A 50,910-nucleotide genomic window follows, 5' to 3' on the forward strand; every position below is an offset into this window, starting at 1 on the left:
ATATATACATTGGCGAGTTGATTCACCTACTTTATATACCTGGTTAGAATTAAAATAAATATAGTTATTATCTTCGAATACTTGTCCTACTCCCTCGGTATCTTCATTGTCACATTGAGGGATTTTACTTGTGTCTAATAGGTTTGTAAGTCCATCATTCGCACTTATTCTTGCGATATATTCAACGTTATTCTCTTCGTGGGTTAAATAAATACTGGCATCAAATTTAGCTATTGGGTACAAAACGAAATGATTGCTGGATACTTTTATATTTGATAATTTTTTACCTTTATTATCAGAACCATCAGTCAAGTAATCAAAATATAAAGAATATTTACCTGTTGCGTGCGTCATTGTTCTGAGGGCATTACCCTCTAAGTCGGAAATTATAGTCAGTTCTTGAGTGGTTTCATTGAAGCGATATAGATTAAACCCATTATTTACCAGTACTTCATCACTTGAATACTCTCTTATATCGAGAAAACCATTAAAAGGGAATATATCTGTATTCCATATCCTTGTCCCTGCTTCAGTGCCGTCAGTAATATACCAATTAGCCTTCAGGCCTGATTTGACAGAAAAATTACCATTTCCACGGAAAATAATATGTGTTGAGCTAATAAGAAATGAGTGGCTATTAAATGTGATGCTATTATCTGTAAGTAACTTAGTTGCTTCTTGTTGCCCATCTGTATCGATAAGAAGTCTTATTTCCCCTGTTTCTTTATCTAAAATATGCGGTTCAAAACCTGCAGTATTGGAAAAATGAAAAAAGAAAAAGCCTTTTTCTATTTCTAACACTTTGCTATTTTTTGACTCGAAATTGGGAAGGTTCACAGGATCAACAATATTTTTTTTTATAACTAAACTAGGGTATTGATGGTTAATATCTACATGATAAATTCCGTCTGTAGCTTTAGTTTTTGTATATGAAAGAGGTGAGATTAAAACTAATAATAGTCCGATATACGCGTATATAAATAACTTCATTTTTACCCTTGATGTTTTTATTTTAATAAATATTACACTAATAAAATGACTCGTGTAATAGGGGGTTGTCATACGTGTGACCTGGTCAAGTAAATTTAGTCACCCTAGTTAAGCTACTCCATCATGCATGTGTGTTGTATTTTTACCTTCAGCAATGAATCCAAGAGAATAAAAAATATAATGTTCATTTTTTTTAGTTCTTTAGGGGTAAGACTTAAGTTGTTTTCAGCATTAGCAGTGTAATAGAAAATTAGCGTGTATAGAATAAGGAGAATACTTTTCATTGAATGTTTATACCGACGATTGTTTTTCATTGATAATTTGCATGTATATTTAATTATTAGCTATAGGTAATATCAGAAAAAACTAACGGCTATCATTGGTGCTAATACCCAGTTCGGATATTTACACCATCAACTAATTTACCCTAATAAATTACAACCGCAGTTTTAGTGGCTTATAGATCAACGCCAATACCCTAAGCAACGGATTGAACCCTTTTTTACTCGTCCAAATGAACAAATGAACAAATAAAGGTTATATCAATAGATAAACCGATCATACTTACCCTAGGTAAAATTAGTGCCCCTTTCTTTATTAGGGAACGGGCAATTCAAAAAGGTGTGTATTTCGTTCCTATTAACTTATTTGTATGACAGGGTTAAATTACGTATAAGATGAAGAATAGGTGGGGTAAGGGAGTTTATTGGTGCTAGTAAGATTAACTATAGAATTCGACCAATCGATAGATACAAAAAAGCCCTAACCGAGGTTAGGGCTTGATGCTTCCTACGAAGGAATGGTGCCGACTGCCGGAGTCGAACTGGCGACCTACTGATTACAAGTCAGTTGCTCTACCAACTGAGCTAAGTCGGCACACGAAAACGTGTGCGATAATTATGTTCTATGAACTAACTATCTTGGCACCGAATCAACATCGGAACTTGTTGATTCTACAGTTAACTTAATTAAAAGCTAAAAGTGTAAATGGTGCCTCGACCCGGAATCGAACCAGGGACACGAGGATTTTCAATCCTCTGCTCTACCGACTGAGCTATCGAGGCACATTAACAATCATAATGATTGCTCTGTACATTGTCTTCTTGGCTGTGCCTTGAAGACGGGGCGTATTAAACTGTTTTTCGTTTACCCCGTCAACCCTTTTTTTTAAATAAATGTTTGTTTGCCGTTTTTTTCTACGTATTGTGCTTTTATGGAGCAATATGGCCAAGTTTTTCTATTTATTCGATGAGAATTTTTCTGTTCACTGTGAAAAAGTCATAAGTGATATGTGGGAATTACTCACCTAATTATTAATAATTTATCAAATTTAAATAATAATAATTGCGGTAATTGAACTTTTTCATTGTTTCTTGTTAATGCGGGCAAAAAAAAACGATAAATAATTTACCGTATTTTTTTTAAAATTTGCTATTCGAATTTTATTTTTTCTCTGGTGTATAGCCTTCAATATCAGGTTCTTTACCTTCGAAAAGATAAGCAACCATGGCTGTTTCTAAAAATGCGCGATCGTCGGGGTTCATCATGTTCATTTTCTTTTCGTTAATCAGCATGGTTTGCTTCTTTTGCCAAAGCCCCCAAGCTTCTTTAGAAATGTTATCAAAAATACGTTTGCCAATTTCGCCCGGATAAAGTTGAAAACCAAGGCCTTCGGCTTCTTTTTGTAAATTTTGGCAAAAAACGGTACGGCTCATAATTAATTCTCTTTTTGGCTAATGTATTTGTATGTATAAGTTAGTTAAACAGGTAATTGTTCAAGCTGTTTAATGAGTTTTTGCGTTGATGCGGCTAACCCCACTGACGCTACTGTGGCTAAATTGTACCATTGCAAAGTGCTATTTTCGCTAATTTCTTTTGCCGATAGCATTTCACAATCTACAACTATAGCTTCTATGTCGAGATGAAAGTGGCTAAAGGTATGTCGAAATTTGTCTAAAGCGAAGGTAGTGGTTTGCTTTAGGTTTAACTTGGTTAACAAGCCAGGTAATTCGTTAATATCTGATAACTCCAAAAAGCACCATAAACCGCCCCATATACCTGCAGGAGGGCGCTTTTCCATTAAAATTTGTTGCTCAATGCGAGGAATAACCATGATGGTGTGCTTTTCAGGAATGGTTTTTTTCGGTTTTTTTTGTGGATAGCTTGCTTGCTCGTCGCTGGCGTTGGCTAAACAGCTAGTATTAATGGGGCAGATATCACATTTAGGTTTAGATCGCGTACAAACCATCGCGCCTAAGTCCATCATGGCTTGATTAAATTGCGCCACACCAGTCTTGGGCGTTAGTGTTTCAGTGATTGGCCATAAGGTCTTTTCATATATAGCTTGGCCTGCATGCCCTTGTACTTTATAGCAGCGCGCTAGAACGCGTTTTACATTGCCGTCTAAAATCGCGTGGTGTTTATTTAACGCTAAACTTAATATGGCTCCAGCGGTTGAACGACCAATACCGGCTAGTGCGATAACGTCGTCAATATTTTCAGGAAATTTTCCGTGATAGTCGTCACGTATTGTTTTAGCGGTTTTGTGCAGGTTTCGTGCTCGTGCGTAGTAACCCAAACCTGTCCAATGATGAAGTACAGTATCTTCATCAGCATTGGCTAAATCAATAATATTAGGAAAGCTTTCCATAAATCTTAAATAGTAAGGAATAACCGTTGCTACTTGCGTTTGCTGTAACATAATTTCGGAAATCCATACCCGATAAGGGGTTTTATCTTGCTGCCATGGCAAGTGTTTTCTGCCTTGCAACTGAAACCATGATAATACTTGGTCGCTAAATTGTTGCGCAGATTTGGCTGATATAGTGGTTTTATTTGTCATAATGGCGACAGTGTAGCGAATAAAGCTGAGATTTTCATTGCAAAAATTTCTATTGCCACTATCCTCTCGCACAGAGTAAGTGTTAATAAAAATAAGGTTTGGCTTGAGCCAAGTCGTAAGGAATTAAAAATGAAAATAGATGCAAAAAATCGTAGTAATCGTTTACGTAAAAAATTACGTGTTGATGAGTTTCAAGAATTAGGTTTCGATATTGCTTGGAAACTTGATGATGGCACTGACAATGAGTCAGTTGATGCATTTTTAACGAAGTTTTTCGACGAAGCTATTGATCCAAACGGTTTAGGTTTCGGTGGTGAAGGTGATACTTTATGGCATGGTCTTATTTGTACTCAACAATTAGGTAAATGTACTGAAGAACACCGCCAATTAGTTGAGAAATGGTTAACAGATAACGGCGCAAGCTCAGTTACTGTTGGTCCATTATACGACGTTTGGTGGGCAGAGTAGCCTTTAGCAAACTCGTTTAAGCCATAAAATATATACGGGTGTTAAATTAGTTCTTGTGAGGCGTTATGCCGAGATTGAATTTCAGTCAGTAAACAAGGATAATATGCGCCCTAATTTCGATGAAGCAACTAAATAATAGATAGCATTATGATAGATAGAAGCCACAAAACCGTTGAACAAGCAGAGCAAGAAGGCAAGTACATTAGAAAGGTACGCAGCTTCGTTAAACGTGAAGGTCGCCTTACTAATGGTCAAGCAAAAGCTTTAGAGCAATTTTGGGATACCATGGGTTTGAACCATGAAAGTGGTTTAATTGATCCTAGTGCTTTGTTTGGCAATAATAACCCGGTTGTGCTCGAAATTGGCTTCGGTATGGGTAAGTCGTTAGTTGAAATGGCTAAAAATGCCCCTGAGCTTAACTTTATTGGTGTTGAAGTTCACCGTCCTGGCGTTGGTGCTTGTATTGGCTTAGCGCAAGAAGAAGGTGTTAATAACCTTAAAGTGTATGAGCACGATGCTATTGAAGTGTTAGCCGATTGTATTCCTGCCGAGAGTTTAACAACGGTTCAGTTGTTTTTCCCTGACCCTTGGCATAAAAAGAAGCATCATAAACGTCGTATCGTGCAAGCTAGTTTTGTTGAAGCTATACGTGAAAAGCTTAAAGTTGGTGGTGTGTTCCACATGGCTACCGACTGGGAAAATTACGCAGAATGTATGTTAGAAGATATGACATCTGCGCCAGGCTTTAACAACTTATCTGAAAACAATGATTATGTGCCGCGCCCTGATTCTCGTCCGTTAACTAAGTTTGAAGACCGAGGTCAAAACTTAGGCCATGGCGTTTGGGATCTACAGTTTAGTCGTATCAGTTAAAATAAAAAATAATTTATCTATATCAGTAAGGTGGTAAACGCTATGTTAATGCCACCTTTACTTAACCGTTAAATGTCGCAGTTGTAGCTATTGTTGCTGGCCGTTATCGGTGTAATTTATCGCGTTCAATATGGAACAAGTGCTGACTATTACGTAAATTCCCTGTCTCTTTTAACCATTGCTCATCAATAATCTCACGCATCAAGGCAGCTTGTAACGTTCGTGCAGTGCAAGCACTCCAATAGGTAATTGTGGCTTCCTGATGAACTTGAGTATTAGGGAGCTCATCGCAACGAGTTTGTGCCATTTCTTCAATAATACTATCAATAACTTTGGGTGTTAATTCTCGCTTGATTTGCTGTTTAAATTGGGTGAAATGCTTAGCACGCATTAACTGCCAAATTAGCCAAACTAAGAATAAAACTGCGATTACAACAATGATTTCCAAAACAGCGCTCAAATAATTCATAAAATAACGCGATATCATAGCAGTATTTTTTATTCACAGTTAAGGTTTTTAATGGTGATTATTTCATACTGTTTCTAGTACGTTAAACCCGACCTTGAGGCTTTAGATTAGTTGTTAGCATGTTGTTAAAGGTATAAAAAAAGGAAGCATAAAAGCTTCCTTTTTTAATTACACGTTCTTAAACGAAAACGTGTTAATACTCGATGGGTGCAGCAGTAGTGAGTAAACCTAATCCCGATTGCTGATATTGCTGTTTAAACTCGGCAATATCTTGCGCTAAGAAATGGTTAACTTCGTCTATTCCTTTTTTCAATGCAGCTTTACCTTGCGCTAAGTAAAGTTCAGCTGTGGGTGAAGGTTTACCGTAGCGACTGCCAGCATAGCCCCAAGCGATAAATATTTTAGAGCTTACTTTATAGCTTTCATCAACAATGCCATTGGTTTTAGGAATAGAGCGTAAGCTTTTATCTAGCTCTGCAATTTTTTTAATTAAAGCATCTGCACTGGTGCTAAGCATTTTTTCTGTACTTGTTGCTTTGCTTTTATCATCGGCTAATTTTCCTAACGCTTTATCAGCCATCGCTTTGATTAACTCAACATCTTTTTTACTATCCACTAAGGCATGAGCCGCTTTGGTGAGCGTTGAATACATGTCTACGGCTTGATGTTGTAAATTATAACTCGCAGTTAAATCTTGCGTAGAAACATTAAAGCGAGGATCTTTTAATACCTGTGCTGTGGTTTCAAATTCATGATGGTTTAATTTAACCGTGATGCTATAAGTACCGGGTACAACTTCAGGGCCAGCAGCTAAAATATCTTTGTCTTCTTCAGGTTCGTCGCCAGGCATATCTAACGCGCCATCAGACTCTAAACCCCATGCAATACGATTTATACCTTGTTTGATTTTACTGACAAATGTTCGGACCACTTCACCTTGACTGTTTTTAACCGTAATACGAGCTTTATCTGAAAGTGCAGGTTTCTTATCATCAGCTTTTTTAGCAACGGAGTTTTTATCTGCTTTGGCTTTTTCTGCTTTTGCTTTCTCCGCTTTATTTAACTGACGCGCTTTTTCTTTATCTTCATCCGGATGTACTAAATGTTCGCCTGATGCCATGATGGTCAGCGTAGCGCCATAAACTTCGTTTTCGCCAACATAAGCGGCGTCACCCCAGAAACGTGATGATGGTGCACGGTTAGTCACATACTGCTGACCATCAGAAACACTTAAAAGCTTTAATGGTGCTTTGAAAGAATCTTCAGATAAGCCACGCAGTGCACTGTAGTCATCAATAACAATAATCGAGCGACCATGTGTTCCCAGTACTAAATCATTCTCACGTTGTTGAATAGCCATGTCCATTACAGAAACCGTTGGTACACCTTGGTCATATTTAAACCAAGAATCACCGGCATCGGTAGAGGCATATAAGCCTAACTCAGTGCCTAAAAATAATAAGTCTTCATCAACATGATCTTGTTGCACGGATAGGGCATAACCTTTGATGTTTTTAGCGGTTAAATTGGTAAATTTACTACCATACTTTGAGGCTTTAAAAATATAAGGGCTCATGTCGCCACGGCGGTGATTATCAAAAACAATAAAAGCTTCGTCAGCATTATAAAGCGACGGTGTTATATGAGGAATAAATGCATTTTTTGGTGCTTTACGTGCTTTTTTCTCGACACTTTTCCAGGTTTCTCCACCGTCTTGTGTGACATGAATTCTCCCGTCATCTGTACCAATCCAAATAACCCCTTGTTTGATTGGGCTTGGCGCTATGGTAATAATTGCAGTGTTGTTTTCAGCGGCAGTAACGTCAGGGGTTAAACCACCTGAATCTTTATAGCGTTGAAAGTCTGGATTGTTGGTTGAAAGATCTTTAGAGATCACTTGCCAAGTTTCACCTCGGTCAGTTGATTTATGAACAAATTGACTACCATAATAAATAGTATCTTTGTTAAATGGGTCTTGTGCTAAGCCGGCATTCCAGTTGAAACGCAGTTCAGTTTCTGGGGTTGGTGGTGGTGGCATGATCAGACTTTGCTCACCGGTATTGAGATCCCAACGATTTAAATAACCCCCTTGTGATTGGCTATAGCCTTTTGTTACGTCATCAGGAAATGGCATGGCATCAAAACCGTCACCAAAACCAATTTCTTGCCAATGAACGTTACGAATGCCGGCGCTGTGCCAAACTTCCGCTGGGCCGCGCCAAGAACCGTTATCCTGTAAACCGCCATAAATATTGTAGGGTTGAGCATCATCAACGCGAATATGATAAAACTGAGAAATGGCTAGGTTTTGTACGAAACGCCAGCTGTCACCTTTGTCTTGGGTAATTGATACGCCGCCATCATTACCTAAAATTAAATGTTTTGAGTCATTAGGGTTTATCCATAAGGTGTGATTATCAATATGAATATTATTACCTGCAGCACAGCAATCAACTTTTTCAATCTTGTTAAAGGTTTTACCGCCATCAATGGAACGACGAACAAAGGTTGCTATGTTATAAATCACATCGGGATTATTTGGATCAACTTCAATTTCTGAATAGTAAAATGGACGATCAGCAACACCTATTTCATCATTAACTGTTCGCCAGCTGCTTCCGCCATCGTCAGAGCGCATAAGTGCACTTTTTTCAGCTTCTATTAATGCGTAAACAGTATTTGGCTGACTTTCGGCAACATCGAGTGTTATGCGGCCTAAATCACCTTCAGGTAAGCCATCTGCAGCGGTTTTTTCTTGCCAGGTTTCACCACCATCAAGTGAGACAAATAAGCCTGAACCTGGCCCACCAGATTCAAAACGGTCTGGCCAACGTCTAAATTGCCACATTGAGGCATAAAGCTTATTTGGGTTACTCGGATCCATTTTAATATCTGTTGCACCTGTGGTGTTATCAACAAATAGAATTTTCTGCCAGCTTTTACCACCGTCGATAGTTTTATAGATACCACGGTCTTTATTTTCAGCCCATAAGGTACCTAAAGCGGCAACATAAGCGATGTCTGGATTTGTTGGATGCAATGCAATGCGATTAATGTGCTCAGTATTTGCTAAGCCCATTTTGTTCCAACTTTTACCAGCATCAATTGATTTATAAATTCCGCCACCAATAGATACTGAGTTGCGAACATTACCTTCGCCGGTGCCCAACCAAACAATATCAGGGATTGCCTGATTAATAGCGATAGCGCCGGTTGAGGCATATTCTTCATGTTCAAAAATGGGTGTCCATTTCAATCCAGCATTTTCAGATTTCCATACACCACCTGACGCGGCCGAAGCATAGACAATATTAGGGTTTGAGATGACGGCTTCGATATCAGATATGCGTCCGCTTGTGGCTGCTGGACCAATATTTCTCACTTTGATACCTGACAGTAAATCGGTATCTATGGCGGCGGATGCACTGGTGCTAATAGCAGCAGTGAGCATCAAGGAGGTCAGAGATTTTTTCATCGATTTTCCCTATTATTTATATTTATCATTGTATGTTTATCGATAGCGTGTGATGAGATAAGACTTAAATTAAGTTGGTTATTTAGCCTTCTTTAATCATCACCACATCAAGCTTGAATTAGAGCACTTTAATTAGAATAGATTAGTTGTTAGATAATGTTTTATCACTTTATGATCTGTAATGATTTAGTGATACGCTAAATTGATTGATTTTTACGATATATGGCGAAACATTGTCACCGTGGCGAATCAATACAAATGCTATGAATCCTTGTAGTAAAAAGCGAGCAGTGTACTTAATTCAATATGTTTTTATTTAGCAATGTTAAGGCTTAAACTGCGCACCTTCATGCATTAACAGTTTAGCTTTTAAGCCTAAACCACCCGCATAGCCAGTTAATTTACCGTTACTACCAATAACTCGATGGCATGGCACTATAAGGGCGATAGGGTTGGCACCATTTGCTGTACCCACCGCGCGTACGGCTTTTTCGTTATTAATGCTTTTCGCAATCCAACCATAGCTTTTAGTTTCACCGCACGGGATCTCGGTTAACGCTTGCCAAACTTGTTTTTGAAAGTTAGTGCCTGTTGGCGCCAATGGCAGATCAAAGTGTTTTCTTTCACCGCTAAAGTACTCATCTAATTGCTGAATAACCTGAGTGAATTTGCTGTTGTTTTCAGAAAAGCCAGTAAAGGTAATTGGAGATTTTCCTGCTTGAAAGGCTAGGGCACTTAATCCATGGTCATTTGCCGTTAAGGCAATTTCACCTAAAGGTGATTGATAAATACAGTAATACATTTTGTGGTTCCTCAGAAATATGTCTTTGTGTTCACTATTTTTTTATTGTGTTGCTAACGACTGCCACAAATAAATAGCAGCATAAGCTCGCCAAGGTCGCCAACTTTCAGCCAATGCGAGTATATCTTTATTTCTAGGTTTTATTTCATTAAAAGTTAGGGCTTTAATAATACCTAAATCAGCGCTTGGAAACGCGTCTGGGTCGCTTAAACCTCGCATACCAATATAATTTACGGTCCAAGGGCCAATACCTTTGAGTTTTGTTAATGTTGCTTCTAATTCTTCAATGGTTAAACCTTTAGTAAATATACTCTCATGCTGCTGAAAATAGCTAACCCAGGTTTGCAATGTGGCAATACGAGAACGAGTTAAGCCAATGTCTTGATAATCTACATTCAATAATGCTGCAATTTTTGGGAAGTACTTTGTAGCATTAATGTTTTCGGGTTGCTCAATATCAACAAGGTCATCGCCATATTTTTCTGCGATGCGTTGTGCCAAGGTTGTTGCGCCTTTTACCGATATTTGTTGGCCGAGAATTGCTCGGATAGAAAATTCAAAAATATCCCAACACCCCGGTAATCGCAGGCCAGAAAATTGTTCAATAACTTTTGCTAATATCGGATGTGACTTTAAATGTTGATGAATAATTTGCATATCGGCGTCTAAATCAAACATTCGCCTAACACGAGCTATAATTTGATTTAGATAACTATAGTCAGTTAACTTAACCGTGAGGTTTAAGGCACTTTTGCTTGAGTGATGAGTGACTTTTATCCAGCCACGACAACTTTCTAGCTCAATGGTACGAAAATAATGTTCTGTAGTAATATCTTCAATGTTACTCATTTTTCTTGAGCGGAAAAAACTCAGCATTAACGGCCAGTCAAAGGGTGCTTTATAAGGTAATAAGATAGTAACTTGGTTTTCAGATGTCATTGTTTTATTGCCTCTGATCTCACTCGGCGACGTTTTGTAGGTTTGTAGAATGACTTCATTGAATCGACGTATGCTATTAAAGCCGGCAGCGAAAGCAACGTTTGTAATACTTAAGTGTGTTGTAGTGAGTAGTTTGTGCGCTAGCAATAATCGTTGCTGATGAAAAAACTCTGAAGGTGCTAATCCATAATACTGCACAAATAAACGACGAATTTGTCTGTCGCTGATTTCAAGTTGCTCAGCACACTTTTGTAAACTGAAACCGTTTTCGTAATAAGCTTGCGTTATTTGATTGATTTTTCTGGGTAATGGAAGGTTTGGCGCAAGTTGTGGAAAGCAGCGTTTACATGGCCTAAACCCTGATTTTTGTGCTAATTCTGCACTTTCATAATAAGTCACGTTTTCTGGCTTTGGAGGTCTAGCAGGGCAAATAGGACGACAAAAAATACCCGTTGTGATCACGGCGGTAAAAAACTTGCCATCAAAACGAGCATCACGACTTAAGCGGGCATTTTCGCAAACCTCTACACTGAACATACTTTTCCTTATGACGTCTTTTTATTTGATAATAGCTTTATTAAAGATTAATTTTATTTTTGACAGATCATACGTTAGACAATGTAAATAACTAGCGACAATCGGACAAGACCTAAAATATAAAGTTAATTGGTTTGTAATGAGTCGACTTATGAGTTTTAGATTAACATTCATAAGACATGGCGTGCTTTATAGGTTAAATTAAAGTGATAGGAAGTATTAACTTTGGTATAAAGGTTTTTTTGTCATATCGTTAATATCTGAAATTAAAAGTTGTTGTTTAGCTAGGTTATTAATTTACTTAACAACATGTTCGAAAGTGATAAACAAGGTGTGTATTAAGTAATGAGCAATAAGAGTGCTTTTAATAGTAAATTAAGTCGACGTGTCTTTATTTACATTTTTTTGTGCAGTGCTTTATTGTCAGTTGCCTCTACGTTGATTCAATTGTACGTAGATTTTCAAAACGGTGTTAACACTCTTGATGAACGTTTTGACAATATTGAATCAAGTTATAACCAATCAATTTCTACCAGTTTATGGGATTTTAATGAAGGACTGGTTGAGCAACAAATTGCCGGTATTCAACGTCTGCCTGATATTCGCCATGTTCGGTTAACCACTAGTTTTGGGAAAATATACCAAGTGGGCGATATTCTTACCGAAGCTAAAAAAGTGGAAAGCCATCCTATTTCATTTGAAGGTAATATTATTGGCACTATGATTATTTCTGCTGACTATCAGGATATTTATCAGCATTTGTGGCAAAAAGCCGGTTTTATTATTTTTACTGAATTTATCAAAATATTTATAGTCGCACTCTGTACCTTTTTTATTGTTCATTGGTTTATTACCCGTCATTTATATCGTATTACTCTTTATTCTCAAGCAATGAGTGGGGATAGTTTAGATCGACCATTAATGCTAGAAAATCGTGGCAAAAAAACTGATGAACTTGATGAGCTGGTTTCGGCTATTAATGACATGCGACTAACACTTCAAAACGATATGATTAAATTAGAAGATGCCGAAAATGCCTTGATTAACCTCAATGGCGACTTAGAAATTAAAGTTTATGAGCGCACATCTAAATTATCTGAAAGTAATCAGCAGTTACAAAACTCGCTTGATGCGCTAACCCTAGCTAAAGATCAACTCGTACAGTCAGAAAAAATGGCATCACTAGGGCAATTGGTTGCAGGTGTTGCGCACGAAGTAAATACGCCGTTGGGTATCTGTGTTACATCACTTAGCGCTTTAAAAGAAAAATTTCATGAGCTTGAACAGGCACTGAGTGATGAAACACTAACAAGAAAGCAATTAACTTCAATTTTAGACTTATTTGGTGAGTATGAAAAAATTATTGACCGTAGTTTAAATAAAGCGGTTGATTTAATTCGAGGTTTTAAATCAGTTGCGGTTGAATATCATACCGATCCTAAGATAAAAATTAATTTATCTCAGCATGTTCACGACATTGTTAATACAGTGAAAACTTTATTCAAACAGAAAAATTATACGATTAAAATATTGGTCGATGAAGACCTTAATTTAGTAACTTTTCCAAGTGCTTGGAATCAAATATTAACTAACTTTTTGACTAATTCACATTATCACGGTTTTGAAAATACGATAGAAGGTGACATATCTATAGAGTTTAAGGTGATTGAACAACACCTTGTACTGACATATCAAGATAATGGTAAAGGTTTAGATGATAAGGTTAAAGATAAAATATTCGACCCTTTTGTGACTACAAAACGAGGCTCAGGTGGTTCAGGGCTTGGAATGAATATTGTTTATAATTTAGTTAATACCAAACTTAGCGGTAGTATAAAAATTGTAACTACTGATCATGGATGCTGCTTTGTTGTTGAGGCGCCTCTTGAAGATGAGTCTGGCGATAATAGTATTAAAGAAGGGCCTGAATTAACATTAATTCCATAATGTTATCAGGCATATTATTTTTCATCATTGGTAGTATTTAAAATACTCACTATTATGATTTCTATAAGTCGTAAGCTCAATCCAAACTAATCCAACTTCACCCAAAAATATATTTAGGTTTTATGGCTTTATATTTTTTTGGGAGGTAGGTTAAGCAAAAAAATAAGCGGTTAACGTCCATAGTACACCAGCAAGAGAAGCTGCCAGAGCTGCGGGTGCAAGCTGAGATTTTACATGGTCCATTAAGTCACAGCCTGTTGTCATCGCGCTAAGAATCGTGGTATCTGAAATAGGCGAACACTGATCTCCGAAAACACTGCCGTTTAGAACCGTTGCGAAACAAAGCATCATAAACAATTCAGGATTTGTTACCCCTTGGCTTTGACAAATAGCCCATGCTAATGGCATCGCTAAAGGAAAAGCTATCGCATAAGTTCCCCAACTGGTACCAGTGGAAAAAGCAATAATCATAGTGATCAGCTGTAAAATTACCGGTAAACACCAAAATGGGAGTTGCTCTCCAAGCAGAGACACCAAAAATAAACCTCCACCTGTTTCTTTACTGATACTGCCAATAATAACCGCTAGCATTAAAATAACTGATGCGAATACCACGCCTTTTAAGCCGTTACCAAAGCCGTCAACTACATTATTTAAAGACATTCCTTTGATCAAAGCAATAACAGCAGAAAGTAATAATGCAGCGCCAAAAGCCCAATTAATTTTAGGCGAACCGAGCATAACAAAACTACCAATAGCAATGGCGGTTAAAGTAACTAAAGGTAAAATAAATTCAAGTACATGAGGCTTATACCCTTGCGGTATATCTGTGCTTTGTAACTCTTTCGCGCTTAACGGCTTAGCTCCTGGAGCATCGAGCTTACTTGTGGTTTCAGCACGAAGCTTTGCTGCTCGTATGCGCTTACCAGAAAAAGTGGTGATATTAAGGCTCAGTAGTAACGTGCCTGTAACAGCAAACATACTGTAAAAGCTAAACGGAATACTTTGGAAGAAAAAACTGATCCGGTCAGCCTCTGTGGCTAAAAAAGAAACACCGGGAATAAATATCAATGCTTGAACATATGCTGGCCAAGCATTAAAAGCCAAAATTGATGCAATAGGGGAAGCTGTTGAATCTACAATGTAGCTCATTTCTTCGTGACTTACCTTTGCTTTGTCTGCCAAAGGTCGCACTGTGGTGCCAACTAAAACGGTGCTCATTGTGCCGCCTTGGAAAAATAACATCCCTAAAAGCCATGAAACTAACTTTGCTGATTTTCTCCCTTTGACAAAATGTTTAGTCATGTAATTAGCAAAAGCTTGCGCTGCACCTGTTTTAGACCATATACCTAATAAACCACCCAGTAACCATAAATACAGCAACAGCAATGCAGCGGTGCCTTCTTTGGCAAGGTTTGGAATAATCACTTTGTCAGTTAAGTCGTAACGTCCGAGCATAATAGAGCCAACAATAACACCGCCAAGTAATGCGGTAAGGGGCTCTCGTGTTAATAAACACAAAATAATAGTGATTAAGGCAGGTAAAAGTGACCATATACCAAAATGAAAGGCTGGTTTTAATAATTTTAATTGTTGTTTTTCGTCGGTAACCCATTGCTGTTTAAGCTTTGGTGGACTGTTTTTATTATTAAGGTTTTGCTGATTAAGTGGAGAATCTTCATAATTGACGACAGAATCAATTATGACTTTTTGTTCTTTATAAATATAGCTAGAAACACCTGTTTCATTGGTACTTACATCGTACACATAGCTTTGTTCTACCCAATGAGGTGCGATAAATTGTTTTATGTAAATTGCCGATAATATGGCAAAAATAAAGGTAACTAAAGCGATTCTATTGCTTTTTATTGGCATAAATGTCTCTTTTTTTTATTTGAGATTTATTTACTCAGTCTTATTGTGTTATATGCCAAGCATAATTTATATCTTTAACGATAACAGAATATTGAAGCGATGAAAGGGGGATTAGATCTGAAGTTATAAGTTTTTAAAATACTCGTTTAGCAAGTTTTTGAACATCATGTGTTTTTATAGCCTTACAGTACGCTATTGTTTTGTGTTTAGCTCGTGGTTCTTTATAATGGTAATAACATTTTTAGGAAGCCTTGTATGAGCATTGTATATAAAACTAGAACTCAATTAGTTGTTGAAACCCTTAGAGAAAAAATACTAAGTGGTGAGATTAAAGCGGGTCAACCTTTGAGACAGGCCGCACTTGCAAGTGAACTTAATGTTAGCCGAATTCCGGTGCGAGAAGCTTTACTGCAACTTGAAGGTGAGGGCTTAGTGGTTTTTGAACCACATAAAGGAGCAACGGCGACTGAACTTAATGCAGAACTAGTTGATGAGTTATTTGAATTGCGCGCTATGCTAGAAGCTGATTTACTGGCTAATTCTTTGCCAAATATTAGCGACGAAAAGTTAGAGGAAGCCACTCAGTTTCTGTTGAAATTAGATAAAGCCCTTGGTCAAGAGAATGCCGCCAATACATGGAGTGAGCTTAATTCAGGCTATCATAACTGTTTATATTCGGGCGCTAATCGACCACAAACATTAGACTTGGTAAATACACTGAATAAAAGCGCAGATCGTTATATTCGCATGCATTTACTTTGGGCTGGTGGAATATCTAAGGCTGAATCTGAGCACAATGAAATTTTAGCCTTAAGTAAAGCGCGTAATATTGATGCTGCTGTTGCATTGCTCAAGCAACATATTTTAGGATCTCGTGATGAAATTAAAGCCTTTTTAGAAGCACGTGAATCAAAAATGAATAGCTAACCATTTCGAAATAAAACTGAAATAAACTCTCCACACAAGTAGCGATTTTCTTACGAATATTACTTGTTTTTCTTGATGTTTACCTTGATGTTAATTTGAACAAATATTGACATTTTACTGATATTTCTATAGTATTCCGGCGCCTTCAAACCCCGAATGATAACGTTTTTCGTTTAACTTACTTGGTATAACTTATCATTAAGTCAATTTTTGGGGGCTATGCCCAATTTAATTAATTCAAGCTAGTTTTATACTGTGCTTGTTTTTTGATGTTCTAATCAAAGTAGAGAAAATAATGTTTGAATTACACGCCAGTAAAGTGGCAAATTTAAAAAATGATGTTTTGTCAGGTTTCACTGTAGCCTTAGCCTTGGTGCCTGAAGCCGTAGCATTTGCTTTTGTTGCTGGTGTTGAGCCCTTAGTTGGTTTATACGCTGCATTTATGGTGGGTTTAATCACATCTATTTTCGGTGGCCGACCAGGTATGATTTCTGGTGCTACAGGCGCCATGGCGGTTGTAATGGTGAGTTTAGTTGCTATTCACGGTGTCGAATACTTATTTGCCACTGTTGTACTGACCGGGTTACTGCAAATACTAGCGGGGCTGTTCAAGCTCGGTAAGTTTATTCGCTTAGTACCTCATCCAGTTATGCTTGGCTTTGTTAATGGCTTAGCTATTGTTATTTTCCTTGCGCAGTTAGGGCAATTTAAGGTGACTAATGAAGATGGCGTATTAGCGTGGATGCAAGGTAGCCAAATGTTAACTATGGTTGGTCTTATCGTGTTAACTATGGGTATTATTCACTTTTTACCTAAGTTAACTAAAGCTGTTCCGTCATCACTTGTTGCCATTGTCGTTGTAACATTACTTGCGCAAAGCCTTGATTTAGATGCGCGCACAGTCGTCGACTTTGTAAGAGATATGACCAATGACCCTATGGCTTCTATTGCCGGCGGTTTACCACAATTTAGTATTCCAAGCGTGCCATTTAGCTTAGAAACACTGCAAGTTATTTTACCTTTTGCTCTGATTTTAGCAGCTATTGGTTTAATCGAATCATTACTGACGTTAACATTAATTGATGAGTTAACTGGCACACGTGGTCACGGTAACAAAGAATGTGTTGCACAGGGTGCAGCAAATACAGTAACAGGTTTCTTTGGTGGCATGGGTGGTTGTGCCATGATTGGACAGTCAATGATCAATGTTAACTCTGGCGGTCGTGGCCGTATGTCGGGTGTTACTGCAGCACTTGCATTACTAGGTTTTATTTTATTTGGTTCTAACCTAATTGAACAAATACCGCTAGCGGCACTTGTTGGTGTTATGTTTATTGTTGTTATTGGAACCTTTGAATGGTCAAGTATTCGTATTCTAGGTAAAGTGCCAAAAGCAGACGCTTTTGTCATTATATTAGTTTCTGCGGTTACGGTAGCTACTGATTTAGCCATAGCCGTTGTGGTTGGTGTTATTGTATCTGCATTAGTATTTGCTTGGGAGCATGCTAAACATGTTGTTGTGCACCGTTCAGTTAATGCTAACGGTTCAACGGTTTATGATGTAAGTGGCCCGTTATTTTTTGGTTCAGTATCGAGCTTTTTAGAACAGTTTGATATGGAAGGCGATAGTGATGACGTTATCGTTGAGTTTAAAAATTCACGCGTTGCTGACCATTCGGCTATTGAAGCCATAGATACTTTAGCAGAGCGTTATATTAGCCGTGGTAAGCAAATGCATTTAAGACATTTAAGTAAAGAATGTACACAACTGTTAACTAAGGCTGGCAGCTTAGTCGAAATTAATGTTATCGAAGACCCTGATTACCATATTGCTACTGATAAACTCGGTTAACAAATTCTATAAAATATTAATTGGGTATATACTTTAGCGTATCTACCCAATGGTTTAATTCAATTAATAGTAATTGATAGTACGCGATGAATATGAAATGCAATTAGAATTTTTTGATGTGCCTAGCCCATGTGTTGGAATTTGTCAGTCTGATGACAAAGGCCAATGCTCGGGATGTTTTCGTACACGAGACGAACGCTTAAATTGGATAGCTTTTGATTCTAATGAACGTCAAAAAGTCATTAAACGTTGTCAGCAACGTGAAAAGCGTAAAACTAAACCTACTGGAGTTAAAGTAGCTGAAGTTATTGTTGAAAATAAACAAGCTTCGTTACTTGACCCTCCAAGTAAAAAACGCCTTGATAATAGTAATGAAATCGACTTTGGTGATTTCGAACTGTAAGGCTTATAGCTCAACTCTACCCTTTTATCGCATATAGTTAGCCATTCAACGCAATTGCTTAACTCCCCTCATTGTCTGACTTGTTGTCAGCGACAATTCATAATATTGTAGCTATTAATACTTTGTTAACATAATGCCGTTAACTTCTAACGTTTACGTTAAATAACTTAACTTGAATAATAAGCGCTTACATATCTGCCTGAAAATCACTTTTCTGCATTGTGTTGAGTAAAACAGGAATAAATTTATGCAAAAATTTCTACCATCATTAGTGACAGCAGCACTCGCTGTTGCTTTAACGGGTTGTTTGCAAAGCGAACAGCAAGACGAAAAAGTCGTTATAAACAAAAACCCATATCCAAGTACCTATAAAGTATTACCGCTGGAAACTACACTGATAAAAAATGCCACGGTATTAACCGGTACTGGTAAACGTTTGGATAATGCTGATGTTTTGATGGTAGATGGTAAAATTAGCCAAATTGGTAAAAACTTAGTTGCTGAAGGTGCGGTTGAAGTTGATGCTAATGGTAAATGGATAACGCCTGGTATTATTGACGTACATTCACACTTAGGTGTTTATCCTAGTCCTTCTGTTGAATCTCACTCTGACGGCAATGAAATGAGTTCGCCTAATACTTCTGAAGTATGGGCTGAGCATAGTATATGGCCGCAAGATCCAGGTTTTGAAGCCGCTCGTGCTGGTGGTATTACTACACTACAAATCCTACCTGGTTCAGCAAATTTATTTGGTGGTCGAGGTGTAACTTTGCGCAATGTGCCAAGTCATACCATGCAAGGCATGAAATTCCCAGATGCACCTTACGGTTTAAAAATGGCCTGTGGTGAGAACCCTAAACGTGTGTATGGTAGCCGTAAAGTCTTACCTTCAACACGCATGGGTAATATGGCGGGTTATCGCATGGCTTGGGCTGATGCAACCGAATATAAGCGCGCTTGGGAAAAATATGATGCAGATTTTGAAGCAGGTAAAAACCCATTAGCACCAGAGCGTGATATCGAATTAGATACCTTAAAAGGTGTACTTGATGGTGATATTTTAATTCATAACCATTGCTATAAAGCTGAAGAAATGGCGATGATGATCGATCTTGGTAAAGAGTTTAATTACCATTCAGGTACTTTCCATCACGCCGTTGAAGCATACAAAATTGCAGATACATTGGCTGAAAATGGTAACTGTGCAGCTATGTGGCCAGATTGGTGGGGCTTTAAAATGGAAGCTTATGACATGGTTCATGAAAACGTTGCTATTGTTGATGCGATGAAAAATTCATGTGCGGTAGTGCATTCTGATTCTGCCAGTACAATCCAACGCTTAAACCAAGAAGCAGGCAAAGTTATGTATCGTGCAAACGAAAATGGCTTTGAAATAACGCCTGAACTTGCCATAACTTGGATCACCGCTAATGCAGCAAAATCGATTGGTGTAGCTGAAGAAACCGGTAGTTTAGAAAATGGTAAAAAAGCGGATGTCGTTATTTGGAATCAAAACCCATTTAGTGTTTATGCGCAAGCTGAACAGGTGTTTGTAGATGGTGCAAAAGTGTACGATCGATTTGATGAAAAATACCAAGCGAAAAGCGATTTCTTGTTAGGTCAAAGGTAAGGTGAAGATTATGAAACATATTAAATTATTTAAATCATCGCTAATGGTATTGGCACTTGCAAGTTCGACGGCTAGTTTTGCCCAAAGTATTGCAATCACTAATGCGACAGTGCACACAGTAACCGAACAAGGTGTACTAGAAAACGCGACCGTAGTCTTTGAAGATGGGAAAGTTATTGCCATCAACCCTGAAACACTTAATGCTGAGACCATTATTGATGCTAAAGGGAAAATTTTAACACCAGGTTTAATTGGCTCAATGAACCAATTAGGCTTAGTAGAAGTTAGCGCTGTTTCAAAAAGTCGTGATGCTAGCGATAAAAAAGCTGATATTACCTTTGATGCAAGCTTAGCATTTAATTCGCGTTCTTCCGTTATCCCTTATAGTCGTAAGGGCGGTATTACCAGTAATGTTGTCAGCCCTAAAGGTGGTGACGATATGTTTAAAGGTCAAACTTTTGTAGCAGATCTTTCTGGTGAGTTTGACAGTGTTCGATCAACACATAATAACGTCGTGATTGATTTAGGCGCTAAAAGTAAAGGCTCGCGAGCACTAAGCTTGCAAAATTTACAATTTAAACTCGAAGATGCTGTTAAGGAATTAGCAAAAGCGAAAAAGAAAACTGATGATGATAAAGACAAAAAAGAAGCAAAAGAACCAAGTCGTGAAGCGCAAGTTATCAACGCGCTCCTTAGTGGTGACAAAGCGCTAGTTGCTTACGCTGATCGCGCTACTGATTTACTCGCTTTGTTAAAAATCAAAGAGCAATTTTCTCTTGATTTAGTGTTTGTTGGTGCTGCAGATGCCGTATTGATTGCAGATAAAATTGCTCAGGCTAACGTGCCTGTTGTAATGACTGCTTTAGATAACTTACCTGGTAGTTTTGATTCTTTGCATTCGTCACTTGATAATGCTGCAAAACTAACTAAAGCTGGCGTTAAAGTAGCTCTATCAATTAGTGGTGATACCCATAACCTTTATCAGCTGCGTTATCATGCCGGTAATGCTATCGCTAACGGTTTATCGCCTGATGCAGCACTTGCAGCCGTAACGGTTAACGTAGCTCAAGCATTTAATCTTGATAGTGGCACTATCGCTGTAGGTAAAACGGCAGATTTAGTGTTGTGGAGTGCTGACCCATTTGAACTTAGCACTAAGGTTAGTCAGATGTGGATTAATGGTAAAGAGTATTCGACCATAAGCCGTCAAGATGCTTTGCGTGACCGTTATACAACGTCGAGCGATATGCCTAAAGCTTACGTGAAGTAATGTAAAAAATATGCGTTATCTACGTTTTTAAAACTTCGTGATAATGTTAATGCCCGTCAGTTAATCACTGACGGGGTTCCTCCCTCATTTATCACTTACTAACACCTAAAACCAAATTAATTACCTGCCCATCTTTATTGGTCACATAAAGCTTTCTGCATCATAAATTTCATTTAAAGCATAAATAGCGACATTTCATACTGAGTATTTTACTGATAAAAATAACTATCTCGTTAGTCCAATGGATATTAATCGGAAGCTAAGAACGTAAATACTACGATTAATGAGTAAAGTTTACATACTATTGAATTTTAAATAACAATGGATAACTTTTAAGGTGCTGTTTTTATAGGTATTTAATTGTTTTTTTCGTTGGTCTAATATTTGCAAATCTAATATTTAAAATGATTATTTAATTAATATAAGCACTATTAAATGCAATAGGGTTTATATTTGAAATAGCACTTATGATTAAATTTCGGTATCAGCAATAAGTAAATTAGCGCTATTAAAATTACCCTAAGGAATTCACTTGAACCGCGAAGCAAAGCCTAAAATCGCCATCACTGGACCGAATAAATCAGGCACCGTAGCTTGGTTTTTTACTGCTTTGAATATTAGAATTGCTGGAGGAGAGCCCGTTAGAGTAACACCTGAGTCTTTTGACGGAACGCTCGATTATGACGGCGTTATTATTGGTGGTGGTTCAGATATCCATCCTGAACACTTCATTAAAGAAGATTCATCTCTAGTAACACGTTCTTTCTGGACCCAGTTAAAAGAATGTTTATTGTATCCTATGGAGCTAATGAATCATTTTAGTTCCCACCAATACGACAAAGACCGTGACGATATGGAGATACAATTCATTCGTTATGCCTTGAACAATAACCTACCACTTTTAGGTATTTGTCGTGGCCATCAACTACTAAACGCAGAGTTGGGTGGTTCAATGTATGAATCTACTCTACCGCTGCTAAAAGAAAGCGCTAGGATCCGCAGCCCTTTCCCGCGTAAAACTGTGCTTTATACGACTAACGATTCATTAATTTCTAGAATAGCCGGAGATGACCCTTTAAAAGTCAATGCAATACATTCCCAAGCAGTAGCTAAGCCAGCAGACACTCTTAAAGTTACAGCTAAAGAGGAAGCGGGTATTAACCAAGTTGTTGAAAGCAAAAATAGTGACAAAGTATTAGGAGTTCAGTGGCATCCAGAATATTTATTTTATATGAAAGCTCACAGAAAAATTTTTAGGTGGCTTTTACGAGAGGCGATAAAATGAAGAAGGCAAATTTTATCAAGTTAGGCATATTTATTTGTGTTGCGACTGGGCTTTTAGCTTTGTATTTTCTTACACCTTTTAACGACTACCTTGAAATAGATAAAATTAGCCAGTTAGCTATCGATGTACCTGAGAATGCCTTGACTGCTTTAATTTTCTTAGGTGTTTTCTTTATTGGAGGATCACTCCTCATTCCAATTCCGTTGATGGCGTTTACGGTTAGCTTGGTATTTAATATCTGGATGAGCGTACTAATTTGCATACCTGGTTTTCTTTTAGCAAGTCTGAGTGGTTATGGAATAGGACGTGCCATAGGTAGGGACTCTTTTGGAGAAGGGCTTAAAAAGCATACGAAGACATTAAAAGACAAAATGGATGATAGAGGCGCTTGGGCTATTTTCGCATTGCGCCTAGCTCCCACTCCACCTTTTACCGTAACAAGCATTTTGGCAGGCTCACTTGAGATAAATATTTTCAAATTTATGCTAGGCTCGACAATAGGCATTGCCCCTTTAGGCTTAAGCGCAATATTTTTTGGTAAAGGTGTGCTAGAACTTATAAAGGAGCCATCGGGTTTGGCTGTAACATCGATTGCAGCGGCTATTATTCTGTTTGTTGTTTTTTGGTTATTAAGGAAAAAACAACAAACAGAATAAACATTAGGATAGCTATATGTTAAGGCGGTGATTATAAGCACTTACCCTTATCGTTTTTATAAAAAAAGCATATTTCCTATCTTAAAAGTAGTTTGATTTTTAGTGATGACGAATGAAAACGGACAATAATTTACCTTATAAAATGCCTGATTAAGGCTAGAAGGAGAGTAATGTGACAGTTTCAAATAAACATATATCGACACTAACAGTACAAGGGAAATCCTATCAGTACTTTGACCTATCAAGTTTGCAAATCGATACAAATCGCTTACCGCTGACGGCAAAAATATTACTTGAAAACTTGCTTCGCCACAGTGATGAAAAGTATGTGCAACTTGAGGATATTCAAAACCTAGCCAAATGGGACACAGCATCCTCTTCTGATACCGAAATAGCATTTGTGCCTTCTAGAGTTATTTTGCAAGATTTTACCGGCGTGCCTGCGGTTGTTGATTTAGCCGCTATGCGTAACGCGATGTTGGACCTAGGTGGCGACCCAAGTAAAATTAACCCACTTAAACCGGTAGATTTAGTTATTGACCATTCAATAATGGTAGATGAATTCGGTAAAGCAGATTCGTTTAAGCGTAATACTGAAATTGAGGTTGAGCGCAATAAAGAACGCTATCAGTTTTTAAAGTGGGGACAAAGTGCATTCGATAACTTCAAAGTAGTACCGCCAGGAAAAGGTATTGTACACCAAGTCAATTTGGAGTACTTAGCGCGTGTAACGTTTGTCGATGAACAGCAAGACACACCGTTACTTTACCCAGATACCTTAGTCGGTACAGATTCACACACTACAATGATCAATGGCTTAGGTGTGCTTGGTTGGGGGGTCGGCGGTATAGAAGCCGAAGCGGCCATGTTAGGTCAACCTGTCACTATGCTAATACCTGAAGTGATTGGAATGGAATTGAAAGGCAAGTTACCGCCAGGGGCAACGGCGACCGACTTAGTGTTAGCGGTTACAGAACAATTGCGTGCATTTGGTGTAGTAGGCAAATTTGTCGAGTTTTTTGGTGCTGGTGTAAAACACTTAACTGTTGCTGATCGAGCAACACTGGCCAATATGTCGCCTGAGTACGGTGCAACCTGTGGCTTATTTCCTATTGATGAACAAACGACAAAATATCTGGCGTTAACTGGTCGAAGTGAACTACAGATAGAGATTATTGAAGCCTATTCAAAAGCACAGGGCATGTGGGGCAGTGAAGCACAAGAACATGCTGAGTATCATGCAACACTCTCCATGGATTTAGACGCTGTTGTTCCGGCTATCGCTGGGCCAAAACGTCCGCAAGACAGAATAAATCTTGACCAAGCATCGACTGCGTTTAAGCGTTGGATAACCGAGCAAAATGAGTTGGCTATCGCGCCTAACGAAAAACAGAAAGCGAACTTTGAAAGTGAAGGTGGTGCAGAAAATATTGGTTCCAAAACCTCTGTATCTTATCGTCATAATGAACAAGACTATGATCTTCATGAAGGCGCGGTTGTAATTGCTGCGATTACCAGTTGTACTAATACTTCGAATCCATCTGTGTTGGTTGCTGCTGCGCTGTTGGCAAAAAAAGCCAATGAATTAGGACTTACCGTTAAACCTTGGGTTAAAACCAGTTTTGCCCCTGGCTCACAAGTAGTGACCGAATATCTCAATAAAGCAGGGTTGTCTAAAGAACTGGATAAAATGGGCTTTAACTTAGTAGGTTACGGTTGTACTACCTGTATTGGTAATTCAGGTCCGTTACCCGAAGCTATTACTAAGGCGATTAGGCAAAGTGATTTAACCGTAACATCGGTATTATCAGGTAATCGCAACTTTGAAGGGCGAATACATTCAGATGTTAAAGCAAACTACTTAGCGTCACCACCGCTAGTGGTCGCCTATGCATTGGCAGGTAATATGAAAGTTGATATTACCAAAGATCCGCTGGGTATGAGCAGTGCTGGCAAGCCAGTTTATTTGAAAGACTTATGGCCAAGCCAACAAGAAATACAAGAAATTGTCACTCGTGTGGTCAATAAGTCGATGTTTTCTGAGAAATATGGTTCGGTTTATGACGGTGGCGATATATGGGAAAATCTGGATACTGTGGACGCCGATATTTATGATTGGCCAGATAGTACTTATGTGAAAAAACCGACATTCTTTGAAAATATGCCACGGGAGCCTGAGCCAACTAAAGCGATTGAAAATGCCCGTTGTTTATTGAAATTGGCCGACAGTGTAACCACGGATCATATTTCACCTGCAGGCTCCATTGGCAAAGATACTCCCGCTGCAGATTACCTTCGAGCTAATCACGTTGAACAAAAAGACTTTAACTCTTATGGCTCTAGACGAGGCAACCATGAAGTTATGATGCGTGGTACTTTTGCAAACGTTCGACTTAAAAACCAACTTGCTCCTGGCACTGAAGGGGGCTTCACACGTAAACAACCTAACGGTGAACAGATGACGGTATTTGAGGCAGCGCATCAATATATTGCTGAGAATACTCCGACGATTGTTATTGCAGGCAAAGAATACGGTACGGGTAGTTCTCGAGATTGGGCCGCCAAAGGGCCGTTATTACTAGGTGTGAAAGCAGTTATTGCTGAGACCTATGAGCGCATCCATCGCTCTAACCTTATCGGCATGGGTATATTACCACTGCAGTTTAAACAAGGTGAGGGTGCAAGTACTTACGATTTAGACGGTACAGAGCAGTTTTCTATTCAAGCAGTTGATGCTGGCCAGAAACAAGTGCAAGTAGCGGTACTAAAATCTGACGGCACTAATATAAGCTTTGAAGCTGATATACGTATCGATACACCTAATGAGTTCGAATATTTCCGCCATGGCGGGATCCTTCAATACGTGATCAGAACACTGCTTTAGAACTCCAGTTTTCCACGACTGTATATAGTCTGTAGGCTAAGCATAATAAAGTCTACAGACTAGTTTTTTAAACAACTTATCTTGGCTTGCAACGGCCATGTCGTATGAATCCCTTAAAGACCTAACCTACTTATCTACTCACCTACTTCAAGTTCAAGGTGGAACTTACTTAAGTTTAAAATAGCTTAAGCTTAAAATAACTTAAGTAAAACTTGCGGTATTGAAGGTTAAAAATATCGCCATATACCGATTTATTGGGAAGGTAACTCACGTTGAAATTGGTAAATTTTACACAGAGTGTGACCAAGGTACTTAATAGTGTGGTTAACCTCGCTTGTGTTTTTCTATGAAATCACAGCTAATTCCTTATCTATCATAAGGTTGTGTTTTTATTGGCAGTCTGGCTCCTTTATTGCTCTATCAACATCTATAAAGATGTTGAATTTAGCTAAGTCTTAGCTTGGAGAGTAAATATGGTCAATTCAGAATTTTTAAGTGCCGACATTGAAGGAAAATTAAAATCATCATTCACCCACAGTCATTGGGAAAAGCAAACCCTTATGATAGTGGATGATTATAAGAGTAATCTAGAGGCGCTAAATGCCTTATTTAGTTCTCAATATACGGTTATTTTAAAAGATAATGCCAAAGATGCGATTAGCTATGCGACGGAGAAAAACGTTGATCTGATCCTTCTAGATCTCGACATGCCAGTAATGAATGGCTACGAAGCTTGCCGTGTACTGAAGTCTAACCCGATGACTGCAGAAATTCCGATTATATTTGTCACCGCTTCACAAAGTGCTGACGAAGAAGAAAAAGGTTTACTGCTTGGTGCTGTGGATTATGTGGTCAAGCCCGTTAATTTAAGTATTTTACGCGCACGAGTGTTAAATCATATGGAGTTGGTTTATTACCGTAAAAAGTTGGAGGTATTATCCTGCATCGATGGGTTAACCGGCACATCTAATCGTAGGCAACTTGATATTATGCTACAGCAGTATTGTGCATCAACTATCCGCTCCGGAAACTGCCTATCCTTGCTTATGATCGATATTGATGATTTCAAATCTTACAATGATACCTATGGACACATTGAAGGCGATGAATGTCTGAAACTGGTGGCTCAAACTATGATGTCAGTGCGACGAAGAGAGACTGACATCATAGGGAGATACGGCGGTGAAGAGTTTGCTGTTATTCTGCCAGAAACCGATGCGAAAGGAGGATTGCTGATTGCAAACGAAATACTTAACCGAATACGTAAGTTGAATATAGAACACACCCATAGTTCGGCCGAAAGCATAGTAACGGTTAGTATAGGTTTAGCCACTTTCATAGCTGAAAACGATAGCCCTCAGGAAATAAACTTTGAAGATTTCATCCATCAAGCTGATTTACAAATGTATAAGGCCAAAGCTAGTGGAAAGAACTGTATTAGCCACGTTAGTCTCAAAACTGAAGTAGCCAAATCAACTTAGGTAGAAAAATAATGGAAAGTAGAGAACCAACACAATTTAAACAATCCCTTCATAGTGCTAGGAACTCTTTAAATAGCATAGTATTGCATGCTGAACTAGGAAAAATGCTAATGGAAAACAACGCAGATGCGGAGCAAATTAAAAATGCATTTACAGTGATTTTACAGCAATGTAAGGGGTGTGAAAAAATATTAACCAGTATTGGAGATAACAGCTCTGATGATACTTTAGATTAAAATTTATAACCGAGAGCAAACTTTATATCTATTGCCATACACTGACATTAGAAGTTCTTTAGTCCTGCATTTTATATTAAGACTTTCATCCAAATTTTTAATTACTTAGAATAACCGTTAATTAAATGGCAATTATAAATTTGAAAAGGCAAGGTCAAATGTTAAACGTACTATTAGAAAATGAATTTGGACGTATTGAGTTATATGAACTTGCTGATGGCTTGCAAGCGTTGCAGTTTTTTCATCAAAAAGGTCAAGGCTCTATAAGCCTGTATGGTGGACAAGTTCTTAGTTGGCAGCCAGAAGGACAACAACCTGTATTTTGGCTTAGTGATACTAGTCATTACAGCACAGGCAAGGCAATTCGTGCTGGTGTTCCGTTATGCTGGCCTTGGTTTGGTGGTGAGGTAAAGTTACCTAATGGCGAGTTAAGTAAGGTTAGTAACCATGGCTTTGCTAGACAAAGCGAGTGGAAAGTTGATGATATTGAAATATCAGCTTCAACGGTTGAAGTTACCTTGTCTTTGACTGGTAAAGATTGCTCACCATATTGGCCAGCAGCGTTCGAATTGAAACAAACACTGATATTCAATGAGTCATTTCAACAAACCTTAATCATGACAAACTTGTCTGAGCAAACGGTTGAGTATACAGGGGCATTACACAGTTACTTTTGCGTTGGTAATCCACAGAAAACTGATATTCCGATGTTAAACGACGTGCTTTATGATGATAAAATCAATGGGTGTAATGATCAAAAATCAACGCTAAAACATTGTATGGGACCTATTGACCGTATCTATCACAATAATGATAATATGTTTATAGTTGATCATGAATGGCAACGTAAAATTGAAGTTATAAGCCAAGGTTGTCAAGACTGGGTGTTATGGAACCCAGGTAAAGGCGCTGAAGATATGCTTGATGTACATGCCCAAGGCGAGCATGAATTTGTGTGCTTAGAAGCTGCCAATACCGATTGGCAGCAGATAACTAGCCAAAGCAGTGTAAGTATTGGCCAAACCATTAAGTTGCACGCCTTATAAGCTTAAAATAACCAAAGTGTTAATTGAATATTACACTTTGGTTTCTGCCATTATGTTTCGCTTGATAAAGGGCTTTGTCAGCGCCTTTTATATAATCTTCTATGGCTTTACTTTTTATCGGTAATTCACAGATCCCAAAACTAATTGTGGTAGTAAATGAGCCGCTAGTCGTTGAAATAGGAAAAGAAATAGCAGCAATGTTTTTTCTAATACGTTCGACAATTATAAGTGCTTGCTCTGCAGAAGTGTCGGGTAATACCATAACAAACTCTTCACCTCCCCATCTTCCAACGACGTCAATTTTGCGTAAAGTTTGTGATAATTGTTCAGAAATAATACGTAAAACATCATCACCCACCAAATGTCCATAAGTGTCATTTATATTTTTGAAGTTATCAATATCTGCTAATACAAGACAAAGGTTTTCGTTATTTTTTACGATCTCATCAAAGCGCCAATGAACATGGCTTCGGTTAGGTAACTGCGTAAGATGATCGGTTTCAGCATGTTTAATGAGTCGCGATTTCAAATAATTGATAATAGTGAGCAGTGCCATATAAAAAACAATCACAATAATGAAAAATAACATAAAGCGACCAATAAATATTTTCCAATACGCACTTTGTTCAGAGGCTGGCGGAGAAACAATAAACATACGCCAATTAAGCTCTTGTATCGGCATTTGAGAGATCAACAGCCCTTCGTCAGTGGTGTACATAACTTCTGAAGTTAAATTGTTATCTGCGGCATTGTTTTTGATAAGTGATTGATACCAAGGCAAATCACTTAAACGTGTGATGAGGTCTGTTCGGTGATGACTTTGAGATTTAATCATTTTATTGGAAGATAAAGTAATAATATTATTACTGTCAACAAAGTATAACTCAAAACCAAAACGGTCGTTATATTCTTGAAACTTTCGGGCAAAATAGCTTAGCTCAAGTGCTACACCGGTAAAACCGATAAAGTCACCATCCATATTGTGAATTTTATTGTCAAAATATAAATGTGGAGCTTCAGCATTACCTATATCAGTAAACTGCTCACCAGGTAAATTTTTAAGGCGATGAAACCATTCGACATTTTCGCCATCTAATGAAGTTTCTTTACCTGTGGAGTTTAACATTACATCATGTTTTTCTAAGGCAATAAAAGCAACCATATTGTATGACTTAGCGATTTTTTCTAAATAAGAAACTAAATATCCTTTTTCTATTTCTGCTTGCTCTGCATAATCAATAATAAACTGATTTTTCGCCATGAAATTTGCCACATTTAGTGGTCGTAATATTTCACTTGTGACTAGAGAGAACAATGGTGTGACCGCACTTTGCACTTGTTTGTTATGACTATTAATTACATCTTTTAGGGTAAAGTAAGAGGTTAAAATTACCGTAACGATTGTAACGAAAAAAATAACGGCTATGTATCGATCAAATTTATTACCGAGCTTCATTGCGAGATAAGATTCCCTAAAATTGATATTGTTATAACTTATAACGTGGTTAGTAAGTTTTTACTATGTTTTATTATTATATTTAAATATCCACAATGTTAGTCGTAGATATTTATTAATTTATTCGCAAATACTTATTTAATAGTGCTTGCGTAAAAGCCGTTTTTAAATAAAAACCTCGCGGTAAGGTCATAAATGGTTGTCCATGGCGATTAAAAGCTTGAGTTTTTGCATGGCTATTCGCGGCTTTTGGTCGCAGTTGTAATACTTGCCCATGTCTACCATGAATATTTTCCACATTGCCTAAAACAATCATGTCGGTTAATTCTTGCCAATCTAATGCCAACAGGTGTTCTTCTTCTTGCGAAGGTGACCAAATAAAAGCTGTGCCTACAATACGCTCTGCAACCGCGATACTACGCTCTGAAATTACTGGGATCCATAATACACGCGCGAGTTTATTGCGAATATGACTTGTTTGCCATTGCGCACCAACTAAGCCGGTAAGTGGTGCAACACAAACAAAGGTCGTTTCTAATGGTTTTCCTTGATAATTTATTGGCAATGACTTTAGTTCAATGCCTAAATGAGGAAAGTCTGGTTCTGGTCGAGATCCGGCACTGGCACCTAAAACTTGCTCCAGCAATAAGCCTATCCAGCCTTTTTCACGTTTTAAATCTTTGGGTACTTCAACACTAATCTTTGCAGCAATTTCTCCTAGCGTCATACCAGCTAGGTCTTGTGCACGTGTGAGCAACTCTGCTTCGTTTTTAGGGCTTTGTCCGCTAATCAATGTTGGCTCTACATTAGTTTTTATTGTGCTTATTATCATTCAATTCTAAGTCTATGAGCAAGGTAATTCATATTTGTTACTTTTAAAATACTGAATATTTAAGCGCTGACAACAGTAAATACCGACATATTGTGATGATTTTTGATAATAAAAGTTTGCCCAAAAGTGCAGAGTATGGAAGAATCAAAGCATTATTTAATGCTGTCAGGAGTTCCTGTGATAGATGCCGAAGGCTATCGAGCCAACGTCGGCATAGTAATAATCAATGACAGGGGGCAAGTATTTTGGGCGAGGCGTTTTGGTCAACATTCTTGGCAATATCCACAAGGTGGAGTTGACGAGGGTGAGTCTGCAGAACAAACCATGTACCGGGAATTAGACGAAGAAGTTGGTTTAAAACCAGAACATGTCAAGATTGTAGCGACCACTAAGCATTGGTTAAGATATAAATTACCTAAAAGATTAATTAGACACGAAAGTTTACCGGTATGTATTGGGCAAAAACAGAAATGGTTTTTACTGCAATTAACGGCACCAGAATCAGCGGTTGATTTACTCCATTCAAGTCATCCTGAATTTGACGACTGGCGTTGGGTTTCATACTGGTATCCGGTTAGACAAGTTGTGTCATTTAAACGCGAGGTTTATCGCAAGGTAATGAAAGAGTTCGCTTTAGCGGCAATGCCCAGCTATCGCCAAGAGCGTCGACGACGTCGTGCTTAGTTGTTTACCTAAGATTATTATTATGCATTATAAAATAGCTCACTTCGGTGAGCTATTTAGTTTAAAATTATTGAATAATCATAGATAATAACTTTAACATCAGTAAATTGTGCAGAGTTAGCACAGATCAATCCAATCATACTAGCTTGTATGGTATCAACATGAATCACCAAAGAACGAACTAAAAGGGACGGTAATGCTTACTATTTTGCGTCGAATAGTTTTAGAGTTTAGTCAAGCATCAGAGCTTGATCAGGCCTTATTACGCTTAGTTAGTCAGGTTAAGTCCGCTCTGCATACTCAATGTTGTTCAGTTTATTTGGCTGACCATCAAAAACAACACTTTATTTTAATGGCGTCAAATGGATTAGCTGAAAATGCTTTTGGCCGCACAAGTGTCGGTTTTACCGAAGGCTTAGTTGGGCTTGTTGGACAACGTGAAGAGCCAATCAATATTGCCAACGCACAACAGCACCCAGACTTTATCCATGCACCGGAAGTGGAAGAAGAAAGTTTTAAAGCTTTTTTGGGTACGCCGATCATTCATCAGCGCAAAGTGCTAGGCATATTAACCGTACAACAAGAGCAAGCGCGTGTTTTTACCGAAACCGAAGAAGCATTTTTAGTCACGCTATCTGCGCAATTGGCTAATGCATTAGCCAGTGTTGAAGCTCAGGGCATGATCGAGCTAAGTAATAACGGTCAAGGTATAGGTAAAAATATTACTGGTATCGGCGGATCGCCAGGTATTGCCATTGGAGAAATGGTAGTTGTGCATCCTAAAGCTGATTTAGCAACTATCGCGATAGAAACAGCCGATAAAGTTGAACCACAACTCGCCACATTTAATGATGCCGTGAGTCGAACGGTTGCCGATCTTACTCAAATGAGTGAAAAACTCAAAGCGATCATCACTGATAACAGCCTTGATATTTTTGATGTTTATAAACACTTACTCGAGAGTGATAGTTTTAAAACAGAGGTTATCGCAAAAATACATAAAGGTTTTAACGCTGAGAGCGCTTTGAAACTGGTTGTAGACAGTTATGTTATGCAATTTGAAGCTCTCGATGATGAGTATTTGCGAGAGCGAGCATATGACATTAAAGACTTAGGCAATCGCTTACTGAACAACATTCAAAATCTCAGTGAAGCCGAGCAACTGTTACCCAAAAAATTTATACTGGTTGCTGAAGATGTTAGTGCAACAATGCTCGCAGAATATCAACACCTCGGTTTATTAGGGATTGTTTCAATTACCGGTTCTAACAATTCTCATACAGCTATTTTAGCGAAAGCTTTAAATATCCCTGCAATAATGGGCGTTGACTACTTTACTATTCGGCAGTTACATAAAAAAAAGGCTATTTTAGACGGCTATGGTTATCAGCTTTATGTAACGCCCAATGATGCGTTAATACAAGAATATCGCCATATTTTATTGGCAGAAAGTGCACTTAACGCGCAAGTAAAAGAAGCAGAACATTTACCCGCAACTACAAAAGATGGCTTTTGCGTTAGCCTGTTAATAAATGCAGGTTTATCAGCAGGATTTGAATATTCTCAAAATGTTGGTGCAGATGGTGTAGGCTTGTATCGCACTGAAATACCCTTTATGAATCGCAGTTGCTTCCCTTCAGAGTCTGAGCAAACAGCGTTATATCGAGATGTTCTTGCATCATTTGAAGGTAAGCCAGTTACCATGCGTACTTTGGATGTAGGCGGCGATAAGTCGTTACCATATTTTCCTATCATTGAAGCTAACCCTTTTTTAGGTTGGCGTGGTATTCGAATTACCTTAGATCACCCTGAAATATTCTTAGTTCAAATACGTGCCATGATGAAAGCGAACCATGGTATTGGTAACTTAGCTATAATGTTACCTATGATCTCAAGTATTACCGAAGTCGATGAAGCTATTCGATTAATTAACCAAGCATACTATGAGCTATCTGCAGAATTGTTTTGCAATGACAATGACCCACTCATCCGACCTAAAGTAGGTGTGATGATAGAGGTGCCAGGTATTATTTTTCAGTTAGAAGATTTAGCGAATAAAGTCGATTTTTTCTCTGTGGGCAGTAATGACTTAACACAATATTTGTTAGCTGTTGACCGTAATAATAGCCGTGTAGCGAGTTTATATGACTTTTACCACCCAGCAGTTTTACGTTCATTACATTATATTGCCCAAAAAAGCCAAGCCCAAAATATGCCAATCAGCATTTGTGGCGAGTTGGCTAATGAACCTACAGGTGCCATTTTACTTATCGCTATGGGTTACAAAAACTTAAGTATGAGCGCACACAGTCTTGCGAAAATAAAGTGGGTTATTCGTCATGTTGAATATCGTGAATTAAATCAAATTTTAGAGCGAGTTTTAACGTTAACCAATACCTCAGAAGTGCACAGTTATATGCATGAGCAATTAGTGCAATTAGGTTTAGGAGAATTTATTCATGCCAGATTACAATAACTTCTTATCAAAAGGCTTAATTTACCCATATAACGCAAGTGATGTTGATGTTTACTAGTGTTTTTATTGCCTGTGCATTTTTGGGCGCTATTGTTGGATTTTTTGCTGGTTTATTGGGTATCGGTGGCGGACTGATCATTGTACCTGTATTAGTTTACTTATTACCGCTTTTAGGAATTAGTGCAGAACTGTCATTTCCAATGGCACTGGCAACGTCTTTAGCTTCAATTATTTTTACCTCTACCTCTGCCGCTTTTGCCCATCACAAAAATGGTAATATTCCTTGGCCATTAGCAAAAAGCCTGGTGATAACTGTTGCTATTGGCGCGGTACTTGGTGCTGTTCTAGCTGATTTACTGTCATTAAATGCGTTAACAAACATATTTGGTACTGCGGTACTCATTTTAGCCCTCTACATGCTTCTATCGATTAAAGTTGAACGTAGCGTGCCATTGCCATCGAAATGGTGGCTTCAATCCATTGGGCTTTTCACTGGCGTTTTAGCCAGTTTGATGGGGATCGCAGGTGGTGCGATATTAGTACCTATTTTAATGTATTACTCACTTTCTATGCGACAAGCTATAGGTGTTGCAACAGCTTGCGGCATTATTGTCGCGCTATTTGGCACTTTGGGTTACGTGTTTGTAGGCTTGGGACAAAGTGACCTGCCGCCTTGGAGTGTTGGGTATATCTATTTACCTGCATTATTAGGCATAGTGTTAACCTCATCGTTATTCGCCCCGCTAGGGGTCAAAGCAGGGGCAAAACTGTCCTTACCGTATTTGAAAAAAGGCTTCGCAGTATTTTTAATGTTAGTTGCCATTAAAATGATGTGGTATTAGCGAAAAAATACTGCTTTATATGATAATAATTTGTCGACAAATTTGTGCAAAAAAGTACTAAGTGCTGATAAACTGTCATTATTGCAACGCGGTGTTGAACGTTTCATTTTACTCTGCATTTTGGCAGTAAATATCTGCTGTTATTAATAACATTTAAGGAAAACCTAGTGAAAGCATATCTTGATTTAATGCGTCATGTCAGAGACGAAGGGGTTGAAAAATCTGATCGTACTGGTACAGGTACAAAAAGTATATTTGGTTATCAAATGCGTTTTGATCTTGCCAAGGGTTTTCCGTTAGTTACAACAAAAAAATGCCACCTTAAATCAATAATTCATGAGTTATTATGGTTTATTAAGGGTGAGTCGAATATCGAATACTTAAAGCAAAATGGTGTTAAAATTTGGGATGCTTGGGCAACAAAAGATGGTGAACTTGGCCCTGTATACGGTGTACAATGGCGAAACTGGCCAGCGCAAAATGGCGAAACTATAGACCAATTAGCGCAATTAATTGACGATTTGAAAAACAATCCAGACTCACGTCGACACATTATTACGGCTTGGAACCCAGCTTTACTTCCTGACACATCGATAAGCCCTGATGCTAATGCTGAAATAGGCAAACAAGCTTTGCCGCCTTGTCACACCTTGTTCCAGTTTTATGTACTTAATGGCAAGTTAAGCTGTCAGCTATATCAACGCAGCGCTGATATTTTTCTGGGCGTACCATTTAATATTGCAAGCTATGCCTTATTTACGATGATGATCGCACAAGTTTGTGATTTGGAGTTAGGCGATTTTGTGCATACATTTGGTGACGCGCATTTGTATTTAAACCATCTTGAGCAAGTAGACGAACAGTTATCTCGCGAGCCTTTGCCTTTACCTAGTATGTGGATTAACCCTGCAGTAAAAAGTATTTTCGATTTTACATTTGAAGATTTTGAACTACAAAATTATCAATCTCATGCTCATATTAAAGCGGCGATATCGGTATAGTTGATTTCAACATTGGTTGCAAAAAACATTAGAGAAAGAGTGCATTTAAGCACTCTTTTTTATTTTAAGATTCCTATCATTATCATCACAATTCATGATGTACAGAGAAGACGTTAGGTTATTTATATTATCTGTATGACTCTCAATGCCATATTTATGATGGCGAACCCATGGTATTTTCCGCTTAAAGTTAGAGGTTAAAAAATATACTTTTAATTGCTTAGTTTTCAATGTACTGTAAATGTATTGTATCAATAGCTGTATCTTAACTTTACTCGTAGGTAACCTTTATGGGCGCAGAAAACGCACTTTATATCATACTCATAGAAAAAATAAGACAAGATGCGTTAGTGCTGCCAACTTTACCTGAAGTGGCATTGAAAGTAAGACAAGCAGCAGACGACCCCGATATTAGTCTAATGAAAATGAGTGAAATTATCAGCCATGATGCGGCGCTTTCTTTAGGTGTTTTAAAGGTGGCAAATAGTGCTGCTTTTGGGCGAGAAGTTAAAGTGGAGTCCGTAGCTAAAGCCGTTACTCGTATCGGTTTAAGACAAATTAAAAATATTGCTACAGCTATGGCTATTGAGCAAATGTTTGTTTCCAACAACCATTTTATTTCTGACTATATGCAAAAGTCTTGGCGTAAAACTGTTGATGTTGCTTCGGTTGCTATTGCACTGATGACACTTTATTTACAGAAAAATAAGCAATCAGAACTCACTCTTGAAACATTAACTTTAGCAGCACTTATTCATAATATTGGTGTGTTGCCAATATTAACCGAAGCAGAAGGGCACCCTGAAGTATTTGCAAACCCTGCTTTTTTGAACAAAGCGATTATTAAGTTCTCTAATGAAATTGCCGCTGAAATGACAAAAGCTTGGGAGTTTTCTGAAGATTACAGTGAATTAGTGATGACCTGGAATGATTTAAGCGTGCTACCCAAAAACGCGCATTATATTGATTTTATTCGAGCAGGTGCTGTTTATCATACGATATTTAAAAATGAGTCAACACAAGAGTTTTTGCTTAGAAGCTATGTTGATAAAGGTATTTTACCAAACTTGAACTTTATGGCCTCAGAAGATTTTAGTGATAGGTTAGCAAAAGCTAAATCAATGTTTTAACACTTATATCTCTGCTATAGATATTGAAAAAGGCGCTATTTAGCGCCTTTTTAGTTAGCAGAGTATATCTTTAAAACGTCGCTAATTATGCTTCTAAATAATCACTGGCTTTAAGTGAAAATTCAGCTAATAAATTATCTATAAAGCGGTTTAATTCGCCTGCCATTAAAGCAAAGTCAGCATCAAGTTTAGCGACAACATCGTCACTATCAATATCATCATTTTGCTCTTGAATAACATCATAAAACTTCAGGCGTTTAATCGCTAAGTCATCACATAAGATAAATGACAATGATTCATCCCACTCTAGTGCAACTTTTACAACATACTTATCGGCATCTAAATGGGCTTTGATTTCTTCTGATGTTAAATCTTGATTTTTAACACGAACCACAGCACCGTCATCACCTAAAGCATTAAACTCAGCTTCCATACCTAATTGAAAATTAGCGCCTAGGTTACTTTCAACTAACCATTCAGTCATAAGTTCATCAGGTGCTTTTTCAGGTGATGGTGTTGTTACTGGCAATGTACCTAGTGATTTACGTAAAAGTGCTAAAAAGTCTTCAGCTTTACCTCTACTACTGGTGTCAATAACAATAAGGTTGTGAACAGGGTTGATATAAGCACGAGTGTCACTGTAGCGAGAAAAAGCGCGGGGTAATAACTCAAAGATAATATCTTCTTTAAATTGCTCTTTTTCTTTTTTTGTAGCGCCGCGAGATTGTTCTGCTTCTAATTGTGCTATTTTTTGCTCGATCATGTCTTTAACAACAGGAGCAGGGAGAATTTTTTCTTCTTTGCGAGCACATAATAAGTAATTACCATTTACGGCGTGTACTGTTGTGTCACCATGCTTGCCGAGTGCATTAACCCAGCCAAAATGAGATTGCTCAGTTGATGCGCAAGGAGTAAATAAATGCTCAGATAATTGTTTCTCTAAATCTTCTTCAGAACATTCAAAAGGGCGGGTAAAGGCAAAAAAGTAAAGGTTTTTAAACCACATTAAGATAATCCTTGCCCTATTACAGTGGGCGAATAATTGAAAAACGAGGGCTATATTACCGTACTTATTTCGATCACGCACGCCTTAGATTAATCTTGCTGCTCCCTGAGCATTTAGCGCATATTATTAAACTTAATTTCGTAAGTTAAACCTTTGTCAACGACAGAACTAGCATGAATAATGCCACCCAAAGTGTCGGTAACAAGGTTATGAACTATATGTGTGCCTAAGCCTGTACCGCCTTTGCCAGATTCCGTAGTAAAAAATGGGTCAAACAAATGGGCTAATTGATGCTCAGATAAACCGTGACCGTTGTCTTTGTAAACAATATGAATTTGTTCACCATTAAATTGCACCGTTATAGTGATTTCTCCTCGATTGATATTTTTAAAACCATGGAGTACTGAATTAATGATGAGATTAGTAAATATTTGAGAAATAGCACCTGCATGGCAATATATCTCAGCGTCACTTGGACAATTTACCTTAATCGTGTGATTGGTTTTTTTCAACTTAGGATGCAGTGAGTGAATAATTTCATCGAGGTATTTGGCCAAGTTAATTTGACGAATTTTTTCACTAATTTGATCAACGGCAACTTGTTTATAGCTAGTAACTAAATCAGATGCACGCTCGAGATTATTGAGCAGTAAATTTAGGCCTTGCTGTGAGTTGTCGGTGAAATCGTTAAGCTCACGTTTAGAGAGTTTATTATTTTCAATGTCAGCTTTAAGTTTAATCAATAAATCTGCTAGGTAAGTTGTTGAGGTTATACTGACGCCAATTGGCGTATTAATTTCATGAGTAACTTCTGCCGACATCGTGCCTAGTACGGCCATTTTTTCTGCATCAAGTAATCGCTCTTGCGCTTTTTTTAATTCAATTATTGAACCTTTTAATTCATGATTTGTTTCTAAGAGTGTTTTTTCGGTGATACTTCTGCGACTATTTTCAGCTTGCAGTTTTTGTTGTTGATCTAACAATTCACGTTGCTGTATTTCCATTTTTAACATGGTAGTGCTAAGTGAGGATGTTTTGCGAGCTACTTCTTGTTCTAACATTAAGTTTTGTTCATCTAACTTACTGTTAGCTGAAATAACTTTACTTTGTGTAACGGCCAGTTTCTCTTTGTAAATCACAAGTTCATCGATGAGGTTGTTATAGGCATTTTGCAGAATACTTAATTCATTATTCTCATAATTAATGACATGCAATTTAGAGGCTTCAGGATCATCGATATCAAATTGGTTGATTTGCTCAGTTAATTCGTTGAGTGGATTAGTTAGCAGGCTTGAAAAGGCTAAAGAAAATAACAATACAAGCGCTGCGGTTTTAACCATTGCATTACCAATGAGAAAATAAATACCAACTTGTATGCGATTAAATATCACTTCATTACTGGATAATAAAGTTACTGAGCCAACTTTAGTGGTGCGACCTGAAAATTCAAAAATCAATGGGAAAGTATGCCCAAATAATCCAGTATTGTGAGAACTGACATTAAAATATTTTTGATCGTTATCACTTTCCCCTTCGTTTACCGACTCTATAAAGAGGTTATCTTCTCCTGTTGCAACACCTAACTGGGCAATAATAGAGTTATTTTCATCGGTAACCGTAATGCCTTTAATCATGGGAATAGCGACTAAACCTTCGGCAATCGATACTGCTTGCTGGGTGTTAAGTTCCCATACCGCACGAGTTAAGCTGCCACTGAAGGTTTTTTCTAACGTAAGTAGCTCACTTGCAATGTGATTTTTAGTATTAATATATTCGGCACCAATTTGTACGCAAGTAACGATAAATGTCAGTACAAAGTAAAATGACAATACGCGTGTAAGGAGCTTTCGTGACAAACTGTTTAATTTCATTAAATAATTCTTTTATTAAGTATTTATTGATTTTAACTGCTTTTAAAAGTGTTGCACCTTTTTCATTCAGCTATGTGGTCAATATATTAGGAAGGAAATATTCCCTAATTCCTTATGCTAGATATTTTAATATACGGTATTAGACAGCATATTTCCTAAGAAATATTACATTTTGTTTTAGTTATACGAGTAGTTATCAATAATTTATAATTTTTTTAACAAATTGATGAGAAAATAATTCCTTGTGTCACAATAGTGTCATAAAGGTTTGGCAATATAGCCGCAATTATTTTTTGGCCATACTTAAATTTATAAAGGTACTAACATGAAACACACTTACAACAAAATCGCTGTCGTTTTATTGTCTACTTTATCTATGTCGGCATTTGCAGCTGATGTTGAAGTCTACGGTAAAGCAAATCTTTCTCTTCAATCTTCTGATGAGGGTGAAGGATCGTTTACTGAAGTAAAAAGTAACGCTTCTCGTATTGGCCTTAAAGGCTCACATGACCTAGGTGATGGTTTAACGGTACTTTATAAAGCTGAGTTTCAAGTTGACTTAGATGGTGATAGTGACTCAGGTGACAGCATTACTGACCGTAACCAGTATGTTGGCCTAGCGGGTAGCTTTGGTGAAGTATTATTGGGTAAAAACGATACAATGCTTAAGCAATCACAAGGTAAAGTTGATTTATTTAGTGATTTAAATGGCGATATTAAAAGCTTATGGAAAGGTGAAAACCGCATGGCTGATACGCTTTCTTATAAATCGCCTAAATTTAGTAACTTTCAAGTAGGTGTTACTTATATTGCTGAAGATGCTGTAGATGCCGATGACGGTGTTTCGATTGCCGTATTTTACGGTGATGCTAAACTGAAAAAAACAAATATATTTGCATCTGTTGCCGTTGATTCAGATGTGAAAGGTTATGACATTACACGCGCGACAGTGCAGGGTAAAGTATCTGGTGTGGTATTAGGTGCAATGTTACAGACTCAAGAAGCAATAGACGGCAGCAATGAAATGGACGGTTTCATGGTGTCAGCAAAATATAAAATGGATAAAGTAACCTTTAAGGGCCAATACCAAGCTGCTGACTTTAAAGACGGCGATGATAAATCAGGTATTACTGTTGGTGCTGATTATTCACTAGCAAAAAGCACAAAGCTATACACCTTTTACACTACCTTTGATATGGACAGTGGCGAAGACCAAAATTATTTAGCTGCCGGCATTGAATATAACTTTTAATCTTGATGGTGACTTTTTCATTAAGTTATTAAGTGAACATACTTTAAACTATGTTTCATTGTGATAAAGCCGCATTTAGCGGCTTTTTTCTTGCCTATTTGTTTTGTATCGTTGATCATGATGCTATCCAATTTATCAATTGGGCTAAGGGATTTTAGCTATATTTTTGCCTTTGTCATGAAACTGTCATATTTATTTATCACAATGTTCATTATACGATTAGGCTATTAGGACGGATGCATGAATAGACAAATATTGGTTGTTGAAGACGAAGCAGCAATAAGGGAAATGATAACTTTTGTGTTAGAGCAAAATGGTTTCAATGCCATAGAAGCTGAAACAATAGAACAAGCACAAGCTAAAATTAAAGAGCCATATCCTGATTTAATCTTACTTGATTGGATGCTACCAGGTGGTACAGGTGTTAAGTTAGCCAAGTCATTAAAGCAAAATGAATACACTCGCTCCATTCCTATTATCATGTTAACGGCAAGAGCCGATGAAGATGATAAAGTTAAAGGCTTTGACGCAGGTATTGATGACTATGTTACGAAGCCATTTTCACCGAAAGAATTAATTGCACGGATTAAAGCGGTAATTCGAAGAGTTGCACCAACAGCATTAGAAGAAACCATCGATTTTCATGGCATTACCTTAGACCCTGTGGCTCATCGTGTATCAATTAATGATACAGCCCTCGAACTGGGGCCGACAGAGTTTCGTTTGTTACATTTCTTTTTGACCCACACTGAGCGTGTGTATAGTCGAGAACAGTTATTAGACAATGTATGGGGAACTAATGTGTATGTTGAAGATAGAACGGTTGATGTGCATATACGCCGTTTACGCAAAGCAATTACTGGTCATGGGCACGAAGAATTTATTCAGACAGTTAGAGGCTCGGGATATCGCTTCTCTGGCAAAATTAAAACCTCAGGTTAGTTACTAATATATGTATTTTCGCATTACAGCTCGCGCACTTTTAACCCGTATTATTAGTGGGCTTATTGCCAGTGCTATTGTAGGTTATTTAATTGGCCAAACATTTTTGGTTGTCAGCCTGGTAACCATAGGTTTGCTTGCTTGGCATTACAGCCATTTATTTAAATTAATTCAGTGGTTGTGGCAAGGGAAGTCAATATCTCCGCCACAAGCTAATGGCGTATGGGGCAGAATATATGATGGTCTTTACCGACGAATTCGTAAGCAACGTCAAAAGCAAAAACAATTAAATGAGCGTATTCGAAAATTTCGTGATGGTGCAGAAGCATTACCCGATGCTGCATTAGTACTGTCACATGAACTCAATATTTTATGGGGAAATAAAAAAGCTTCCCAGCTTTTGGGTGTTCGTTGGCCGGGTGATGTTGGTCAACGTATTGATAACTTGATTCGATTTCCTGAATTTTCAAAATATTTAGAAGATGGCGACTTCGAAAGTCCCTGTTTGATCATTTCACCGATAAACACTGAACTACAGCTTGAATTGCGAATGATGGCTTACGGTAGTGATCAAATTTTATTATTAGCGCGCGATATCAGTAAAATTCAACGACTTGAAGAAATGCGCCGTGACTTTGTCGCTAATGTGTCTCATGAGCTAAAAACACCATTAACCGTAGTACGAGGTTATGTCGAAATGGTGCAAGCAAGTGATAGTGCATTAGAGCCTCATTGGCAAAAAGCTTTTTCAACGATTGAAACACAAGTATCTCGCATGGATCGGTTGGTTGAACAACTATTGGTATTATCAAGAGTTGAAAATAATGTTGATTCTGATAATCATCATCAAGTTGACTTGTCACGCTTAATCTTAACAATAGTTGAAGATGCGCAATGGTTAAATCAAGAGAAAAAGCATGTTATTCACAGTGATATAGCACCAGATATAAGCCTTGAAGGTAATGAACACGAATTAAAAAGTGCCTGTTTAAATTTACTTTCTAATGCGATTGCCTATACTCCTGAAAATGGCGTTATTGATGTAACACTGCGAATTGATGGTAATAAAATACGTTTTAGTGTTAAAGACAATGGCCCAGGCATTAAACCAGAGCATGTTAATCGGTTAACTGAACGATTTTTCCGCGTTGATAAATCTCGCTCACGAAATACGGGTGGCTCAGGGTTAGGATTAGCAATAGTTAAGCATGTATTGAATCATCACCATGGTGAACTTTCTATTGAGAGTGATTGGCAACAAGGTAGTGAATTTATTATTTTTTTTAAAACCTTATAACATCGTTAATTTTATTTTAGTGGCTAGTGAATTTTCGCTGCTTTTATCAAATATCCCTCAAGCACATAAAAAACACCCACACTAACCTTATTCAATGTTTTGTTTATTTTCTGTAAATCTGCATGTCTGAAAGTTTCTAACACTTTTACAATAATGCTTGTTGCGATGACAAATTATTAAGGCTTGTCATACAAGTGTCATAAACTTTACTTATTATTGTCATATTCACTTTCTATAGTGTTCTCAAATTAATTATATTTCTCTCGGAGAGTAACATGAGTTTAAAGCGTACATTAAGCGTTATTGGTTTATCTACCCTTATCAATTTTTCTGCATTTGCAGTTGATAGTGATTTACCAATCTATAAAAAAGTAAGTGGTGTTTCAGGCAATGTTTCGTCTGTTGGCTCAGATACATTAGCCAATATGATGACCTTTTGGGCGGAAGAGTTTAAACGTACTTATCCTAATGTTAACGTACAAATTCAAGCTGCTGGGTCTTCAACAGCTCCACCAGCATTAACAGAGGCAACATCTAACCTTGGTCCTATGAGCCGTAAGATGAAGTCGCGTGAAATTGAAGCATTTGAGAAACGTTACGGCTACAAACCTACAGCAGTTCGTGTGGCTATTGATGCCTTAGCGGTTTTTGTTCACAAAGATAACCCAATTAAAGGCCTACGTATTGATCAAGTCGATGCCATTTTTTCAAACAATCGTAAATGTGGCGCTCACAAAGATGTCGACCGTTGGGGTGACTTAGGTCTCACCGGCGAATGGACAGGTAAAGATGTTCAATTGTACGGTCGTAACTCAGTGTCAGGCACTTACGGCTACTTCAAAAAGAAAGCCTTATGTAAAGGTGACTTTAAAAATAGTGTTAATGAACAACCGGGTTCAGCATCTGTTGTTCAATCGGTTTCTGCTTCATTGAACGGTATTGGTTACTCAGGTATTGGATATAAAACATCAGGTGTTCGAGCGTTACCATTGTCGAAAAAAGGTGAGAACTTTATTGAAGCTAACATGGAAAATGCTATTTCAAAAACATACCCACTTTCACGCTTTTTATATGTGTATGTAAATAAACACCCTAATAAGCCTTTAGCTCCTATGGAAGCTGAGTTTTTGAAAATGGTGTTGTCAAAATCAGGACAGAGCATTGTAGAAAAAGACGGCTATATTCCTTTACCGGCTTCAGTGGTAGAAAAAGAGTTTAAAAAGTTAGGTTTATAGCGATGTAACGCATAAGCAATAACGAGATTAAAAAAGTCCGCAACCTGCAAAGGTTGCGGACTTTTATGTTCAGACCTTTCTAAAATATCCTGATATTCTAGGAACTAGTGCCTTCATACAGGTTAATGTGTTTCAGTTTTTTTGTTCCAGACAAAACTAAGTACCTGCTGTTATGAAAGTAATAAAAACCACTATTAAAAGTAAGTTCAGTCGGTTATTTTTAGCGAGAAATATCTACCATTAAGTCATCGGCGAGGTTTTCAAGCGCATCTATCATGGTATCTATGGTGTTTTTGTCTACAGATATAGTCACTTTTGCTTTGAATAATTCATGCCCAGCATGTGGTGCTATTTCTTGGGTACTGACTAATTTTAGTAAGTTACCACCATGATGGTGAATCGTTGACGAAATTTCTTGTACTATGCCTGCTCTATCATTTGCTGTTAATTCTAAAACGAGTATGGTTTCAGGTGCAGAAACTTCTTGCTGTACATGTTCAATTTGCATTTTAAAGCCAGGCAAAATTGCAAGTTTATCTGCTAATTCTGTTGCGTTTTCAGCAGGAACAGCAATTTCTACCACACCAGCAAAAACACCTGAAATTTGATGTAAGCTTGATTTTTCCCAGTTAGCTTTATGTTCAGAAATTAAGTCAGATAAAACTTTAACTATACCGGGACGATCTGCGGTCATAAAAGAAATAATAAGATGGTTCATGGTAAATCCTTTGAAATTTTTTAAGTGTAAAAATAATTAACTTCGGGTCAGTCTTGAAAGTTCTTTGTGTAATTGTTCATCGTCTGCGAGATTAAGTTCAATTAATCGACGTAACGAACTTACGCTGTCTATATCAATACCATTACATTGCACTCGAATATTATTACTCTCTTGATGGACAACAACAACATTCATCATAATTTTGCTATCAGCTTGATTTAATCTAAATGAGAGTAATCCCAATTTTTTTGAGAAAACTATTCCTTGAGTGTCAGCACAAAGTAATGCGCCGTTTAAAGATATATCTTGAATATTGACACGCAACGACTGCTGGTCGATGGCTAGCTCAGCCTGCATAGAGAAAAGTATTCGCGTAAATTGACGTCTATTTTTCATGAGAGGTATTTATGACAAAGTGATTTATTTAGCATAGCTCGCTTTTAGCAAAAAGGCACCTTAATTAATAGATTAAGGTGCCTTTATCTTGTTGTTAACTAATTAGTTAACCAATTTTTTTATATTTTATACGGTGTGGTTGGGTCGCTTCGGCGCCATAGGTTTTTTTCATCCATTCTTCATATTCAGTATAGTTACCTTCATAGAAGTTGATTTGACCTTCATCACGGTAGTCAAGAATATGCGTAGCAATACGATCAAGGAACCAGCGATCATGTGAAATAACCATTGCACAACCTGGAAACTCTAATAACGCTTCTTCAAGCGCACGTAAGGTTTCAACATCCAAGTCATTGGTTGGCTCATCGAGTAATAATACATTACCGCCTGTTTGCACTAATTTGGCTAAATGCACGCGATTTCGCTCACCACCAGATAAGTCACCAATAATTTTTTGCTGATCATTACCTTTAAAGTTAAATCGGCTGACATAAGCACGGCTTGGAATTTCAAAGGTACCAATATTTAAAATTTCATGGCCTTGTGATATCTCTTGGTAAACTGTTTTGCTGTTATCCATGTCATCACGGAACTGATCTACGCTGGCAAGTTTTACTGTATCACCAAGTTCTACATTACCTGAGTCTGGTTGTTCAGCACCTGACATTATTTTGAATAAAGTTGATTTACCAGCACCGTTTGGCCCGATAATACCGACGATAGCACCTTTAGGAACGCTAAAGCTTAAATCATCAATCAACACTCTGTCGCCAAAAGATTTAGTTAAGTTATTAACATCTAATACTTTATCGCCTAAGCGAGGACCCGGCGGAATGTATAACTCGTTTGTTTCATTACGTTTTTGATGATCTTGGCTGTTAAGCTCTTCAAAACGTGCCATACGGGCTTTGCTTTTTGATTGACGAGCTTTAGGGTTTGAGCGCACCCATTCAAGTTCTTGCTTAATGGTTTTTTGTAGCGCACTTTCACTTTTACTTTCTTGCTCAAGACGCGCATTTTTTTGCTCTAACCATGAAGAGTAATTACCTTCATAAGGAATACCATGGCCTCTATCAAGTTCTAATATCCAGCCTGCAACATTATCTAGGAAATATCTATCATGGGTAATTGCCACAACAGTGCCAGGGTAATCATGTAAAAATCGTTCTAACCACGCCACAGATTCTGCATCTAAATGGTTGGTTGGCTCATCAAGCAATAACATGTCAGGCTTTTGTAGTAACAAGCGACAAAGGGCAACACGACGACGTTCACCACCACTAAGCACACCAATTTTTTGTTCCCATTCAGGTAAACGTAAAGCATCGGCGGCACGCTCTAAAACATTGTCAATATTATGTCCGTCTTGGCTATTTATAATATCTTCTAATTGACCTTGCTCTTTTGCTAATGCGTCAAAGTCAGCATCAGGTTCTGCATATTCTGCATAAACTTGATCTAAACGAGCCATGGCATTTTTCACTTCAGAAACTGCTTCTTCTACAATTTCACGGACAGTTTTTGCTTCATCTAATATTGGCTCTTGTGGCAAGTAGCCAATGTTAGTGCCTGCAAGTGCTTTTGCTTCACCTTCAAATTCAGTGTCTAGGCCAGCCATAATGCGAAGTAAAGTTGATTTACCCGAGCCATTTAGACCAAGTACACCAATTTTTGCACCAGGAAAGAAGGAAAGTGATATGTCTTTTAATATTGTACGTTTAGGAGGAACCACTTTGGAAACGCGGTTCATCGACATAATGAATTTATCTGGTAATGGTTGTGCCATGGAAAGCCTTTTTAAAACAGGATAAGAATGGTAGCTATTCTAGGTTAATAGCTACCTTGTTGGCAATGAGGTTTTATTGACTCACGCATATAGAGTGATAATTGTGCTGTGCTTTAGAGTGGTATGTTAATCCATTAAATAAACATGATTACGACCATGAGACTTGGCTTTATATAATGCCCTATCAGATCGAGAATAAAGGTCTTGAAAGCAAGTGTCGGCTGCCTTTATTACCGAAACTCCAAGGCTGATTTTTATCGGTAACTCTATATCGTTGATGATAATCGCGTTGTCATCTAATAGTTCACGAAGCCTTTCTGCAGCTTGTAAGCTTTCGGTTTTGGTGATGTTAGGAAGTAAAATTGAAAACTCTTCACCACCAATTCGGGCAAATATATCCTCTGACCTTATCGTTTTAGTGATTATTTGCGCAATTTTCACCAGCACCTGATCACCGACTGGGTGACCGTGGTGATCATTTACTGCTTTAAAATGATCAACATCTAGTGAAATAACAACCAGCTCTTGTTGATGTCTTTTAGCTCGATTAAATTCTCGCTTGGCATTTTCAAAGAAATAACGTCGGTTATAAATACCGGTTAATTCGTCAGTATTAGCGAGTTGTTCAAACTTTTCTTTTAATTGATATAGTTCAGTAACATCAGTAGAAAAGGCGATCATGGTTTGTAGATCTCCTTTCAACTGGAAAGGTACTTTTGTACTAAGGTAATGATGAACTTTATTGTCTGAATCTTCTAATGTTTCACTCATCACTACTTTTTGATTCTGCTCGAAAACAGTTTTGTCATTCGTCCAAAAGTGTTCGGCATATTTAGGCGGAACAACTTCAAAATCGAGTTTGCCAATAATTTCTTCTGCGGGTAGGCCGATAAGCTCAGCGACACGACTATTGACATACCGGTAGCGCCTATTGGCATCTTTCATATAAATGTAGGCATCAACATTGTTTAATACAACGTCGAGTAAATGCTTTTGATTTTGGTTATCTGCTTCGAGTGTTTTTTGTATTGTAATGTCTGTCGAAATTCCTGAAAGACCTACAACATTACCCGCTGCGTTATGGAGAGGGGTCTTGATGGTTTGATAGGTATTAATTTTACCAGTAGATTTAATGACATTCTCTTCCTCGATGGACAAGGTGACATTTTCATTAATAACTTTATTATCACTTTCTAATAAGCCGTCAAGTATATCTAAATCAAAAAAATGAGAGTCGTCTTTACCGATAATATCTTTTGCAGGCGTTTGAAATAAAGCCTCTACGTTAGCATTAACGTAGGTATAATTTCTGTCTAAATCTTTGCTATAAACATATGAGCCGATATTATCGAGCACATTAGACATTATTGAAATTTGCTGCAATAACGTCTCTGTATTATTGTTTTTATACGTCATACGTAATTCCACCACTGTTATTTTTTAACCCTTTCGATTTTCCCTTCGACACTTAATTTACAGGCTATTAACAATTAGTGACTTGTCATGAAAAAAACACTTCCCCTGAAGTTTTCAGACAGTTAATTAATATCGACTTAATGGTACTAAATTGCAAATTAAATTTATTAAATAAAGCCAAGTAAAATTAGCAGCTGATATTTCAATTGATATAAATCGTATTTAAATGCACAAATTCAGTTATGTAGGTTTTACTTAGCTATCACACAGTTATTAAGCAGGTATGAGACAAACCAAATAGCAACACCACTAACTTTCACCCATGCTATTAATTAAAATTTATAAACTGTAATTACGCAAGTATCATTTTTTAAGCTTAGAGTTGAATTTGAGAGGTGTAGGGTCGATACTGTCTATCTTGCTTAATAGAGAGTGTTGATCCCTTTGTCCGTTATTACATTTACCTTAGATAATAAATTTACTGCTACTTTTTCCCCTGATGGTGTTATACAAAATTACCCACGACAAGTTACGTCGGCTTATTCTTTTGTTGAACCTAAAAAAACGGCAATGCCGACTTTAATCGCCTACAGTGAAAGTGTTGCACAGCAAATTGGTTTAAATGAGCAACAAATACATTCAACTGATTTTTTACAGTTATTTTCTGGGAATGGTTTGTTAACAGATATGAAACCGTTTGCTATGTGTTATGGCGGTCATCAATTTGGTCATTGGGCGGGGCAGTTAGGTGATGGACGAGCAATTAATCTTACTGAAGTGTTGACGCCAAATAGTGGTCATAAAACTTTGCAGCTTAAAGGTGCAGGGCCTACACCTTATTCACGTACGGCAGATGGTTTTGCTGTTTTACGTTCGTCGGTTCGAGAGTTTCTTTGTTCGGAAGCTATGTTTCATTTAGGGGTTGCCACCACACGAGCGTTAAGTTTATCACTCACGGGTGACAACGTGGTTAGAGATATGTTTTATGACGGTCATGCTAAGGCAGAGCCTGGTGCCGTGGTTTGTCGTGTATCCTCATCGTTTATTCGATTTGGCAGTTTTCAATTACCTTCATCCAGAAAAGATCTAAGCTTGTTAACACAATTAGTTGATTATGTTATCGAACGAGATTTTCCACACTTAGGTGCACCAAGCGCCGAAACTTATCTGGCATGGTTTAATGAAGTATGTGACAGAACATGCAAACTGATGGTTGATTGGATGCGAGTTGGTTTTGTGCACGGCGTAATGAATACCGATAATATGTCGATTATTGGTGAAACCATTGATTATGGGCCTTACGGGTGGATTGATAATTTTGACTTAAATTGGACCCCCAATACTACCGATGCGAATGGCAAGCGCTATCGCTTTGGTGTACAAGCCGAAATAGCACAATGGAATTTGTTTCAATTAGCTAACGCTATATTCCCATTAATAAATGATGCTGAGCCTTTAGAAAATGCCTTAAATAAGTTTTCTGAAAATTACCAACAACAGTGGCAGCAAATGATGGCAGCCAAATTAGGTATTGAACTGTCTTCGGTGAAACCTAGTGAAGGGGCGAATAAGGAAGAATTAAGTTTATTTTTTGATCTTGAAAAAATATTAATGATGATCGAAACCGATATGACTATTTTTTACCGTCGTTTAGCTGATTTACCTGATGATAATTCTTTATGG

At 37.7% G+C, this 50,910-nt stretch carries 40 protein-coding genes and 2 tRNA genes; 24 read left to right on the plus strand and 18 right to left on the minus strand.

All coding sequences use genetic code 11. The features are described 5' to 3' along the window. From H4J50_RS07545 to mutY, 5 genes are all read right to left on the minus strand, one after another. Positions 1 to 990, minus strand: a 990-nt coding sequence (locus H4J50_RS07545; RefSeq protein WP_182255473.1) for a hypothetical protein, incomplete at its 3' end; no start/stop codon positions are given. 800 nt (positions 991 to 1,790) lie between these two features. Beyond that, positions 1,791 to 1,866 (minus strand) — tRNA-Thr (locus H4J50_RS07550). A 112-nt stretch (positions 1,867 to 1,978) separates the two neighbouring features. Beyond that, positions 1,979 to 2,054, minus strand: a tRNA-Phe gene (locus H4J50_RS07555). Between the two features lie 378 nt (positions 2,055 to 2,432). After that, a complete protein-coding gene (locus tag H4J50_RS07560) occupies positions 2,433 to 2,705 on the minus strand; it encodes an oxidative damage protection protein (RefSeq protein WP_081151890.1) in 273 nt (90 codons plus the stop codon). Between the two features lie 44 nt (positions 2,706 to 2,749). Beyond that, entirely contained in the window at positions 2,750 to 3,832 is a 1,083-nt protein-coding gene (gene mutY / locus H4J50_RS07565; protein WP_182255474.1) for an A/G-specific adenine glycosylase, read from the minus strand. Between the two features lie 129 nt (positions 3,833 to 3,961). Here mutY and H4J50_RS07570 point away from each other — a divergent pair, with 129 nt between their 5' ends. Together H4J50_RS07570 and trmB are read left to right on the plus strand one after the other, a co-directional pair. Continuing rightward, positions 3,962 to 4,300 carry a YggL family protein gene (locus H4J50_RS07570; RefSeq protein WP_108457013.1) on the plus strand — a complete coding sequence of 113 codons (339 nt, stop codon included), beginning with the start codon at positions 3,962 to 3,964 and terminating at the stop codon, positions 4,298 to 4,300. Positions 4,301 to 4,447: 147 nt separating this feature from the next. Further along, the gene (trmB, locus tag H4J50_RS07575) at positions 4,448 to 5,173 is read left to right on the plus strand and encodes a tRNA (guanosine(46)-N7)-methyltransferase TrmB (protein ID WP_182255475.1); all 726 of its coding nucleotides are present in this window, start codon (positions 4,448 to 4,450) and stop codon (positions 5,171 to 5,173) included. A gap of 103 nt (positions 5,174 to 5,276) precedes the next feature. Here the strand turns inward: trmB and H4J50_RS07580 are convergent, their stop codons facing one another. The 4 genes from H4J50_RS07580 to H4J50_RS07595 form a co-directional block, all read right to left on the minus strand. Beyond that, positions 5,277 to 5,642 carry a hypothetical protein gene (locus tag H4J50_RS07580; protein ID WP_239059006.1) on the minus strand — a complete coding sequence of 122 codons (366 nt, stop codon included), beginning with the start codon at positions 5,640 to 5,642 and terminating at the stop codon, positions 5,277 to 5,279. Between the two features lie 193 nt (positions 5,643 to 5,835). Further along, entirely contained in the window at positions 5,836 to 9,117 is a 3,282-nt protein-coding gene (locus tag H4J50_RS07585) for a VPS10 domain-containing protein (RefSeq protein ID WP_182255476.1), read from the minus strand. Between the two features lie 325 nt (positions 9,118 to 9,442). Continuing rightward, a complete protein-coding gene (locus tag H4J50_RS07590) occupies positions 9,443 to 9,919 on the minus strand; it encodes a methylated-DNA--[protein]-cysteine S-methyltransferase (RefSeq protein ID WP_182255477.1) in 477 nt (158 codons plus the stop codon). 42 nt (positions 9,920 to 9,961) lie between these two features. Next, positions 9,962 to 11,395: a DNA-3-methyladenine glycosylase 2 family protein gene (locus H4J50_RS07595; protein ID WP_182255478.1), complete on the minus strand. Its 1,434-nt coding sequence runs from the start codon at positions 11,393 to 11,395 to the stop codon at positions 9,962 to 9,964. Positions 11,396 to 11,740: 345 nt separating this feature from the next. Between H4J50_RS07595 and H4J50_RS07600 the strand changes: the two genes are divergently transcribed. Further along, positions 11,741 to 13,342 (plus strand): ATP-binding protein, encoded by a 1,602-nt coding sequence (locus H4J50_RS07600; protein WP_182255479.1) that lies wholly within the window; start codon positions 11,741 to 11,743, stop codon positions 13,340 to 13,342. 150 nt (positions 13,343 to 13,492) lie between these two features. Here the strand turns inward: H4J50_RS07600 and H4J50_RS07605 are convergent, their stop codons facing one another. Then, the gene (locus tag H4J50_RS07605) at positions 13,493 to 15,217 is read right to left on the minus strand and encodes a Na+/H+ antiporter NhaC family protein (protein WP_182255480.1); all 1,725 of its coding nucleotides are present in this window, start codon (positions 15,215 to 15,217) and stop codon (positions 13,493 to 13,495) included. 255 nt (positions 15,218 to 15,472) lie between these two features. On the opposite strand from H4J50_RS07605, the gene H4J50_RS07610 reads away from it, so the two are divergent. From H4J50_RS07610 to H4J50_RS07660, 11 genes are all read left to right on the plus strand, one after another. Further along, positions 15,473 to 16,144, plus strand: a complete 672-nt coding sequence (locus H4J50_RS07610) for a GntR family transcriptional regulator (protein WP_108457006.1) — start codon at positions 15,473 to 15,475, stop codon at positions 16,142 to 16,144. A gap of 295 nt (positions 16,145 to 16,439) precedes the next feature. Then, entirely contained in the window at positions 16,440 to 17,996 is a 1,557-nt protein-coding gene (locus H4J50_RS07615; RefSeq protein WP_108457005.1) for a SulP family inorganic anion transporter, read from the plus strand. Between the two features lie 97 nt (positions 17,997 to 18,093). Further along, positions 18,094 to 18,399, plus strand: coding sequence for a DUF1289 domain-containing protein (locus tag H4J50_RS07620; RefSeq protein WP_182255481.1), 306 nt, complete (start codon positions 18,094 to 18,096; stop codon positions 18,397 to 18,399). Between the two features lie 247 nt (positions 18,400 to 18,646). Beyond that, a complete protein-coding gene (locus tag H4J50_RS07625; RefSeq protein WP_108457003.1) occupies positions 18,647 to 20,029 on the plus strand; it encodes an amidohydrolase in 1,383 nt (460 codons plus the stop codon). A gap of 10 nt (positions 20,030 to 20,039) precedes the next feature. Next, positions 20,040 to 21,299 carry an amidohydrolase family protein gene (locus H4J50_RS07630; RefSeq protein WP_182255483.1) on the plus strand — a complete coding sequence of 420 codons (1,260 nt, stop codon included), beginning with the start codon at positions 20,040 to 20,042 and terminating at the stop codon, positions 21,297 to 21,299. 532 nt (positions 21,300 to 21,831) lie between these two features. Continuing rightward, the gene (locus H4J50_RS07635) at positions 21,832 to 22,584 is read left to right on the plus strand and encodes a gamma-glutamyl-gamma-aminobutyrate hydrolase family protein (protein WP_182255484.1); all 753 of its coding nucleotides are present in this window, start codon (positions 21,832 to 21,834) and stop codon (positions 22,582 to 22,584) included. Next, positions 22,581 to 23,240: a TVP38/TMEM64 family protein gene (locus tag H4J50_RS07640; protein ID WP_182255485.1), complete on the plus strand. Its 660-nt coding sequence runs from the start codon at positions 22,581 to 22,583 to the stop codon at positions 23,238 to 23,240. The genes H4J50_RS07635 and H4J50_RS07640 overlap by 4 nt, the downstream gene beginning before the upstream one ends. A 172-nt stretch (positions 23,241 to 23,412) precedes the next feature. Further along, positions 23,413 to 26,124 (plus strand): aconitate hydratase AcnA, encoded by a 2,712-nt coding sequence (gene acnA / locus H4J50_RS07645; RefSeq protein ID WP_182255486.1) that lies wholly within the window; start codon positions 23,413 to 23,415, stop codon positions 26,122 to 26,124. A 473-nt stretch (positions 26,125 to 26,597) separates the two neighbouring features. After that, on the plus strand, positions 26,598 to 27,605 hold the full coding sequence (locus H4J50_RS07650; protein WP_182255487.1) for a diguanylate cyclase: 1,008 nt from the start codon (positions 26,598 to 26,600) through the stop codon (positions 27,603 to 27,605). 11 nt (positions 27,606 to 27,616) lie between these two features. Then, positions 27,617 to 27,841, plus strand: coding sequence for a histidine kinase (locus H4J50_RS07655; protein WP_108456998.1), 225 nt, complete (start codon positions 27,617 to 27,619; stop codon positions 27,839 to 27,841). A gap of 158 nt (positions 27,842 to 27,999) precedes the next feature. Next, the gene (locus tag H4J50_RS07660) at positions 28,000 to 28,887 is read left to right on the plus strand and encodes a D-hexose-6-phosphate mutarotase (protein ID WP_182255488.1); all 888 of its coding nucleotides are present in this window, start codon (positions 28,000 to 28,002) and stop codon (positions 28,885 to 28,887) included. 19 nt (positions 28,888 to 28,906) lie between these two features. Here H4J50_RS07660 and H4J50_RS07665 read toward each other — a convergent pair whose 3' ends face one another. Both H4J50_RS07665 and mutH read right to left on the minus strand, forming a co-directional pair. Then, positions 28,907 to 30,343 carry a sensor domain-containing diguanylate cyclase gene (locus tag H4J50_RS07665; protein WP_182255489.1) on the minus strand — a complete coding sequence of 479 codons (1,437 nt, stop codon included), beginning with the start codon at positions 30,341 to 30,343 and terminating at the stop codon, positions 28,907 to 28,909. Between the two features lie 115 nt (positions 30,344 to 30,458). Then, positions 30,459 to 31,175: a DNA mismatch repair endonuclease MutH gene (mutH, locus tag H4J50_RS07670; RefSeq protein ID WP_108456995.1), complete on the minus strand. Its 717-nt coding sequence runs from the start codon at positions 31,173 to 31,175 to the stop codon at positions 30,459 to 30,461. Positions 31,176 to 31,352: 177 nt separating this feature from the next. On the opposite strand from mutH, the gene rppH reads away from it, so the two are divergent. From rppH to H4J50_RS07695, 5 genes are all read left to right on the plus strand, one after another. After that, positions 31,353 to 31,859, plus strand: coding sequence for an RNA pyrophosphohydrolase (gene rppH, locus H4J50_RS07675; RefSeq protein ID WP_182255500.1), 507 nt, complete (start codon positions 31,353 to 31,355; stop codon positions 31,857 to 31,859). Positions 31,860 to 32,055: 196 nt separating this feature from the next. Next, positions 32,056 to 34,335, plus strand: coding sequence for a phosphoenolpyruvate--protein phosphotransferase (gene ptsP, locus H4J50_RS07680; protein ID WP_108456994.1), 2,280 nt, complete (start codon positions 32,056 to 32,058; stop codon positions 34,333 to 34,335). A 47-nt stretch (positions 34,336 to 34,382) separates the two neighbouring features. Next, the gene (locus H4J50_RS07685) at positions 34,383 to 35,177 is read left to right on the plus strand and encodes a sulfite exporter TauE/SafE family protein (RefSeq protein ID WP_182255490.1); all 795 of its coding nucleotides are present in this window, start codon (positions 34,383 to 34,385) and stop codon (positions 35,175 to 35,177) included. A gap of 167 nt (positions 35,178 to 35,344) precedes the next feature. After that, on the plus strand, positions 35,345 to 36,178 hold the full coding sequence (locus tag H4J50_RS07690) for a thymidylate synthase (RefSeq protein ID WP_108456992.1): 834 nt from the start codon (positions 35,345 to 35,347) through the stop codon (positions 36,176 to 36,178). A 290-nt stretch (positions 36,179 to 36,468) separates the two neighbouring features. Then, positions 36,469 to 37,308, plus strand: a complete 840-nt coding sequence (locus H4J50_RS07695) for an HDOD domain-containing protein (protein WP_182255491.1) — start codon at positions 36,469 to 36,471, stop codon at positions 37,306 to 37,308. Positions 37,309 to 37,393: 85 nt separating this feature from the next. On the opposite strand, the gene rdgC is transcribed toward H4J50_RS07695, so the two are convergent. Beyond that, complete coding sequence (rdgC, locus tag H4J50_RS07700) at positions 37,394 to 38,314, minus strand: recombination-associated protein RdgC (protein ID WP_182255492.1); 921 nt, start codon at positions 38,312 to 38,314, stop codon at positions 37,394 to 37,396. A gap of 113 nt (positions 38,315 to 38,427) precedes the next feature. After that, positions 38,428 to 40,185 (minus strand): sensor histidine kinase, encoded by a 1,758-nt coding sequence (locus H4J50_RS07705; RefSeq protein WP_108456989.1) that lies wholly within the window; start codon positions 40,183 to 40,185, stop codon positions 38,428 to 38,430. 325 nt (positions 40,186 to 40,510) lie between these two features. On the opposite strand from H4J50_RS07705, the gene H4J50_RS07710 reads away from it, so the two are divergent. The 4 genes from H4J50_RS07710 (at position 40,511) to H4J50_RS07725 (ending at position 44,911) form a co-directional block, all read left to right on the plus strand. After that, positions 40,511 to 41,437, plus strand: a complete 927-nt coding sequence (locus H4J50_RS07710) for a porin (RefSeq protein WP_108456988.1) — start codon at positions 40,511 to 40,513, stop codon at positions 41,435 to 41,437. Positions 41,438 to 41,677: 240 nt separating this feature from the next. Next, the gene (gene phoB, locus H4J50_RS07715; RefSeq protein ID WP_182255493.1) at positions 41,678 to 42,379 is read left to right on the plus strand and encodes a phosphate regulon transcriptional regulator PhoB; all 702 of its coding nucleotides are present in this window, start codon (positions 41,678 to 41,680) and stop codon (positions 42,377 to 42,379) included. A 10-nt stretch (positions 42,380 to 42,389) separates the two neighbouring features. Then, a complete protein-coding gene (gene phoR / locus H4J50_RS07720) occupies positions 42,390 to 43,676 on the plus strand; it encodes a phosphate regulon sensor histidine kinase PhoR (protein ID WP_182255494.1) in 1,287 nt (428 codons plus the stop codon). A gap of 275 nt (positions 43,677 to 43,951) precedes the next feature. Then, on the plus strand, positions 43,952 to 44,911 hold the full coding sequence (locus tag H4J50_RS07725) for a PstS family phosphate ABC transporter substrate-binding protein (protein ID WP_108456986.1): 960 nt from the start codon (positions 43,952 to 43,954) through the stop codon (positions 44,909 to 44,911). 220 nt (positions 44,912 to 45,131) lie between these two features. Here H4J50_RS07725 and H4J50_RS07730 read toward each other — a convergent pair whose 3' ends face one another. The 4 genes from H4J50_RS07730 to H4J50_RS07745 form a co-directional block, all read right to left on the minus strand. Continuing rightward, entirely contained in the window at positions 45,132 to 45,629 is a 498-nt protein-coding gene (locus H4J50_RS07730) for a glycine cleavage system protein R (protein WP_182255495.1), read from the minus strand. A gap of 36 nt (positions 45,630 to 45,665) precedes the next feature. After that, positions 45,666 to 46,025, minus strand: a complete 360-nt coding sequence (locus H4J50_RS07735) for a PilZ domain-containing protein (protein ID WP_108456984.1) — start codon at positions 46,023 to 46,025, stop codon at positions 45,666 to 45,668. A 106-nt stretch (positions 46,026 to 46,131) separates the two neighbouring features. Then, the gene (gene ettA / locus H4J50_RS07740) at positions 46,132 to 47,811 is read right to left on the minus strand and encodes an energy-dependent translational throttle protein EttA (protein ID WP_108456983.1); all 1,680 of its coding nucleotides are present in this window, start codon (positions 47,809 to 47,811) and stop codon (positions 46,132 to 46,134) included. A 126-nt stretch (positions 47,812 to 47,937) separates the two neighbouring features. Beyond that, positions 47,938 to 49,227 (minus strand): GGDEF domain-containing protein, encoded by a 1,290-nt coding sequence (locus tag H4J50_RS07745; RefSeq protein WP_182255496.1) that lies wholly within the window; start codon positions 49,225 to 49,227, stop codon positions 47,938 to 47,940. Positions 49,228 to 49,671: 444 nt separating this feature from the next. Here H4J50_RS07745 and H4J50_RS07750 point away from each other — a divergent pair. Next, positions 49,672 to 50,910 (plus strand): YdiU family protein (locus H4J50_RS07750; RefSeq protein ID WP_182255498.1); only part of this gene is annotated, 1,239 nt, incomplete at its 3' end.

It is taken from the genome of Colwellia sp. 6M3 (assembly GCF_014077595.1).
Lineage (GTDB): Bacteria > Pseudomonadota > Gammaproteobacteria > Enterobacterales > Alteromonadaceae > Cognaticolwellia.

Coding starts and splice junctions, on each gene's coding strand:
- H4J50_RS07630 (WP_182255483.1), top strand. CDS start 20,040: ATGAAACATATTAAATTATTTAAATCATCGCTAATGGTATTGGCACTT.
- phoB (WP_182255493.1), top strand. CDS start 41,678: ATGAATAGACAAATATTGGTTGTTGAAGACGAAGCAGCAATAAGGGAA.
- H4J50_RS07660 (WP_182255488.1), top strand. CDS start 28,000: ATGTTAAACGTACTATTAGAAAATGAATTTGGACGTATTGAGTTATAT.
- H4J50_RS07620 (WP_182255481.1), top strand. CDS start 18,094: ATGCAATTAGAATTTTTTGATGTGCCTAGCCCATGTGTTGGAATTTGT.
- ptsP (WP_108456994.1), top strand. CDS start 32,056: ATGCTTACTATTTTGCGTCGAATAGTTTTAGAGTTTAGTCAAGCATCA.
- H4J50_RS07605 (WP_182255480.1), bottom strand. CDS start 15,217: ATGCCAATAAAAAGCAATAGAATCGCTTTAGTTACCTTTATTTTTGCC.
- H4J50_RS07570 (WP_108457013.1), top strand. CDS start 3,962: ATGAAAATAGATGCAAAAAATCGTAGTAATCGTTTACGTAAAAAATTA.
- H4J50_RS07600 (WP_182255479.1), top strand. CDS start 11,741: ATGAGCAATAAGAGTGCTTTTAATAGTAAATTAAGTCGACGTGTCTTT.
- H4J50_RS07745 (WP_182255496.1), bottom strand. CDS start 49,227: ATGACGTATAAAAACAATAATACAGAGACGTTATTGCAGCAAATTTCA.
- mutY (WP_182255474.1), bottom strand. CDS start 3,832: ATGACAAATAAAACCACTATATCAGCCAAATCTGCGCAACAATTTAGC.
- H4J50_RS07655 (WP_108456998.1), top strand. CDS start 27,617: ATGGAAAGTAGAGAACCAACACAATTTAAACAATCCCTTCATAGTGCT.
- H4J50_RS07615 (WP_108457005.1), top strand. CDS start 16,440: ATGTTTGAATTACACGCCAGTAAAGTGGCAAATTTAAAAAATGATGTT.
- H4J50_RS07625 (WP_108457003.1), top strand. CDS start 18,647: ATGCAAAAATTTCTACCATCATTAGTGACAGCAGCACTCGCTGTTGCT.
- H4J50_RS07685 (WP_182255490.1), top strand. CDS start 34,383: ATGTTTACTAGTGTTTTTATTGCCTGTGCATTTTTGGGCGCTATTGTT.
- mutH (WP_108456995.1), bottom strand. CDS start 31,175: ATGATAATAAGCACAATAAAAACTAATGTAGAGCCAACATTGATTAGC.
- H4J50_RS07580 (WP_239059006.1), bottom strand. CDS start 5,642: ATGAATTATTTGAGCGCTGTTTTGGAAATCATTGTTGTAATCGCAGTT.
- ettA (WP_108456983.1), bottom strand. CDS start 47,811: ATGGCACAACCATTACCAGATAAATTCATTATGTCGATGAACCGCGTT.
- H4J50_RS07610 (WP_108457006.1), top strand. CDS start 15,473: ATGAGCATTGTATATAAAACTAGAACTCAATTAGTTGTTGAAACCCTT.
- H4J50_RS07705 (WP_108456989.1), bottom strand. CDS start 40,185: ATGAAATTAAACAGTTTGTCACGAAAGCTCCTTACACGCGTATTGTCA.
- H4J50_RS07595 (WP_182255478.1), bottom strand. CDS start 11,395: ATGTTCAGTGTAGAGGTTTGCGAAAATGCCCGCTTAAGTCGTGATGCT.
- H4J50_RS07710 (WP_108456988.1), top strand. CDS start 40,511: ATGAAACACACTTACAACAAAATCGCTGTCGTTTTATTGTCTACTTTA.
- H4J50_RS07695 (WP_182255491.1), top strand. CDS start 36,469: ATGGGCGCAGAAAACGCACTTTATATCATACTCATAGAAAAAATAAGA.
- H4J50_RS07730 (WP_182255495.1), bottom strand. CDS start 45,629: ATGAACCATCTTATTATTTCTTTTATGACCGCAGATCGTCCCGGTATA.
- H4J50_RS07725 (WP_108456986.1), top strand. CDS start 43,952: ATGAGTTTAAAGCGTACATTAAGCGTTATTGGTTTATCTACCCTTATC.
- H4J50_RS07640 (WP_182255485.1), top strand. CDS start 22,581: ATGAAGAAGGCAAATTTTATCAAGTTAGGCATATTTATTTGTGTTGCG.
- H4J50_RS07735 (WP_108456984.1), bottom strand. CDS start 46,025: ATGAAAAATAGACGTCAATTTACGCGAATACTTTTCTCTATGCAGGCT.
- H4J50_RS07650 (WP_182255487.1), top strand. CDS start 26,598: ATGGTCAATTCAGAATTTTTAAGTGCCGACATTGAAGGAAAATTAAAA.
- trmB (WP_182255475.1), top strand. CDS start 4,448: ATGATAGATAGAAGCCACAAAACCGTTGAACAAGCAGAGCAAGAAGGC.
- phoR (WP_182255494.1), top strand. CDS start 42,390: ATGTATTTTCGCATTACAGCTCGCGCACTTTTAACCCGTATTATTAGT.
- H4J50_RS07665 (WP_182255489.1), bottom strand. CDS start 30,343: ATGAAGCTCGGTAATAAATTTGATCGATACATAGCCGTTATTTTTTTC.
- H4J50_RS07590 (WP_182255477.1), bottom strand. CDS start 9,919: ATGTATTACTGTATTTATCAATCACCTTTAGGTGAAATTGCCTTAACG.
- H4J50_RS07560 (WP_081151890.1), bottom strand. CDS start 2,705: ATGAGCCGTACCGTTTTTTGCCAAAATTTACAAAAAGAAGCCGAAGGC.
- rdgC (WP_182255492.1), bottom strand. CDS start 38,314: ATGTGGTTTAAAAACCTTTACTTTTTTGCCTTTACCCGCCCTTTTGAA.
- H4J50_RS07585 (WP_182255476.1), bottom strand. CDS start 9,117: ATGAAAAAATCTCTGACCTCCTTGATGCTCACTGCTGCTATTAGCACC.